Here is a 57,671-nt window from a genome sequence, read left to right on the forward strand (position 1 = left end):
CAATGGCCGGTTTTTACACCGCCGCGCTCAGCAAAACGCCGGCGCTCCATTGGCCTGGTTTGTCACCGCCATGCACAATCTATCAGCGGATGAGCGAAGGCAGGTTTCCGAAATCGCGATCGCTTGGCCCGAAATGCGCTGTTTGGATCGAATCCGAAATAGATGCTTGGATAGCGTCCGTAGCCGGCCATTAGCATCAGTTCTCACGCTTGGGCTTACGGCTGCCGGGTTGGTGATCGACTGGAGACTCTCGCCAAGCCTGCGAGCGCGTCCATCGGTTGCGGGCGAATGCACATTCGGTCTGCACGAATACCAACTCTCCGAACATTAGGTCGGCGACGAGGGGCGCTCATGCCCGATGTGTAGCGAACATCAAAATGCTGCCTAACCGCTCCGGAAGGTCTGCCAGCGAGCATGTGAAAATTGCAGTTCCCACCTCATGGCCAGCCGGTGCGGCTCTCATCTGGCTGATGGCCGGTCGGAAAAAAGCGTTCGATGATACTGTCTGCCAGTCGGGTGGGCCGGAGGGTGCCGGCATCAAGGCAGCACCAGCTCGACTTGATCTCCGCCAGCACTTCCTCGCCGCGCCGGATGACGGTCTCATAGAATGCACGCACACCCTGAACTTTTTCGAGAAGGACGGTGGCGATCACGTCATCCTCGAGGAAGGCCGGCTTGCGATAGACGATCTCGTGCTTCAGGGCGACCCACCGGTGAGCGGCCACGGCATCGGTCGGGGCGAACCGCTCCCAATGTCCGAGAACAGCCGCCTGCACCCACTTCAGGTAGCTGGCGTTGTTAACGTGTCCCATGAAGTCGATATCGGTCGGATCGATCTCGATGCGATAGCTATGCGGTAAGCTGGAAGACATGGCCTGCAATGTAGGGGGCGCACGCCGAATTGCGACCGATTCCCTCAGTCCAGCCGTGGATCGAGCGCGATACAGGCCGGGATCGTCTGGACATTGCAACTTGGAAGACAAGACCACAAACCTCGCGGTGCACCGGCGCGAAGGAACCGGTGTTTGGAAAGCGTGCCGGGAGCGCCTTGGTCTTCCCGGTAGGCGGAGGTCATGCGCGACCTATCCCGCGGGGATTGCCGCGAGGCGTTGCGCGAATTCTTGAAAGCGCTCGTGCGTGCCAGGGGGATTGCGCGCATCGATTTCCATGAACTGCTCATAGAGCCGTTCGCGTGTCTTGATCGGAAGGATTTGCTTGACCATGGGAAAGACCAACCGCTCCTCGTCACGGATATGGTGCAAGTATACTCTGGCGATCGCATCCACAGTGGTAGCGGCCAATGCGCGGGCCTTGGCCCGATCAGCCGCATATTCCCTGATCGAATCTGCAAGCTGACCGCCCAATCGCCGACTCTCCTGACGCTCCCCCAACAGCACTGCCATCGGCCGACCATGCAGTTGCAAGCCGTAGTCTATGCAGGCCGGATAGAGCACATCCTTTTCCTTGGCATGATGACAACGATCGGCAAACTCGCGCATGAAAACGACCGCTTCGCGCAGCTCGGCAACATCGACATCCCGACCCTCGCGAACGAAGTGGGCAAGGCGGCCAAGTCCCTGGATGACGCACAGAATAGTCCTGTGTTCCCGGGTCAGCATCTCGATCGCGCCGTCAGGGTTCATGGCCACAACCAGACAGGTGTTCGATGAGGGCCGGCACGCCGCCGCGATCTCAAACAGCGACGGCGATGGCGGCTGCCGCAGCCACGATCAGGGTCGCGAGGCCGACCACGCCGGCGATCTCCGGGATGGTCAGGCGGTCAATATGGTCCCGGCGAAAGCGGCGGTAATTGTCGTAGATGACGGAATTGCTGGCAAGGATGCCGACCTCGAAAGCCGTCGCCTCGCGCTTGAACCAGTTTATCAGATCGCCGAGTGCGTCTGAAGGAAGGTGAGGGTACTCGGCGAGCGCAGCTTCGATTTGCAATCGTCGCTGGTCCGCGTTGACGTCGTTGAATTGCTTATTTTCCACTTTCTTCACCGTAACTTCGATTTTTGCGTGAAGCCTTTGCTGCCTCACGCCGGATGCTCCTCGGGCCAGAGATCGCGCTCTGGGAGAGGAAGTCATCCTTTCTCCCGGCGACCGGCTCATCGTTCGGACGATGCGCGGATCACCGGGACGCGGGGGGAGGGGGCTAATCCTCAGTGGAACGCCAACTTCTCGGAAGATGCCTCGTCAATTCGACCGACACCCTTCTTCTGCGCAAGCTCACCTACCGTTCGCGCCAGCTGTTTGGCTCGGCGGAAGATCCGACCGTCCAGGCCACGGAAGCGAGGGTCAGAATAAAAGAAGCGGAACCCTCCGGGGACGCGCACTGCGACCCCGACAGTCTCCTTGTTCGTCTCCACAACGAATTGGTTTGACACAATACCTCCTCGCGTGCGGACCGCCGGGGTCATGCCGACCGCCGGTTGGACGCACACAGCAAAGATCAAGCGCGCCAATTGGCGCTACGTGGCTTGTTTGGGAGGGGCCCTAGGCGAAGGCTCGAAGCGCTACGCGCCTAGGGCAGGCAGTCGTGCGGTGCTGCTGCCAGGATGAACTTCAGAATTTATTCTCAAAGTCACCATAATGCGTTCAATATGGGGCTTCCATTGGCAATTGCAAACTTTGTGTGCCGCCCGCGGTGCTCAAACGTCTTGTGCTCGTATTCTTCGTCTCCGGGGCATCGATTGCGGTGTGGTCCGGCCTCGACTACGTCGCTGCGGCGAGCCGCCAGAATTTGGTTCGAGATGCCGAGGACCTGTCACAGCTTGTTCACCCTCTTGAGCCGATCGGAGAGCCCTTGGTTGAGGAAATGATCCCACGCGGCGGCGACGAGGCCGGTCGCCATCAGGCCAGGGACGATCGAAGTGTTGGACTGGAACGAGGGTACGCAAGAAGTCCGCGGGGGCTGGGCCTCAGCCCGCTGCAGGCATGGGCGAGGGCTGAGACCGGTAATGAGCGCGAAGCGGCGGCGACACTAGCAGTGGTTCGCCGCCGCCTTCGCCTTCCCCGATTGCTCCGCTAATGGCAAGATCACGGCGCGTCGTCTGAACCAATGATCCCGCCTTCGCCTTCCAGGCGAGCAATCTGCCGAACGTCCTGGCGTGTAAATTTGAGCCTGACGCCTTTCCCCATGCCGTCACCTTCTTCGACGATGGCCACGCCGAAATGTTCCAGGCCGCGGCTCATCGCCGCGACGTCCTCGTCCGAGTCGATCCAAGCACTCCCGCCTCGCTCGATCGATTGAAGCGCCTCGACGGAAATTCCGGCAGCGGCCGCGAAGTCCGGCTGGCTCACGCCGGCCAGCACTCGCGCCGCTGCGATAAGACGGCCGGTGAGCCCAACTCGATTATGCATCGCGCGACGCCTTTCCTTCATGGATCAAGGGCTCGTGGCGGCTCCGACCATCGGCACGGCTGCGGCTCTTGAACGCAATATTAGTGATAGATGAGGCTCAAATTATGAAGTTGTGCAAACGCGCACAACTCCTACCTTGATGACTAACGGATCTGCATTCGGGCCCGCGGTAAGACGCTCAGGGCTCGTTGTCGGAATCGATCCCTAAAGGCGCATTCCTCAGCGAATGCCCTAGCAGGGGTCTGGCGCACTGGCTTTACAGCAAGGCAGACGACTTGGGGATGTCAACTGCGCCAAATGGAGCAGTCGACGTGGCAAATACCCTGTCTAATCTTCGCGACACCGAAGCGCTTAAGCGCGCGGCGGCGCTTGCCGCCGTCACGGAGGCCGAGGACGGAATGCTCGTCGGTCTCGGTACTGGAACGACTGCTTCTGCTGTCATTACAGCGTTGGGCGAGCGGGTCGCGGACGGTCTGCGGATAGAGGTTGTCGCGACGTCGCTCGCGTCTGCTCGTGAGGCCGCGGCCGCGGGCCTGGCCGTCCGTCCGTTTGACGCACTTTCGAGCGTCGATCTTGCAATCGATGGCGCGGACGAGGTGGATCCTCATCTGCGCGCGATCAAGGGAAACGGTGGCGCCATGCTGCGCGAGAAGATCGTGGCTGCGGCGGCCGCGCACATGATTGTCATTGTCGACGCTGGCAAGGAGGTGGCTACTCTCGGCCGCGGTGCGCTTCCCGTGGAGACGCTGCCGTTCGCGGCCTGCTTTGTTTCTCGCCGCGTCGAGCAATTGGGCGCGGCCGTAAGCCTGCGCATGGCAGGCGATGTCCACTATCTGACCGACCAGCGCAATTTCGTGCTCGATTGCCGATTTGGCCCGATCCACGATCCGGAGGGACTGGCCCGCGCCCTTTCTGCCATCCCTGGCATGTTGGGCCACGGCCTGTTCCTTGATGAGATCGATGCCGCCTATGTCGGCCGAAGTGACGGAGTCACCCACCTGACCCGCCCTGTTTCGGGAGTGGTCTCATGACACGGAATGGGTCGCCGGGAAATCGGCTGGTCATCGCATCTATGAAAACCAGCGCCTTTTTTGGAGCGGCGCTCAGTCCTTCGGAGACTCAATATGACCGCCACTGATCTCCTGGATCACCCCTCTCGGTCCACTCACGAGCTTGCAATCAATACCATCCGGACGCTCTCGATGGATGCCGTCGAAAGGGCATCGTCAGGTCATCCAGGAACCCCAATGGCGATGGCGCCGCTCGGTTACACGCTGTGGTGCCGGTTCCTGCGCTATGATCCCGACCGGGCGGACTGGCCAAACCGCGACCGTTTCGTGCTTTCGGATGGGCACGCATCGATGCTGCTCTATTCCTTGATCCACCTTGCCGGGATATGCGAGATCGATGGGCAAGGCAGGGTGACGGGGCAACCGGCGGTCAGCCTCGCGGACATCAGGCAATTTCGTCAGCTATCCTCGAAGACACCCGGACATCCGGAATATCGGGTGACCACGGGCGTGGAAGTGACCACCGGCCCGCTGGGGCAGGGCTGTGCCAATTCGGTCGGGATGGCGATTGCCGAACGCTGGCTGGCTGCGCAGTTCAATCGCGATGGCGCCATCCTGTTCGACCATGACGTCTATGTGCTGTGCAGCGATGGCGATATGATGGAGGGCGTGGCCAGCGAAGCGGCATCGCTCGCCGGCCATCTCGAACTGTCGCACCTCTGTTGGATCTACGACAACAACCGCATCACCATCGAAGGCGACACTCGGCTTGCGTTCAGCGAGAACGTTGGGACTCGTTTTCGCGGCTACGGGTGGAATGTCCTGCATGTCGACGATGCGAATGACACCGAGACGATTGCGCGCGCGATCGCGGCCTTTCAGGAAAGCACGGACGCGCCGACGTTAATTGTGGTCGATAGCGTCATTGGCTGGGGTTCGCCGATCGCCGGCACCGCCAAGGCGCATAGTGATCCCATGGGGGCACAAGCTATTCGGCAAACAAAGCGAGCCTATGGCTGGCCCGAGGATGCGCAGTTCCTTGTTCCGCCTGGAGTGGCGGAGCATTTCCGGGCCAGCCTCGCCGAACGGTCTCGACCGCTGCGTGAGGCCTGGGAAACGACTCGGTGTCGCTATCGCGACCAACATCCCGAGCTGGCGGCGCAGTTGGAATCGCTGCTTCGCGGCAAGTTGCCCGACGGCTGGGGCCGCGATCTGCCGTTGTTTGAAGCCGACGTGGTGGGGATCGCGTCGCGTGACGCTGGCGGGAAAGCCCTGAACGCCATCGCTCAGAAGGTGACCAGCCTGGTCGGGGGCGCCGCGGATCTCGCCCCATCCACCAAGACCCGGTTGACGTTCGAGGGTGCCGGCGATCTCGATGCAGTGAATCGGGGCGGGCGGAATATGCACTTCGGCGTGCGCGAGCACGCGATGGGTGCGATCGCCAACGGTATGGCCCTTTCATATCTCAGGCCTTTCGCCGCGACCTTCCTCGTCTTTAGCGACTATATGCGTCCACCCATTCGGCTCGCTGCGATCATGGAGCTGCCGACGATTTTCGTATTCAGTCACGATTCGATCGGAGTGGGCGAGGATGGGCCGACGCACCAGCCGGTGGAACATCTGGCGGCGCTGCGCGCCATTCCCGGCCTCAACGTCATCCGGCCCGCCGACGCCAACGAGACCGTGGAAGCCTGGCGGGTGGCAATGGCGCAGAGTAAAATGCCCACCTGCATCATCCTGTCGCGACAAAAGCTGCCGACGATCGATCGCGACCGCTATGCCTCGGCGGATAAGCTCGCCAGCGGCGCCTATGTGCTGGCGGACGCGGGCGGTGGCGATCCGGATCTGATCCTAATCGCCACGGGGAGCGAGGTTTCGCTGGCGCTTGGTGCGCACGAATGGCTTGTGGCCGATGGCGTCCGTTCGCGCGTCGTCTCGATGCCATCCTGGGAATTGTTCGATAAACAGCCGCGTCGCTATCGCGATACGGTACTGCCGCCTTCGGTCCGCGCCCGCGTCGCGGTGGAGCAGGCGGGCTCGCTCGGCTGGGACCGCTATGTCGGGCTCGCCGGCGCGACCGTGACGATGAGCAGCTTCGGCGCATCCGCGCCGCTGGCGAGGCTGCAGGAGAAGTTCGGCTTCACCATCGACAATGTCGTCAACGTGGCCCGGAGCGTAATGCTGGCGGAGACGAGGTGATGACCAATCGATTGCACACGCTCGAGGCTGAGGGACAAGCGGTCTGGCTGGATTTTCTGGACCGCCGCTTCCTCGCCGAGGGAGGGCTCACACGGTTGATTGACCAGGACGGCGTGACCGGCATCACATCAAATCCGTCAATTTTCGAAAAGGCGATCGCTCATGGCCGCGACTACGACACGGATATCGCAGCGCTTCTTGATCGGGATCAACCAACCGTAAGTCAGATTTACGAGCATCTGGCGATTACCGACATCCAGGCCGCTGCCGACGCGCTGCGGCCTGTCTACGACCGACTGGACGGCGCCGATGGCTTTGCCAGTATCGAGGTTTCGCCTTTTCTGGCGCGCTCTTCCCAGGGAACGATCGATGAGGCTCGCAGGTTGTGGGGGGCTGTCAACCGGCCCAACCTCATGGTGAAGGTCCCGGGCACGGAGGAAGGAGTGACCGCCGTCCGCGCGCTGACTGCTGAGGGGATCAACGTCAATATCACCCTTCTGTTCGCGGTCGATATGTACCAGGCGGTGGCGGAAGCTTTCATTGCGGGCCTCGAGGACCGGATCGCCAGGGGCGAGGAAATTTCGCGCATTTCTTCGGTGGCGAGCTTCTTCGTCAGCCGCATCGACACGAAGATCGATGCAACGATCGATGCCCGCGGGAAGGCGGGCGATGCCGAGTCCGAAGCGCTCGCCGCCCTGCGCGGCAAGGTCGCGATCGCTAACGCCAAGCTGGCCTATCAATATTATCTTGAGCTGACCGCAAGCGGCCGATGGAAGGCGTTGGCGGCGAAGGGTGCACGGCCGCAACGGCTGCTCTGGGCTTCGACCGGCACGAAGGACCCGGCCTATAGTGACGTGCTTTATGTGGAGACGTTGATTGGGCGCGACACGATCAACACGATGCCGCTCAAGACGATCGAGGCCTTTCTCGATCATGGCGTTACCAGCCAATCACTGACCGCGGATGTCGATGGCGAACGCCAGGTCTTATCAAGGGCCGAGAGTTTGGGCCTCGACCTGGCTGGAGTGACGAACGCATTGGTCATCGAAGGTATCGAGAAATTCGCGGAAGCCCTCGACGCGCTGTATGCCGCTATCGCTGAGACGCGCTGCGACCTGCTGGGCGAAAGAATCAACGGCCTCGAGGCAAGCCTGCCTGCGGCGTTGCGCGACTTGGTTGACAGGAGACTGGAACATGCCCGGGCCGATCGCTGGCCGCGGCGGCTATGGGCGGGCGATGCCACCCTTTGGACGGATACGGATGAGAGCCACTGGTTGGGCTGGTTGGTTGCTGGACGCGGCGAAAAGGTCGGCTTGCAAGACCTGCTGTCATTCGCCGCCGAGGCGCGCAGCTACAAGGACGTAGTGCTGCTCGGCATGGGCGGATCGAGCCTTGGGGCCGAGGTGATCGGCCGCGTGCTGGGCAGCGCACCCGGTCATCCGGCGCTACATGTGCTAGACAGCATCGACCCCCATCAGATCCGCACCGTTACCGACGCGATTAACCCGGCGACGACCTTGTTCATCGTCTCGAGCAAATCCGGTTCGACGATGGAGCCGGAGCTGCTGCGCGAATATTTCTCTGAACTGGTCGAACAAGCGGTGGGCGCGGGCGAGGCGGGGAAACGCTTCGTGGCCATCACGGACCCTGGTTCAGCGCTGGAAGTGATCGCGCGGGCCAAGGCTTTCGGTCATGTTTTTGCCGGCGATCCGGCAATTGGCGGTCGCTACTCGGTGCTATCGGCGTTCGGTATGGCGCCGGCCGCGGCGATCGGCGTCGACGTGACGCGGTTCATCGCGGTCACGCGGGCCATGGTTGCCTCCTGCGGCGCCGACGTTCCGCCGGTGGCGAATCCCGGCATCCGGCTTGGCGCAATCATCGGCGAGGCGGCCAAAGGCGGGCGCAATAAGCTGACCATTTTGGCAAGCGAGCGACTGAAGCCGTTTGGCGCATGGCTCGAGCAGCTGCTGGCGGAATCGACCGGCAAGCAAGGCAGGGGCATTGTCCCTGTGAACCTTGAGTCAGCCGGCGAGCCGGCGGCCTACGGTGATGACCGTCTGTTCGCGTACCTCAAGCTCACCGGCGACGATGATGCGGAACTCGAGGCTCGCCTCTCGGCTCTGGAAGCGGCCGATCAGCCAATAGTGCGGATCTCGCTCGCCGGTATCGACCGGATCGGACAGGAATTCTTCCGCTGGGAAGTCGCGACTGCGGTCGCGGGTGCGGTCATCGGGATTGATCCGTTCGATCAGCCCGATGTGGAGGCCGCCAAGGAGAAGACCCGCGCGCTCGTCGACGCCTACGAACGGACTGGCTCGCTCGATACGCGCACGTCCGTTTTGCGCGAGGGGCCGTGCAGCTTCTTTGCAGATCAAAGTGCCGAGGATGGCGTGGCGCTGCTCAAGGCGCATTTTGGCGCGCTCGAGCCTGGCGGTTATGCGGCTTTTCTCGCCTATATCGAGCGCAACGATGCGCACGAGGCAGCGCTGAAAAAAATTCGCCTCGTGGTGCGTGATGCGCGGCGGGTCGCAACAGTGGTTGGCTTCGGGCCGCGCTTTCTCCATTCGACCGGGCAAGCATACAAGGGCGGCCCAGCGGGCGGCGTGTTCCTCGAAATCACCCGTGATGCCTTTCCCGATCTGGCCATCCCCGGCCGCCGAGCAAGCTTCGGCACCGTCCAGCTGGCGCAGGCGCTCGGCGATCTCGACGTGCTGGCCGAGCGCGGGCGGCGATGGCTGCGTGTTCATATCGACGGTGAGGAGGAGGAAGGGCTCGTCTATCTGGGCCGGCTAATCGCCGCTGCGCTCGCCTGAAATTCGGGAGGAAGTTGACAACATGCGCATTGGCATCATCGGACTGGGCCGCATGGGCGGCAACATTGCGCGTCGATTGATGCGCGGTGGGCATGAAGCCGTGGCGTGGGACCACGGGGTACAGGCAATCGAGGCCGTTGCGGCCGACGGCGCCACAGCGGCCGCCTCGCTCGAGGACATGGCCGGCAAGCTGACAGCACCCCGGATTTTCTGGCTGATGCTGCCGGCCGGCGAGCCGACCGAGCAGACCATAGCAGCGCTCGGGAGGATCGCCGCACCGGGCGATATCATCGTCGATGGCGGCAACAGTTTCTACAAGGACGACATTCGCCGCGCGAAAGCACTCGCAACGTGCGGAATTGATTATGTCGACGTCGGCACCTCTGGAGGTGTCTGGGGTCTTGAGCGCGGCTATTGCATGATGATCGGCGGACCGGATGAGGCGGTTCGCAGGTTGGATCCGATCTTCGATGCGTTGGCGCCCGGCCTGGGGAACATACCTCGCACCAATGGCCGTGACGGGCCCGACGATCGTGCCGAACGCGGCTATGTCCATGTTGGGCCGGCGGGTGCGGGGCATTTCGTCAAGATGGTCCACAACGGGATCGAATATGGCCTGATGCAAGCCTATGCCGAGGGGTTCGATATCCTGAAGGGCAAGGCTTCCGACAAACTTCCCGAAGACGAGTGTTATACGATCGATCTGCCGGACGTGGCGGAAGTTTGGCGGCGCGGCAGCGTCATCTCGTCCTGGCTGCTCGACCTGTCTGCCGCCGCGCTCGCGCGGGACCACACGCTCGAAGGATACAGCGGCCGTGTCGCGGATAGCGGCGAGGGGCGCTGGACGATCGACGCGGCGATGGAAGAGGCGGTGCCGGCCTATGTGCTCTCGGCAGCGCTCTTCGCCCGCTACCGGAGCCGTGTGGACACGACATTTGGCGACAAGCTGCTATCCGCTATGCGTTTCGGATTCGGTGGCCATGTCGAGATCCCGCAATGACTGGAAAGCCAGAACAGGCACCAGCGGTCACACTCGTGATTTTCGGGGTGATGGGAGACTTGGCGCGCCGATTGTTGGTGCCCGCTCTCGCCAATCTTCGGCGCGAAAACCTTGTTGGGGGTGACCTGCATATACTTGGCATCGGGTACGAGGACACTGATGACGAGGCACTGCGCACCCATCTCGACGAGTTCGTCGATCCCGTCGGACCGAGCTGGGCAGACCTGCGCGGTCGGATCACCTATCTAAAGGGAGATTTCGAAGACGATGCTACCTATCGATCGCTGAAGGAGAAACTCGGCGAAACAGGCAATGCTGCCTTTTATCTCGCTACCCCTCCAGATTATTTCGGCACTATTATTGAGAAGCTCGCCGCAGCCCGCATCCTCGAGCAAGGCGGAGGCTTTCGCCGCGTGCTGATCGAGAAGCCGTTCGGTCACGATCTTGCCTCGGCGCGTGCGCTCAACTGCCGCATCCTGAAACGGATAGGTGAGCCCCAAATATATCGGATCGATCATTACCTGGGCAAAGAAACCGTCCGGAACATCCTCGTCGCCCGGTTTGCCAATCCGATGATCGAGGCGGTGTGGAACAATCGCTATGTCGATCATGTCCAGATCACGGCTGCAGAGACCGTTGGAGTTGGTCGGCGGGGGAGGTTCTACGATGCGACCGGGGCTCTGCGTGACATGGTTCCAAACCACCTGTTCCAGCTGCTCGCGATGGTCGGGATGGAACCGCCTAATAGCTTCGCCGCAGAGGCGATCCGTACCGAAAAGACGAAAGTGATTGAGGCCATCCGTGCGCTCTCATCCGCGCAGGTCATGACCGATGTCGTCCGCGGCCGCTATGGTGCGGGACGCATCGATGACGGGCCGCGCGTCGCTTATCCAGACGAACCGGACGTCGATCCAGAGACCCGCACCGAGACCTACGTCGCGATGAAACTGTGGATCGACACCTGGCGCTGGTCTGGAGTGCCGTTCTACCTGCGCACAGGCAAGGCGATGGCAGCGCGCGACACGGAAATCGTGATTGAGTTCAAGCCGGTCCCTTGCGCTCTGTTTCGTCATTCGGGCGTGACGAGTCTGCCGTCCAATCGGCTCATTATTCAGATCCAGCCCAATGAGGGTGTCACCTTCGATTTCCTTGCCAAGCTACCGGGACCGGCGATCGAGACGACGCCGGTCAGCATGGATTTCCGCTACGCCGATCATTTCACGCTTGGCAGGCTGACCGGCTACGAGACGCTGCTTTACGACATGATGATCGGCGACCAGACGCTGTTCCAGCGGCGGGACGGTATCGAGGCTGGCTGGGCGGCCGTGCAGCCGATCCTCGACGCCTGGAGCGGTGAACGCGGGCGGCCGCAGGACTACCCAGCAGGCAGCGAAGGGCCGGCGAAGGCCGAAGCGCTGCTCGCGCGGGACGGTCGCGCCTGGCACGGACTTCAGACATGAGCGCCAAAATTCGTCTTCTGGTGTCCGATATCGACGGTACGCTGGTGCGCGACGACAAGACGCTTTCCGATGCCAATCATGCTGCGATTCGCGCGCTGGTGACCGACGGTGTGGCGGTGACGTTGATCAGTGCGCGGCCGCCTAGCGGCATGCTGTGGTTGGCTGAAGAACTGGGCCTCACCGGGCCGATGGGCGGGTTCAATGGCGGTACCGTGTTCGATCGAGATGGCACAATCCGTTTTGCGCATCGCCTCGACGCCGTCGATGCTGGGGCGATGCTACGGCTGATTGACCGACCGGGAATTACCCGGTGGGTATCCGCCGACGGTACCTGGTTCACAACTGATCTCGACGATCGGCATCTCGCCCGCGAGCGTCTTGCGTCTTGCCTGGAACCGGTGATGCGGACGGACTTCGCGGAGCTTGGCGGGAGGATCGACAAGATCGTCGCGGTCACCGACGATAGCGAACTGCTCGGGAAACTGGAGGCGGAGGCAAGGGCTGCGATCGGTCTCCGCGCGACGATCGCCAGGTCCCAGCCATATTATCTCGATATCACCCATCGACTGGCGAACAAGGGCGACGGCATCGCCGCACTAGCCAAGTCCGCTGGATTTAACCTCGCGCAAGTTGCTGCGCTCGGCGACATGCCCAACGATCTGCCAATGTTCGCGCGCGCGGGCCTGTCAGTGGCGATGGGGCAGGCGCCGGCGGAAGTGCAGGCCGCCGCTGACGCCACAGCCGCGACCAACGAGCAGGACGGGGTAGCGGACGCTATCATGCGCTTCGTCCGTCCCCGGATCGACACGCCATGAGCCGGTCATGATTGGGGTCCGGCGTTACCGACGATAGAAAGCGATCGCCCGATGCTCAAGAGCCCACAATCTCCGTCGCCAGAGCCACTCCGCGCGAAGCTTAGCGATGCTGACGACCGCATCCGACTCAATCACTGGATGCCCCCACAACAGGGGATCGCCCCACGGATCCGTATTGGTCGGCACTGGATCAATACGCTTTGGGGCCTGCCGATCGGGACTGCAGCGTTGCTATTGTTGATCGCTCTCGCGCAGAGTCTGCGCGAGCTGCCGGCGGTGGCTGCTTTTATCCAGCAGCATCCCGGCATTGCCCAATCCGCGCCGTCGGTAGACTCGGGTTTCCCGTGGTGGCTGCAACTCCAGCACTTCCTCAATATGCTTTTCATGCTGTTCATCATCCGGGCGGGTTTGCAAATCCTGGCCGATCATCCTCGGCTCTACTGGGGTCGGGACTGCACGCCAGGAAGTGAGTGGTTCCGCTTCCAGCTTCCTGTGCCCAAGGACCGGGTCTGGACTGCCAAGGATGATTCGGTCACGCTGCCGACGTGGCTCGGTATTCCTGGGCTTCGTCACACGCTCGGCCTCGCGCGGTGGTGGCATTTCGCGATCAACCTGCTGTGGCTGATCAACGGCATTGTCTTTTACGCGTTGCTATTTTCCACCGATCAGTGGCGCAGACTGGTCCCGCTGACATGGGAAGTGTTTCCGGCCGCGCTCTCGACGGCGATCCAATATGCCTCGCTGAACTTCCCCGTCGACCATAGCTGGACACGCTACAACGGCCTGCAGCAACTTAGCTATTTCATCACGGTGTTTGTCGCAGCGCCGCTCTCGATCGTCACCGGGCTGATGCAGAGCCCGGCGATCTCCAACGCGCTGGGCTGGTTTGGTCGACTATTCAACAGGCAGGCGATGCGCTCCGTTCACTTCCTCTCGTTCGCCTGGTTCGTGGGTTTCATCCTGGCGCACGGTGTCATGGTGTTCGTCACCGGCCTCAGACAGAATACCAATCATATGTTTGGCGGCGTTGATGACGCCTCCTGGACGGGGTTTCCGCTGTTCGCATTGGCTATGGCGATATTGGTGGCCTGTTGGCTCGTCGCTTCGCCGTTCACCCTTCGATATGCCCGCCTCGTGCTGACTGCCGGAAGGTTCATGGTTGGTTGGATCATGGGGCTGGCTGAAGGCTGGGACCCACGCTCGCAACTCACCAGAAAGGACATCTCTCCCTTCTTCTGGCTGAACGGCACGATGCCAGCCTCAAAGGAGTTCGATGCTCTCGTGGCGGACGGTTTCGCAAGTTACAGGCTGCGGATCAGCGGTCTGGTCGAGTCCCCGCAGGAACTTTCCCTGGCTCGTCTCAAGGCAATGGCGAAACAGGAACAGATCACCACGCACTTCTGCATCCAGGGCTGGTCGGGTGTCGCCGAATGGGGCGGTGTGCCTATGCGCGACATCCTGGATTTGGTGAAACCGACGCCCGAAGCGCGCTTCGCCGTCTTCTACTCGCTTGCCGACGGCGCCGACGGCGGCCGCTACTATGACGTCCATAAGATCGAGAACATGCGCCACGAGTTGACCATCCTTGCCTACGAGATGAATGGCGCACCTGTAAGCGTCCTGCACGGCGCACCTTTGCGGCTGCGCTGCGAGAACGAGTTGGGCTTCAAAATGGTCAAATGGATCGCGGCGATCGAATTTGTCGCCGACTTCACCGATCTTGGCGCAGGCCAGGGCGGCTATAATGAGGATCATGAGTTTTACGGCTACCGGATGCCGATCTGATCCTGTCAGCCAAATCGGGCCGCGGTGAGACGTCCGCCGCCCGGATCACGTCAGGGCTTAGCGGTAATGATTGCCGCTATGACGGCTGCACAGACGCCAAGCTTGCGATCGGCTGGCGCGTCAAGATCGTGACTGTCATCACATGATGGTTTTGAAAGATTAGAATCAATAATATTGCCATCAATGTGCAATAAATAGCGATTGTCTTATTTTATAATAGGGCGCACGATCACTCCGTAAAAGCTTCACATTCTGGCCGCTATATCTGGGTTGAGTTGCATCGTCCCTCTGGGGATTTTTCATTTTGCGTTGTGAAGTATACTGGAAAGGATGTGCTTGGAGGAGATCATGATAAGTTCTCTATTGTTGGCAGATATCATTGGAACCTTGCTCATTGTTCTTGGCCTGGTGACGTTAGCGGGCGAGTTGTTCTCGCCGTCACATGGCGCTCTCGCGCTGGGCGGTATGATCGGGCTCTTCCTCGGCGCGGCCATTCTCAATGAGCCTGATCTGGCGGCGAATGGTGTCGGACCATTGTTGATCTCCACGGCAATCCTGGTTTTCGGACTTGCCATTTTAGTGGCCTGGGCGGCCGCAGCTATCCAGCGCCGGCGGGTTGTTACGGGCCAGGAAGCGCTGATCGGCGCAATCGGGCGTGTGCTCAGCTGGGATGGTGGCGATGGCCATATCTTCGTCCACGGCGAGCGCTGGCGAGCATCAGGCGGACCAGTAGTAGCGAATGGATCGGTGCGCGTTGTTGGAATCGACGGACTTACATTAGCGGTCGAGCCCACCCACGCCCCGGGACGCAGCCAAGACCGGCGGAAATCGTGATGGAGATTGAGATGGACAGTTTGGGCAACCTTGTCTTTTACGTTCCGGCAGCCGTCTTCCTACTCGTGCTCGTCGCCTCCGCCGTCCGAATTTTACGGGAATATGAACGAGGCGTGGTTTTCACATTGGGCCGTTTTACTGGCGTAAAGGGTCCGGGCATTATTCTGCTCGTGCCCCTGGTACAGCAAATGGTCCGGATGGATCTGCGGACGATTGTTCATAGTGTGCCCACGCAAGATGTGATTTCGCGCGATAACGTATCCGTGAAGGTGAATGCTGTGATCTACTTTCGGGTCGTTGACGCTGAGCGCGCAACGATTCAGGTCGAGAACTTCATGCAGGCAACAAGTGAGCTTGCCCAAACGACTCTTCGTTCGGTGCTTGGTAAGCACGAACTCGACGAGATGCTTGCCGAACGCGATAAGCTAAATGCTGACGTGCAGGAAATTCTCGATGCTCAGACAGACGCATGGGGCATCAAGGTCGCAAACGTAGAAATCAAACATGTCGACATAGACGAGTCCATGGTGCGGGCGATCGCCCGGCAAGCCGAAGCAGAGCGCGAGCGTCGCGCCAAGGTGATCAACGCCGAGGGCGAGCAGCAAGCTGCACAGAAGTTGCTTGAGGCCGCCGAGATCCTCGCCCAACGGCCAGAGGCGATGCAGCTTCGCTATCTATCAACGTTGAACGTGATTGCGAACGAGCGGAGCAACACCATCGTCTTCCCATTCCCGATAGATATGAAGGACCTACTGAGGTCTGTCTTGGGCGAACCAACGAAGCAAAAATCCACCCAGTGAAGAGCAGTCACGGTTCGGCGCCTGTTGAATTCGGCTGACTTTCTTCAGCTAGCGCTCGCACGAGATTGAGGATCGCGACATTCTCGGTGACCGCAGTCCCATCGTTGAACATGAGCCCAAGCACATAGCTCCTGGGAATGATTACGTTATGGTCGAGCCCTGCTCGACTGCGAGCCCAATCGGTTGGGCCGGCCCGCCTGTGGCGATTGCTGGTCAGAGAGCAGTTCCTCCCCGCGAATGAAAGCGAGTATGCCGGCATTCACGGTCTCGGGTTGGGTGTGGCACCCGCTGTGCGGCAAATCCTTATAGGTCTTGCGCGTGCCGTTCCTCAGTACCTTTACTGTCAGAGGTGCAGATAGTGGGTTGCACGCGAATGTCCGCCAAGCAAAGCGCGATGTTCTCAGATATCGCCTTATGGAGCGTTTCGCCTCGGGTGATTGTGCGAGCTCGTCACCCGGCGTCTCGCTGACGAAGCTGGGGCAGCCCGTGCCATGCATTCCTATTTCGAACGACTATCGCGCCCGACATCGTTTAACCCATTGTCACCAGGACCTCGTGACTCTTGCCGTCATCTGGCAGATCGAAGCGGAGCGGCCGCTCGGTGACGCGGGTACCATCCATCGACGCTGAGGCTATCCCCTTGGCGACACCGTCGGGGTTGTCGACACGAATGGCGAAGCGCGTTGATCCGCGGCGCAAAGCGAGTTCGAAGCCCGGCCAGCCGTTTGGAATGCAAGGATCGAGACGGAGCGACGACCCGTCTAAACGCAAACCCAATATCTCTTCCATTCCGGCGCGATACAGCCAGGCGGCCGAGCCCGTGTACCAGGTCCAGCCACCGCGACCCAGGTGATCCGCCGCCGCATAAACATCAGCTGCGATGACATACGGCTCGACCTTGTAACGGCGAAGGTCCGAGCGGCTGCGGGCATGGTTGATCGGGTTGAGCAGCGAAAAGAGACCCGCTGCCTTTCCTCCTTCGCCGAGCCGTGCGAGGGCGATGACCGACCAGATGGCGCCGTGCGTATATTGGCCGCCATTCTCGCGGATGCCCGGCGGATATCCTTTGATGTAGCCAGGATCGTGGGGGATCCGATCGAAGGGCGGGGTGAACAGCAAGGCCAGCCCTTCATCGTCGCGGATGAGCTCTCGCTCGACTGCCGCCATAGCCTTTCTAGCGCGCTCGGGGCTCGCTACGCCCGAAATGACCGCCCAGGATTGTGCAATGGAATCAATCCGGCATTCCTCGCTTGTCGCCGAACCGATCGCGGTTCCGTCGTCAAACCATGCTCGCCGATACCAAGCCCCGTCCCAGGCATTTCCTTCCAGCGCCTCCTGCAGCGCCGAAGCCTCGTCTCGCCATTTCGACGCGCGCGCCTCGTCGCTCCGCGCCTCCGCTATCGCCGCAAATGCGGTAAGAGAGATGTGCGACAACCATGCGAGCCAGACGCTCTCACCCTTCCCGCCTTCGCCGACCCGGTTCATGCCGTCATTCCAGTCGCCGCTTCCGATCAAAGGGAGACCGTGAGCACCCCGTGCCAGGCTGGCGTCGAGCGCCAGCGCACAGTGCTCGTAAACGCTTGCTGTTCGGTCCGAGACCGTGGGGGCGAAGAAGCTGTCCTGCTCCTCGTGCTTCAATCGCGGCCCATCCAAAAATGGAACGATCTCATCGAGAAGCGAAGCATCGCCGGAGGCGTCGAGATAATGTGCGACGCAAAAGGCCAGCCAGAGCCGGTCGTCGGAGATCCGGGTGCGGACGCCCTGGCCTGAATGTGGGAGCCACCAGTGCTGGACGTCGCCCTCGGCGAATTGACGGCCTGCGGCGCGCAACAGGTGTTCTCGCGCCATGGACGGAGCGATGGCGGCAAGCGCCATCCCGTCCTGGAGCTGATCGCGAAAGCCATAAGCACCGCTCGCTTGATAGAAGCCCGACCTGGCCCAGAGCCGGCATGCGATTGTTTGGTAGAGCAGCCAGCCGTTGAGCATGATATCCATGGAGCGGTCCGGCGTCTTGACTCGCACAATGCCGAGACGTTCTTCCCACTGTTCCCGGATCGCGGCCAGTTCGGCGTCGAGATCCGCGCGGCGATAGCGGGTAACCAGCGCGGCAGCCTCATCCGCCCCGCCGGCATCGCCGAGAAACATCACGATCTCGGTTTCTGCTCCCGGCGCGAGCTCGATGGTTGTTGTCATCGCGCCGCATGGGTCGAGGCCGGCGCCGACCGCGCCTGACAAGGGTCCGGTCACGGACAGTCCGGCGGGATCGGACAGGCAGCCATTGCGGCCGATGAATTCGCGGCGGTCCGCCGTCCAACTCTTCTGTCGACCGCCCATGTCGAGAAACGCCACCCGATCGGCGAAAGCCGCGTTCCACGGATTGCGAGCGAACATGGCCCCTGTGAGCGGGTCGATCTGGGTGTAAACATATGGAGCCGCAGCCGCGCGCGATGTGCCAAGCACCCACTCCACATAGGTTGTGACCGACAAGCGGCGCGGACGCTTTGTGTCGTTGCGAAGCTTCAAGCGCGTGATCCTGATCGGATCTGCCGAGGGCACGTAGGTGATCAGCTCCGATACTATGCCGCGCGCGGCATGCTCGAACCGGCTGTAACCCCAACCATGGCGAGCGACGTAGACCCCCATGTCGTCGCGAATGGGAAGCGCGGTCGGGCACCAGAGATCGCCCGTGTCCTCGTCTCGCAGATAAATTGCTTCGCCGGAACGGTCGCTGACGGGATCGTTGGACCAAGGAGTTAGCTGATGCTCGCGGCTGTTGACCGACCAGGTAAAGCCGCAACCCTCCGCCGAGACCTGAAACCCGAAGCTGGGGTTGGAAATGACGTTGATCCACGGCGCGGGTGTCGATTGGCCAGGGCCGAGGGTGACGACATATTGGCTGCCTTCTTCCGCGAAACCCCCGATCCCGTTGAAATATTCGAGTTTGGGTCCTGGCCCAGCCTCCGGGGGGGACGCGCTTGGGACTGCGATCTTACGCCGCGGGAGGAGGGGAGGGATAGGCTGCTTGATGCGGTTGAGTTGCTCGACGAGACCGCCGCCGTCCCCGCTCAGGCGTACCCGCGCGGCAGATGCGAGCAAGGCGCAGGTGTCGGGCGAAACAAGGTCGGCCCGGAGGATGAACACCTGCCCCGTCACGCCTTCCTCGGAGGCCGGTGGGCGAGCTTGGCTGGTGCGCAGAGTGTTTTCAAGCGCAGCTTGCAAGTCCTGGACATAGGAGGAAGCTCGTTCATTGAGAATGACAAGATCGACTTCGAGCCGGCGGCTTCGCCAATATTCCATGGCCTGTAGCAGTTGATGCACGAGGCCTATGTCCTCGACGTTTGCGACGCGCAGCAGGATGATCGGCAGGTCGCCCGAAATGCTTTGAGGCCAGAGGCCTGATTGCGAGCCTGCGCCCCGGATTATCACATCCGAAGACGGCCGCAGAGAAGACCCGGCAAATATGAGATGGCCGGCGAGGCGCTGGAACTCGTTTGCCTCGTCGCGTTCGATGCCCAGGTGATGGAGCTGAATTTGTCCCTGTGTCCAGGCAAGCGTTACGGCCCGGTCGAACGCACTGATGTCATTGGTTTTATCGATTGCATCGAGCAGGTTTTCCCGCGAATCCGCCACAACCGTCCAGAAGTCGATGCGCACGGCAGCGCCGGGGCCGAGGCGTACCCGCCTGCGCAGGACGAAGACGGGATCAAGGACCGCGCCAGTCGAACGCGACAGGAGGCGGCCATCTATAGCTGCTGCTGGGGAACGAAGGCCAAGCCCCCGACCGAGAAAGCGCGCGCGGTCGGTCTCGAAATCGGCATTCCCCACGCCCTCTCCCGAGGCGACGGAGTGATGCGCGGCCCAGATTTCGGTTTCGTCCGGCGAACGACGCCGACGTGTGGCCAGGATCGCGCCGAAGCGCGCGACATATTCGGTTTCGACAAAGAGTTTCGAGAAGACGGGATGGGCGATATCCGCCGATTGGGGGGCAATGGCGATTTCTGCGTACGTCGTGACTTCAATCTCTCTTGGTCGCTTGCCATTGTTAGTGAGCGTGAGACGGCGGACCTCGGCGTCGTCCTCGGTCGAGACGACCACCTCGAGCGTCGTATGGAGATCGCCGTCCTGGCGTGAAAACGTCGCCCGCTCCTCGCTGAACTCGACGGAATAATGATCTGGCTCAGCGCATGTCGGCTGGTAGGTTGCTGACCACAGCATGTCGCTCTCGACATCTCGCAGATAGATGTACGAGCCCCAGTCATCGCAGGTAGCGTCCTCGCGCCACCGCGTGACGGCCAAGTCGCGCCAGCGGCTGTACCCCGATCCGGCGGCTGTAAGCATGACACTGTAGCGTCCATTGGACAGGAGATGCGTAGCCGGGGAGACCGCATGGGGGTCGACTTGCCGCCAGGCAGCCATCGCTGCGAACTCGCGGATCTTGGTGTCGGGCTTGGCGTCGCTCGCCCACGACGGTGGCGCTGCGATCTCGCGGGGCATGCGTTCGTGCAGGAGCAATTCGGCCGCGCGCACGAGGGGGGCGGCATGGAACCGTTTGCGCATCAACCCGCCAAGCAGAGTGTCGGCAAGCGCGACGACGGTCATGCCCTGGTGATGGGCCATGAAGGCTTGGACGACCGCAACGTTCTGCCCATCCGACAGTCGGCGCGGTGTGAAGTCGAGCGCTTCGAAGTATCCGAACCGACCGCAGGCGCCGTAATCTGCTAAACGTCTGAAATTGCGTGCCGCGGCAACCGGATCGATTATCGCGGCAAGCGCGGTAGCGTAGGGTGCGACCACCGCGTCCTCACCCAGGCCGCGTTTGAGTCCCAGGCCCGGAATGCCGAAGTTGGAATATTGATAGGTGAGATGCAGGTCGCGAGCATTGTACGCGGACTCGGAAATGCCCCAGGGCATCGCCAGCGCTTTGGCATATTCGATCTGTCTGCGGATTATGGCTCGATTAGTTCGGCCAATAATGCTTTCGCTCGGTGCGCGCATGATCAGGGCCGGCATGAGGTACTCGAACATCGAGCCGGACCAGGACAGCAAGGCCGAGCCGCCGGCGACTGGAGTGACGCCATGGCCAAGCCGGAACCAATGCCGGGCGGGTAGGTCTCCCTTGGCGATAGCGATGAAGCTGGCGAGACGGGCTTCTGACGCGAGCAGATCGTAGCAGCTTTCGTCCAATGCGCCATCGCGGACGACGAATCCGACGGAAAGGAGCTGTCGCTCTTCATTCAAGAGGAAACCGAACTCCATGGTCATTGCCATCTCACGCGCCGTGCGGCCGATGGCCGCTAAGCGCGGCGCGAGATCGTCGTCGGCGGAAAGGTCGCGTTGGTGGCTGGCGATCGAATGGCATACCGCCTGTGCCCAGAAGAGAATATCGGCAGCATCCTCGCCGCGCTCGACCGCGAATGCTTTGGCAACATCGACGAGAAGTTCGGCCGGTGCTGCGAGCCGGTCGAGGCGAGCGGCTAGAGATCCGCCGTGGAGAGGACTGATCTGCGCGAGAATGAGTGCCACCGCTTCATCGAGCTGACGCCAAGTGACAGTCTCGGTGCGTCGGCGGTCCCGAAGCGTGTCGACTTCTTCCCGCACGAGCGAAAGCGCGTCGACGATACCTGCAATACGCTTCGCATCGACAAGGGGCCGCCTGCTCCAATCCTCGCAGGCGCCGGCGAGCGCGATGAGATGGCCCGCCAGATTGCCGCTATCGACAGATGACACGTATTGCGGATCGAGCGCGCGCAGACTTTCCGTGTCATACCAGTTGTAGAAATGACCGCGGTACCGATCGAGATGGGCCATGGTCGTCGTCGTCGCTTCGAGCCGCTCGATCATATCCAGCGTGCCGATCCAGCCAAAATCGTGCGCGCTCGCTGTCGACAAGAGATAAAGGCCTATATTAGTCGGGGAAGTGCGCCTGGCGAGAACCGGCGATGGCGCCTCCTGGAAATTGTCCGGAGGAAGCATGTGGTCGTTCGCGGTGACGAAGGTCTCGAAATAGCGCCAGGTACGCCGAGCAGTCAGTCGAAGCGCCTGCCGATCGCGCTCCGCCAATAGAGGCTCTGCCACCGCGCTCGATGGCCGGCTCACCCATCGCGCGACCGCAGGGGAAATGATCCAAAGGATCGCGAAGGGTGCGGCCAGATATACCGTTCGATCGCCAAAGAGGCCCGTTCCCGCGATTGCGAGGGCGCCGGTCACGACCGCGCCCGCCATCCACCTGTAATAAGCGCCGATAGTCGGATCGGAGCCGATCGTCGCCTGGGCCGCCGGGGTCCACTGCAGGAGATTCCGCCGGGTGATGAACAATCGAATTAGAGTGCGAATGACCGCATCGGCCATCAGCCATGCTTGATGCGCGAGGAGTATCACGATCAGCAGAATCTGCGAGAGTGCGCTGCCAAGATCGGAGAGGGTTCTCGCGAAATGCGCCCTCGTGCGGATGCCGGGATGCCTGGCTCCGGCGGCGGCCAGGACCGGCGACAGGCTCGGCAAGGCGATCATCGCCAGGAAGAACAGTGTCCAAACCACGGCGGCTTCGAACGGCAATGCCCAGCCCGCCAACAGCGCCAGGACGCACGTCAAAGGCGTGACCGACCGCCGTAGATTGTCGACCATCTTCCAGCGGCCGCTTGCCGGCATCTTGGCGGGCATGCGCCGGGATTTCCCGAGGAGTGTGTTCCAGCCAAGAATCCACGGCAGCAATTGCCAGTCGCCCCGAGCCCAACGATGGTAGCGCAGCGATGCGACGTCATAGCGGGCCGGGTAGGATTCGACGACTTCTACGTCGGAGGCGAGACCAGCGCGGCCGAATACGCCTTCGAATAGATCGTGGCTGAGCAGGGTGGAGTCGGGCACGCGATCGGCAAGCACGGTCTCAAACGCGACAACCGCGTAGATGCCCTTCCCAGCGTAGGAGCCTTCGCCGAAAAGGTCCTGATAAACGTCAGAAACGGCTGCGGAATAGGGATCGATGCCGTTGGGACTGGAAAAGACGCGCTGATATGCCGAGCCTTCGTCTCCGACGGGAAGGTTAGGGGTCACGCGTGGCTGAAGAATGGAGTAGCCCGCGATGACACGGCGCGTGACGGGATCGATGACCGGTTCGTTCAAGGGATGGGCCATCTTGCCGATCAGCCGCCGGACAGTATCCGGGGGAAGGCGCGTGTCTGCGTCGAGAGTGATGACATAGCGAACGCCCTCGGGCGCCGTCGGCCGCCGCCCGTCGAGGCCCACGAAAGTCGTATCATCGGAGCCGCAGAGCAGCCGGTTGAGCTCATGGAGCTTGCCGCGCTTGCGTTCCCATCCGATCCACAGGCGCTGGCTCTCGTTCCAGACGCGGCGGCGATGGAACAGCAGGAATCTGTCACCACCGGGCGCCGGCGGATGTCGGCGGTTCAGACCGGCGACGGCGTCGATCGCCGTCTGCAACAGAATCTCGTCGCCCTCGATCGACTCGTTTGCCGCATCGGGCCAGTCCGAGAGGAGCGCGAACTGGATGTCGCCGCTCACGCTCGCGAGATGATGGATTTCCAACCGCTCGACTTGCTCGATGATCGCTTGGGGGCGGGTTAGCAGCGTTGGAACGACTACGAGGGTGCGCAGATGGCTGGGCACCCCGTTGCGGAGTTCCAGACCGGGGATCTGCGTCACGCCGAATTGGCGGGTGACGCCTTGGTTCACGAGCGACACCGCTGAATCGATCGCCGGCACTGTGCCCAGCAGCCCGAGCACGCCGAGCAAGATCCAATCCATGCTCGCTTCGATATGGAAAAGGACCGGGAATCCGAGCAGCAGCAATGCGACGAGTGCTCCCGCGCCTGCGTAGCCTCCGACGCCGAGGGCCCGGTAGGCGCGGCTGACGATCGTCCACAAGGGCGGCCGGAAGCCCATGGCGGCTTCGAACTTCGGTCGGCCTTCTGCGGTCAGATAGTAGCCTGGATCCTTGTGCCGGGGTTCGGTCGCGGCGGCCGCGGCTTCGGCCGCGCGGCGTGCGACCTCCACCTCGTCATAGTCCGACCCGCGGGCGAGCTGCTCGACCGATGTGCGGTAGAGGTTGCGTGTCGCAAAATCCATGCCGGCGAAATCGCAGCCTTTGGCGAGCATGGGATCGACCAGAGAAACGCGTTCGAAGATGACGGCCCAGTCCACATCAGAAATGTGCCGCATGCTGGTGATGATGTTTCGCACCGTCACATTCGCCGCGATCTGCCTTTCCTGCTCATCATGGATAGCGCTGTCCATTGTCCGGCCGTCCTCAGCGAGGCGCTGATCGAGGCGACCGAGCATGGCGGTGAGGGCTGGGTTCTGATCCCTCAGCCGATGGATCAGCTGAAGCGCCAGTGCGTCTGAGGGCGCGGCCGGACCGAGTAGGTCAATCAAGCCGTCTTCCGACTGGTCGGCGCCGGAGGCGCTCAACAGCCGGTCGGCGATCTCATCCGCCATGCGGCGTTCGTCTCGGCTGTAGACTATCCGCTCTGCGATCCGCCGAAGGTTCTCAATCAGGATGACACGCAACGTGATTGCGGAGGCCCACAGCTCCCCGATCGTTAGCGGCTGCACTTCCTGGTAGGCGCGGATGAAGGCGCACCAAGTGGTGCTGTCGAAGCGACTGTCGGTGTGCGCGACGAACGCCCATACGAGGCCGAAGACTCTTGGCAAGCCTGCGAAAGGACCATCGGCGAGCTTGGGCAATTGTCGGTAGTAGCGTGGTGGAAGATCGAGCCGGACCTCTCGGATCTGGCGTTCGACAAGGTGGAAGTTGTCGATGAGCCATTCTGCGGCCGGGGTGATGGCCGCCTTGTCCTCGACCGCAGAACAGATGGAACGGTACGAAGCGATCAAGCTCGCTTCGTTGGCTGCAAGCCGGTCGAGCAAGGGATGGCCCAGCTGCCGGCTAGGCTTGACGGCCTGTGTGAGCGCCAAGCTTTGCGCATGCTCCTCCAAGCGCTCGAGGCTGAAGATCGGTTCGCGAATGGCGGCCGTGTCATCCCATGGTGGTTTTGGCGCCGCGCGGTTCACCAGTCTCCCGAAGAGATGCGCGACGTCAAAAGTCCATGTGGACGGTCTCGCCCTAGTGACCTCACCATGCTTCCGGCTCATGACGCACCCACCTGGGTCTCGGGCCAATCACGATGCATCAAGGTACGCAGCGATAGAGAGGCCGATCGTTCATGCGCTTCGCTGGTGAACGGCAAGATGTCCGCCACTGCCTTTCCGAGCTTGGAGGCTAGGGCGCGCTGAAGTCTCCTCTTCGCGCGCAGGTGCCGGGTCTTGACGGTCGCGACGTTGATGCCGAGCGTTTCGGCGACTTCGCCAACGTCGAGTTCCTCGATCTGCCGCAGCACGAAGACCGTGCGGAATTGGACCGGCAGTTGATCGATCGCATCGTCGATGAACTCTTTGATCTGGCGACATGCGAACGCACGCTCGGGAGAGCCGGGCATCGACCCGCGCATCAGGTTTTCGCTGTAATCGTCCCGTATGGACGCCCTGTTCTCGTCGAGCCACGCGCGCCGTTGGCCGAGGCGGCGGGCCTGCGCGAGGGCGGCGTTGGTGACGATGCGGGTCAACCAAGTCGAAAGCGTCGATCTCCCCGCAAAGCCGCCGATGCCAGCGAATGCGTTGAGGTAGGCGCTCTGCACGGCATCTTCGGCGTCGTCGCGATTCCGCAAAATCCGCCACGCGGTTCGAAGCAGTCGCTGATCATTGCGGCGCATGACCAGGCGAAGCGCCGCAGGATCTCGGTGGGCGATGGCCGCAGCCAACTCGATGTCAGAGCGGCTTTCGTGGTGAGCTTCCCTCTGCGCGGTCATGCAAAGCCCCTGAGTAGCACGGCGGACCAGCGCACCCTTTTGCAATTGATCCGATGACAGGCGCCGGCAGCAAAATAATCGAGCACGATTGCCTCCATTCAAACGCGCATCCGACGACGGGGTGCGGCGAGCGTGGCGATCAACCGTTCCGGACCGAGAGTTGGGCGTTTCACAACAAGCGAAAGTTGCGAAAGCCTGATTTCGCGTCAGCCGGACGATCTTTCGTCGCAGCGGAAAGTTGCCCTGGGCACCTCGTCGGTTAGTGGACGAGACGGCCCAGAGCGAGGGAGCGTGCGGTGCTGCTGCCCGGATGAATTCCCAGGCGCCGAACAGTTAGGAAACTGGTCATTGCACTTTCAACATTCATTCCGATCGCTCGGGTTTTCAAAGAGAGCGGTTTGCGAGTGCTTGGGCGATCGCTTCCAACCCTTTGTTGCAACCCTCATCATCTTCCTGCTATTACTATGTAGCAAATGAATATTATTTCACCTTGAGATGAAAAATGTTGATATTAATCGGCCCGTCCAAAAACTCAGGTTCGACGCAGCCATGATTGGGGCTGGCGTGGACCCTGCAGCTGGAAAGCTGCTCGACGCTTCTCGGCTGATCCGTCCCGAGGATCTTGTCGATGCCTATTTTGCGGGGGTTCCGGACCTATCGCAGGCGTCGCAGCGCGTCCATTTCGGCACCTCGGGCCATCGGGGCTCCGCATTGCGAACCTCGTTCAACGAGGCGCACATTATCGCTATCGCTCAATCGACCTGCCTCTATCGCAAGCGGCAAGGAATCGACGGGCCACTGTTTCTCGGGATCGACACCCACGCCCTCTCGCGGCCGGCGTTCGAAACCGCGTTGGAAGTGTTTGTCGCCAACGACGTCGTGACGATGATCGACGTTGACGGCGGCTATACGCCCACACCCGTCATTTCGCACGCCATCCTCGCCTACAATCGGGGGCGTACGGAAGGGCTTGCCGACGGCGTTGTCCTCACACCTTCGCACAATCCCCCAGAGGACGGCGGGTTCAAGTACAATCCGCCGAGGGGAGGGCCCGCCGGCTCGGCAATCACGGACTGGATCGAGGGGACCGCGAACCGGTTACTTGAAAGCGGAGTTCGCAATGTCGGGCGTGTTCCCTACCAGCGCGCGAGACGTTCATCCTGTTCGCGTGGCCACAACTATTTGCGCCACTACATCGGCGATCTTGCTGGTGTGATCGACATGGCGGCGATCAAGGCGTCGGGATTGTCACTGGGCATTGACCCTCTCGGCGGCGCCAGTGTCCGCTACTGGATGGAGATCATCGAGCGCTACGGCCTCAATGGCACGGTCGTCGAAACCAATATTGATCCCACGTTCGGCTTCATGACCGCGGATTGGGACGGAAAAATCCGGATGGATTGCTCGTCGCCCTACGCAATGTCGCGGCTGATCGAAATGCGCGATCGGTTTGACCTTGCCGTTGGCAACGATACCGATGCCGACCGCCACGGAATTGTCACACCGGGCGGCGGCTTGATGAAGCCCAATCACTATTTGGCTTCAGCGATCGCCTATTTGTTCGAGCATCGCCCCGAGTGGGGGGAGCGCTGCGGGATCGGCAAAACGATGGTGAGCAGCGCCATGATCGATCGCATCGCGGCTCGGCTGGGTCGCAAGCTCGTCGAAGTCCCGGTCGGATTCAAATGGTTTGTCAATGGGCTGTATTCTGGCACGCTTGGCTTTGCTGGCGAGGAAAGTGCGGGCGCTTCGCTGCTTCGGCGCGACGGCTCGGTCTGGACGACCGACAAGGACGGTTTAGCGCTTTGTCTGCTGGGGGCCGAAATAACGGCCTGCTCGGGCCGCGATCCGGCCCAGGTCTATGAGGGCCTGACCCACGAATTCGGCAAGACATGGTACGAACGGACCGACGCGCCGGCGGCGCCGGAGCAAATGGATTTGCTGCGCGGCGTCTCAGCCGCTCAGATCCGAGCCACTGAGCTGGCGGGTGATCGGATCGCAACAAAGCTGACCGCCGCGCACGATGGCGGGGCCTCGTTCGGCGGCATCAAGGTCTCGACCGCAGGTGGCTGGTTTGCCGCACGCCCGTCCGGCACCGAGGCTATTTACAAGCTCTACGCGGAGAGCTTTCGCAGCGCCGAGCATCTGGTCGCGATCCAACGTGATGCCGCGGTGATCGTCGAAGAGCTTTTTGGCGAGGGAGAGGTGGCCGGCGAGCGCCCTGGCTAGGTGGGCGAACTCGGCCCGTGTGGAAGGGCGGGGTAAACCAGATCGTCCGCCTCGAAGCGTGCAGCAGCGGTCATCACGGCCGGTTCAGCGTGGGATCTCCCCATCAGGTGGAAGACCTCCCTGTTGAGATGAAGCAGATAGTCGGCGACGATCCTGCGGTGACATCGCCACCAGACCGCTTCCGCGCACATGATTGCGCAGCGGCGGCTGGCGGCGAGTTCGAGCAGACGATCCAGGCCCGTCCGGAACTCGGCCGACAAGGCATAGTCCGCGTAATTGTGGAAACTCCGATTGGTCCAAAAGCCGTTGACGTCGGGCGGAATGGTTTTGGATTTCTTGCGCAGTCCGCCCAATTGAGGAATCTCGTCGTAGCCGATCTGACAGGAGGCGAGAGCAGCCGGTAGGACATCGCGATTATATTGCGGGTTGGCGCGCGAGCGCGAGATGCTGCGGATATCCACGACGCTCGCCACCTTCCCGACACTTAGCAGTTCGACGAAGGCCGCGATCGGCTTCGTCGAATGCCCGATCGTGAAGATTGGATGTGTGGCAGCCATCGGACGGTCACCGATCCAAGCTTGCCGCGCTATTGCGAAGCTGTTCGGGGTCGTTCAGCTCCGGCCAGGACCGCCGGATCGCGGCGCGCAGTGCCGGGAGGACTTCTTCGTCGAACCAAGGGTGCTTTTGCGCCCAGATTGCCGCGCGCCACGACGGGTGCGGGAGGGGGAAGTATCTCGGGAGGTAACTTGAGAAACCGTAGACCCGCTCGGTAACGGTGCCCGGGCCTAGCACATGATTTTGCGCATAGCTTCCGACCAGAAGGGTCAGGCGCAGATCAGGCATCGCTCCGAGCAGCCGCTCGCGCCATTGGCGCGCGCATTCCGGGCGCGGCGGCGCATCGCCGCTAGCCCCGCGTCCCGGATAGCAAAGGCCCATTGGAACAATGGCGACATTTGTTGCGTCATAGAATTGATCCGGTGTCATTCCCATCCAATCGCGCAACCGGTCGCCAGACGCGTCGGAAAATGGAACGCCGCTTGCGTGGACCTTGGTGCCCGGGGCTTGGCTGGCGACGAGGATTCGCGCGGTAGCCGACATTTGTAGGACGGGCCTCGGGCCGAGCGGCAGGAGGTCGCCGCATGCACGGCAAGCCCGGACTTCCGACAACAATGATTCCAGCTCGGTCACGTGAACTCCAAGGTCGGTCGTGGTCCGTGGGCGACCGCAGTGCTCGGTGGTCAACCCTCGTCAGGCCGCCTCCGCCTTGAGCGGGAGCATGTGAAGATGAACCTTGTCCGCCGAATGCTTCTTGAGAATCTCGATGGCGCGCTTTTCGCTGGCGGGATCCCGGGTGCGCACCCACAGCAACAGGCCGCCCCGCACAATCTGCTCCTGGAGATACTCCGCATGATGCTCGCCGAGCCGTTTGGCGAGCACCGAACCGATGAGGCCGCCGGCACTTCCGGCAAGCGCGGCCCCAGCGATAACAGCGAGCAGGGTTCCGCCCGTGGCCACGACGGCCCCCACCGCGGCGAGCGCTCCGACGTAAACGAGCCCTCCGATGATGCCGCCCTCAGCATCGCCAATCGCTTCAATCGATACGAAGGCGGCGCGGGGCACATCGGGATCGTCGGCGAGAACATCAACCCTCGAATATCGATGGCCCAGTTTCTCCTCCACCGCGCGTTCGCTTGCCAGCAGGCTGAGCTCGGATCTGTGAAATCCCGAGCTCAGCAGCTCGTCGATTGCGTCTTGCAGCCCCAGCGAGCTGTGAAAAATGCCGACTGCTTCTCGCGATACCTCGCCAGCCTGATCGATCTCCATCGCCGTTCCTCCAAATCCTTGCATAATCAGGCCCCCAAATTTCGTTGGGCGTTTCTAGCTGCCCGCCGACAGCAGCGCCGGAGCGCCGGGGTCAGGTCGGCCTCCGCGTCGATCGGCCGATCTCTCGAATTCGAGCTCGGCGTGCAGGCCTTCGAGATCCCGGTGGATCAAAGCGACCGCGAGTTTCTGTCCGCGACGCCGAAAAATGATCGTGCAATTCCGCTCCTGCAAATCGCCATCCACCTCGATGTCATCCCAGCCGGCACCATGCCCGACATAGGCGATCCCGAGATCATATTGCTCGGTCCAGAAGAAGGGGATCGCTGCAAATCGCTCACGGCGGCCCAAGATGTTGCGTGCGGCGGTTTCCCCTTGGCGCTCGGCAACGACGAAATGCTCCACGCGGATGTTTTCGCCCGTGAGGAAATCGGGCCAGCGCGCGATGTCGCCCGCGGCGAACACATCGGGGGCGCTCGTTTCCAGAAACTCGTTCACCGACACGCCGCGATCGATGGTGAGGCCCGCCTTTTCCGCCAGCTTCGTCTCCGCATGCACACCGATCCCGATGACGACCAGATCGGCCTCTAGGCTTTCGCCCGTCGCGAGCGTCACCTGACTTTGGTCGATCTTGGTGGCGGCCGTATCGAGGTGGAAGGTGACGCCATGACTTTCGTGCAGGGTTTGGAGAAACGTTCCGATCTCCGGCCCCAGGACGGCCTCCATCAGAACCATATCCCTGCCGACGACATGCACCTCGATGCCGCGGGCGCGAAGCGACGCGGCGACCTCGAGGCCGATGAAGCTCGCGCCAATGACGACAGCGCGCTTCGCGGCGACCGCATCGGCTACGAGGTTGCGGCTGTCGCCGACGGTGCGCAGATAGTGCACATGCGGGAGGGAGGAGCCGGGAATATCGAGATGAACCGGGCTCGCCCCGGTGGCGAGGAGGAGGGCATCGTAGGCGCAGCGGCTACCGTCTGCCAAAATCACTTGTCGAGCGGCGATGTCGAGCGAGGTCACGGAGGCACTGAGACGCACGTCGATTTCGTGCTTCTGGTAGAATTCGGCTGACCGAAGCGGGATCCAGTCCTCTGAGGCCGTCCCGGCAAGATAGTTTTTGGAAAGATTAGGCCGATCGCACGGCAAAGCATCGTCGGCGCTCAGTAGCGTGATCGTGCCGGCGTATCCCTCCCTGCGAAGCGTTTCCGCCGCCGCGTTGCCTGCCGCGCCGCCCCCGACAATGACGACCGATGCCGGCAACCCGTTGCGGTCGCCCAAAACAGGAGCCGTCCACCCACCCAGCTTCTCGCGCACATATGCGACATCAAGCGCCTCCTCCACCCGCCACTGCGGCAACGGATCACGCGCCGGAGCGCGGAGCACTCCGCCCGTGCGCAAGTCGAAGCAGGCATGGTGCCATGGGCATCGGATCGTCTCATCGACAACAAGACCGCCAACAAGCGGCGCGCCATAGTGCGTGCAGAACGCGCCAACGGCGAACAGGCGGCCGGCGCGTCGGACAAGCAGGACGGGTTCCCCGCCTGCATGCCCCTGCAGCATGGCTCCTTCGGGAAGTGCCGAAAGAGGAGTGCCAAGGGTGAGGTCGGGCCCGGACAATGCTGATGTTTCGGTGCTCATGCGATGCTCCTTCGCGCCGGCGGCACGCTTGCCTGATGCCCAATGCAGCAGGCGTCGATTGCACCCCTCACTATTGGATCGCGCCTGGCCGAATTCGTTCCCGATAATTCGCGTTCAAGCCGATCTATGCGGCGTGCCCTGGTCGCTCGCAGTCGGGCCCACGAAACTCAGCGGCGACCAAATGACGTACGGGGCTGATGTGTTGCCCTCAACGGGAGGAAGCGTCCCGCGCGAGATAGGCAATGACATCGGCGCGATCTTGCGGCGAACCAAGGCGAAACCCCATCGACGTGCCTGGTACCATGAGCGTCGGCGCTGTCAGCCAACGATCGAGATTGGCCGGGGTCCAGACAATGCGCGACGAGGCCAGCGCTTTTGAATAGCGAAAGCCGGGAGCGCTCCCCGCCCGCCGGCCGATAACCCCTCGATGCGCGGGGCCGGCTCGATTGCTGTCGAGGGAATGGCAGCCTCCACATTTCGCCCGATACAGGTCCGCCCCCCGCGCGGCATCGCCGTGCGGAGGCCGGGTTCCTGCGACCAGCGCGCTACCGGTCGCCATTGCGACGCCGAGTGCGAGCGCGCCCGTCATTGTTCGGATGGTTAATCGAGCCATGTGGCTTATCCGAAAATGGGTGCCTTCTGCGGAATTGGCTCGTTCAAGACATTCCCAAGGATCGCTGCATGGAAGGCTTCGTCCCCGGCCATACGCGCGGATAGCAGATGGAACTCGGTCGCCTCGAGCGACGGAATTAGGCCCAGATAGGCGTTTGCGGCGCCGCGCTCGAGTTGCAGCGCAAGCTTGAGGACGTCGTTTTGGGTTTTCAAAGCCGCAGCGCCCAGGGCAGAGGCGTATTCAGCGATCGACTTGCTGGTCGCAGCTTGCCCACCGAGGCGTCGGATCGCCGCTGCCAGATCGTCGCGATGGGTCTTGTGGTGGCTCTGAAATGTGATGCCCACCTTGAGAACATCCGCTGATAGCAGGCCGCTCTCTGCGGCTATCTGGTAGGCGGCGATCCCTTCGTGTTCCAGCGCAAGGGCGGCATTGAGGAGTTGCACGTCCTGCCCCGGCCGGTTTGGCCGCTTGGCCTCAGCGGGAAGGCTGCTGCCCAATAGGGCAACAAGCCCGGCTGCAGAAAGCGTGGTCACGCCACCGGCGAGGATCGAACGGCGGTTGCTACTTGGGAAATTGGTCATCTTCCTGTTTCTCCATTGCGATTATTCGTGGCTTCATTCGGAACCGCTGCAGCACGCGCGCGGTCAGCGTCCCGCAATCTCCGCCCGCGAACGGGAAGGTTCCCTGCAAGGCCGTGCTGATTTCCGGATCGAGCAATTTCTGCAGCCGCCGCCTTGCGCGCAGATGCCGGGTCTTTACCGTCGCCTGCGGAACCTCGAGCGCCGCTGCGGCCTCTTCGACGCTCAATCCTTCAATATCTCGCAGGACGAAGACCAGGCGAAAATCGCGAGGGAGGGCGGCGATCGCCGATTCGAGCATCTGGCGCAGCTGTTGCCGAGCCAGAACATGGTCTGGCGGCCCTCCGCCAATGGAACCGCGCATGAGCTTGTCCCTGTATTCATCGAGCGCCAGTACGGAGCTGCCATCAAAACAAGCCTCTCTGCGCCGCGCCGCCCGGATGCGGCCGAGCGCTTCGTTGATGACAATTCGGGTCAGCCATGTGGAAAGCGATGATCGTCCGCCGAAGGCGGCCATCCCGGCAAAAGCGCGCAGATAGGCGCTTTGCATGGCATCTTCGGCCTCGGAGCGATTGGATAGAATGCTGAACGCGGCCCTAAAGAGGCGCTGGTTGTTTCGTTGAATGACGATCGTGGCGGCATCAGCATCGCCGACGGCGATCCGCGCAGCCAAGGCCACGTCGGTCAATTCGTGCAGATCAACTTTCGGTTGACCCATCGTCGGTGCCTCCATTTCGCGCATTTGATGGATTTGGTCGCCGAAGGTTCCCGCGCGGCAGAGGATTATTCGTGTTGGCCGCAAGGCGCGGCTGGCGGCATCGCGAGGTTGGCGACATCCGAGGCAATGGTGACGGGCTATGGCTAAGTCCGCCACCAGGTCCGTCGCCTGGCGCGACCGATGATTGCGAATTAGTCAGATAGGCGGGGAGCGGGTGGCGATGACTGCCCCTGTGGGCTTAATCGCCCGCGCCGTGATGCGCTTCGCCATAAGATCAAAAAATTGATATCAAGAGGCAATAATATTACTTAGACTTCTCTTAAACCAGCGCGCATCGTTAATGGCGCGAATTGGGCTGCCCGGATCACGCCGGGCATCAGACGGCGGGAGGGATCCTGTTATGCCGGTCGAAACTCCTTTTAGACCGTCTCGCGGATGCGAGGATGCGACGGTGAACAATAAAGAGCTTAGCGCTCAAGAACTGAGTGCACCTGCCATCCAGCAAATGATCGCTTTGGGTCAGATGAGCCGAGGCTTTGTGCACGATTTCAGAAACATCCTCGCCGTGATTTCCGCGGGGTTGAACCTGGCGAAGCGACACGAATCCGAGCCCGACTTGTCAGACAGCTTTCTCACGGGAGCCCAAGAGGGGGTGGTGCGCGGGATGAGGATGACAAAGCGACTCCTGGATTTCGCGAGTGGGCACGACTGCGATATCCATCCTGGAAACGTGAATGATGCTCTGCGGCATTTGGAAACGCTTTTGGGGTATGCGGCTGGAGCCGATACTCGAATTGACCTGGAGTTGGATCCAGATGTTCCGAATTTTGATTTCGATCCTCCGCAATTCAATTCGGCTATCATGAATCTTGTCGTCAACGCGCGAGATGCGATGCCCGATGGGGGCGTCATCGAAATCGCCACGGAATTGGTGTCTTGGACCGCACAACCAGGCCAGCATGCCGGCTCTTTTGTCCGCGTTCGAGTCCGAGACAACGGATTGGGCATGTCGGCGAGTGTCGTGCAAAGGATCTTCGATCCGTTTTTTACGACCAAGGCCGAGAAGGGCACCGGTCTGGGAATTCCTCAGGTCGATGCATTCATGAAACAGGCGGGCGGCTTCATGAAGATTGACAGTGCGATCGGCGCGGGCAGCACATTCGATTTGTTCTTCCCGGTGGGAGCGAGTTTGCGCGATCGGCCTGAGGCGTTGTCCCCGACGTATGATTGCGCGCCAAACCCGTCTGTTTTCGGGTCCGAGTTCCAGCACCTATAGCGCTCGCGGTTGAAGTCGCAGAGAGTTGCAGCGGAATGGCGCGCGGAGGTACACTCGGCTTTGCAAATCAGAGTCGCGGCCACTGCGCGGCCAGTTCCGGCCTGGATCGAGAACTTCCGGTAGATGGAGCCAACGCGCCACCGGGCCTCGCCTGCCATTAAGCGCCATGAATTCTAGAGGAGGTCGCCTTGGGATCCCCGCCGCCTGTCAGCCAGCTGGTCGTTCTCGCGCACCCAAATCCCGACAGTTTCTGCGCCAGCATCGCCGAACGCTGGCAAGCGCGCGCACACGGAAATCGCCAGGTCAGCAACCTTCGTGACCTCTACCGCGAAGGGTTCGACCCTATCCTCAAGGCTCACGAGCAGCCCGGGAAATCCGGGTTCTCGCCGCTCCCTGAGAACCTTGCGGAGTGCGAAAGGCTTCAGCGGTTGGACGTGCTGGTATTCGTGTATCCGGTCTGGTTCGGAGCGCCGCCGGCAATGCTTAAAGGGTATCTCGAACGAGTTGTGGGAAGCGTCGTGTCCTTCGCAAAGCATGCGGAGGCGGTGAAGCCGCTCGCCAATGTTCGGTTGGTGCAGATATCGACCTCGGCTTCGAGCGATGCGTGGCTTGCCGAAAAGGGAATTCCCAGCGCGCTTCACACCATCTTCGATCGCTATATCGCCGAAGTCTTTGGCGCCAAGAAGGCGTACCGCTTGCATCTCGATTCGATAAGTGAAGGCATGGGCCAGCACCACGCTGCGTCTCAATTGGCCGAGGTCGATCAACTCGCCGATCTCGTATGCGCGGAAGCTAACGCCGACCGATGGGACCGCAATAGGAAGGGGTCTGCGTGAAGCCGAAGATAGGACTTGGGATTGGAATGAATCGCGCAATCTGCCGCGCCTCCGCAAGGCGCACCTGGCCTAGGCTCTGATCTGGCCGACACCTGCCGGTATGGGGCCTGGCGAGGATCCGCGCGGAGAGTAGCGGGTGATCGGCGGGGTGGATTTGTCCAGCTTGCGGACCGAATTCAGCCCAGCGGCTCATCTGGCTGCGGTAATCTCAAAACGGAAAGAAGGCCTGGATAGCAACGATCGCCACGGCGCATGTCAAGAGATTGAGCGGCAGTCCAATACGGACGAAGTCCATGTAGCGATAGCCGGCCATCTGATAGACGATGACATTCGTCTGGTAGCCGAATGGCGTGGCGAATGCCGCGCTGGCCGCCATCATCACGGCGACGAGAAAGGGACGCGGACTGACCGCTAGGCTTTCGGCCAAGGCGACCGCCACCGGGGTCACCAGCACGGCCACCGTCGCATTGGAGAGAAGCTCCGTCAAAACCATGGTTATGAGGTAAAGCACAATGAGAGCCACGAGCGGGCTGAGATCGTGGACGTTGTCAATCAGGAGCCGTGAGGCCTGCTCGGCAAGACCGCTTTTCTCCATGGCGATACCGATAACGACCATGCCGGCGATGAGGATAAGGATCTCCGGCTTTAGCCCGCTATAGGCTTCGTCCGCGCTGATGACGCGCACCAGGATGAGAAGCACTGCTCCTGCGAACGCGGTAGCGGCGATTGGTGCGACATTCAGCGCCGCAAGGATGATCGCTCCGGCGAACACTCCGAGCGCGGTGATGGCCTTGCCGGGTTGGAGTGGTCGCTTGATCGCGAACAGGCTTGCGTCGCCGACTTGGGCGCTGGCGATATGTGATGGATCGACCGGCGGCGTGTCCTTGTCGCGCTCTTCATGCTCGTGTTTGCCTAGGAGGCGTCCGCTGACCAGGAACAGGTACAGTCCGCCCGCGAGTGCTATGGGCAGGCCAACCGGGGTGATTTCGAAGATGCCAAACCGAGGCTGTCCGGCGACCCGCGCCATGTCGTCGACCAGCAGATTGGTGGAAGTGCCGATCAGCGTGCAGCATCCCGTCAGCACCGTGATGTAGGAGAGGGGTATCAGGTATCGTTTCGGAGACTGTCGGAGTGCATTTGCGACATCCCGTATAACCGGAGCGCCGAGCACGACGATGGGCGTGCTGTTGAGAAAGCATGATACGCCCCCGATCATCGAGAGCAGCAGCCAAATACCCTTTGAGCCCCTGCGCTTGCAAAGCTTTACGCCTACGGCGATCGCGCGGTCGAGCAGCCCGGAGAGTTCAAGCGCGTAGGCAATCACGAATAGCGAGGCCAGCGTGATAATCGCGGGGCTGGCGAACGCACTTTGCACCTCGGAGGGGTGAACGACCCCAGCCATCAGCAGGGTGGCAGCACCGGCAAGGGCCACGACGTCGGCGCGCAGCCGATCCCAGATCAGCATGGCTACGACCGCGGCGAGCACCAGCAATGTCAGAATCTGGTCGATCGTCATCGCCAAGGTGCCTCGAAGGATGGCTGGGTTCTGTCAATGGCCGCTGGGCGGCCGGCGCTGCGATAGGGTCTGGAGGCATGGCCTGCACTTGTCTATCAACGTGCGGATGCGGGAGCCGAGCCTCAGGACAAGCCGCCTTGTGATTGCCGGTTCATTTGTAGCCGTGATCGCAATTGCCACGGCTGGATTTCTCATTGGGCGGGTGAGCTCTCCGCAACCGAGCCCGCCGATTGCGGTTCGGCCCGAGCCCGATGCGCCTGCCCGATTGGAACCCGAGCAGCCGCAGGTCCTGGAACGGGCCGAACTTATTGAGCTTGCCGGCCGTGCGGCGGATGTTTCGGCGTCGCATATTCCATTTCCGGCGGATATTCTGGGGCTGGTTGGGCGCCGTGTCGAACTGGCAATTCCATTCGGCTGTGACGGGCCCTCGCCGATAGACGCCAACGCACCCCTGAGTTGGCGCTACGATGCAGAGGGGCGGACGCTGCGCGTCCACGTCTCGCCGACGACATGGTCCATGAACGACTGGGGCTTCGCCGACTCCTCGGCGATGAAACCGACGCTGAAAGGCTTCTGGATAAGCCGGCCGTGGTCGTTATCCGAGATTTGTCCTGAAAATACCGGCGAGGTCGCGGTTCCGGATGCTCGCCCGGTGACATTACCGGGACAGACCCTGGCGGTGGCGGAGTTCCAGGCGGACCCCTCGGACGGCTCGGTGCGCGCACCGCGATCGTTCGATGCTGTGAAACGGTATGCTCCCGAGCAGTTGAATACCTCGCGGGGATTTCGCCTGAAACTGGTCGGACGTCTCGACAAGCTGCCCGATGGCCGGCCGGTACGCTGTATGCAGCCGGCAGGTAGCGAGCAGCGGCCGATCTGCGTGGTCGCAGTCGCATTCGAAGAGCTGCGCATTGAGAACCCTGCCAGCGACGATGTCGTGGCGGTTTGGTCGATGGGAAGCGCGATCCAAGCGGATTGATTGGCCGCAGTTTGCGGTCCGACGGCCTCTCTTTCACCACCGATCGGGACTGGAGGCGTCCGCCCAAAAACGGGGTCGGCCGGGCGCCCTTGGTGAGAGCACTGCCGCGGGCCGTCTCCTTGCAAATACATCGTAATACGATATAATGTCCGGGCGAATCACGGGAGGGTGGAAGGATACCCGCCTTTGGCCGGCGGGACATCGATGGAGGCAGCTATGCCGATGTTGAAGATCTTGGCCGTGGCCGTCGGAATGACGGTAGGCAGTCTGTTGGCCGCTGCCCTTCTTACCTGCCTCGCCTGGTGGGTCGCTGGCCGCATTCACCATCGTCGCTGGGGATGGGCCTTGTTGCTCGGGATGATTGGCGGGATTTGGTTCGCCGCTTTGGGGCATAGCGAATTCTTCAAGATGGCCGCCATATTCGGGCTCGTTGCGTCGGCCGGGCTGTATTTCGCCGCTCAAGCTGCGAGGACCGAATCTCCGCGCGACGAAAAGCATCGTTTGGCCAAGCCTGGGTCAAGACCGTGATCGTCGTGTCGCGCGTTTGGCACTATCCTGCCCTCATTGCGGTGCTGGGCCAGGAGAGAAAACCGAATTTCGCTGAATTGCGCCACCTCGTGAGGCGCATTCGGCGTGAGGTGGTCGCAGCGAGCTCTCAGCAGCGCGCGCGGGGGCAAGTAGTGCGCCGCCTCGTCATTGCAGCGTTGAAGTCGCCGGCTGTGCGACGGGGCTCCAACCAATAGCCGCCTCCACGGGGTAATCACGCGCGCCAAGGAGGCCGCGCGGTGTGATCAGCCCCGATCGCACGGGGCCCGGCGCAATCAGAAAATAGAAGTATTTAAGTTGCATCTTTTTCTCGTGTTTGATAGGTGCATACCAGATGCATGTTTTACGGAGTCGCGCCATGATCCGCTTGCAGATGGACGACAACGGGCTGGAGAGCCTGGTCAATGCCTTCTACGCGCGCGTTCGGGCGGATGACGCGCTAGGGCCCATATTCAACGATGCAATCGGCGATTGGCCCGAGCATCTTGAGAAGCTGGCGAATTTCTGGTCCTCGGTGATGTTGACCACCGGGCGCTACAAGGGTCAGCCGGTCCCGGCGCATATGCAACATCGGGACCGGATAACTCCTGCTCTGTTCGAACGCTGGTTGGCACTCTGGACGCAAACGACTGACGAGTTGATGGACGCTCAAGCAGCGGCCGCGCTCCAGGCAAAGGCCCGTAGGATCGCGGAAAGCCTGCAACTGGCGATGTTTTTTCGGTTGGACCGGCCGCCGACTGGCGCACCGGCAAGGGCCGGTGCCGCGCTGGGTGAGGGGGCTTTGACGTGACCGACGAGGACGATCCAGCTCGCGCCGCGAAGGCGCCGGCCCCATACCGGTCGACCCCGGTATTCGATCAGGATTCCCTGCCATCTGCCCTGCGAGGTCGCCATGCGACCAAGGCTGGGGTCTGGGGCCTCATACGGGTTATCGAGGGCAAGCTTCGGCTTTCCTATCTTGAACCGCCGTCCGAAATCCTTCTCGACGCCGAGCAGGCCGCCATCGTCCTGCCCGAGCAGCCGCATTTCGTAACACCGCAGGGGCCCATGAAGATGCAGGTCGATTTCTACAATCAACCGCCCGGTTGAGCGCTTCACCTATCTAGATTGTTGATTTTCTTTATTTGAATCCAAGGAGACGTTGATGTCGAAGACACTCAGCGAGCGCACCATTGCGCTCGTCAAAGCCACCGTTCCCGCGCTCGAGGCCCATGGCCTCGATATTGTGCACGAAATGTACGCCCGCATGTTTCAGAACCCGGAGATCCGCGATCTGTTCAACCAGTCGCACCACGGCGACGCGGGCTCGCAGCCGCGTGCATTGACGGGAGCGATCCTCGCTTACGCCAGCAATATTGAGAATCTCGGTGCCCTGGCTCCGGCGGTCGAGCGCATCGCCCAGAAGCATGTCGGCTTGCAGATCCTGCCCGAGCACTATCCGCACGTCGGCGAGGCCTTGCTTGGTGCGATCAAGGCGGTGCTGGGCGAGGCGGCGACGGACGATATCCTCGCTGCCTGGGGCGAGGCCTATTGGTTCCTCGCGGATATTCTGATTGCCCGTGAAGAGCGCGTTTATGGCGAGCAGTTGGGGGCTCCTGGTGGTTGGAACGGTTGGCGCGAATTCCGCATCGAGCAGATCGTTCGTGAAAGCAGCGTGATCAGTTCCTTCATCCTGCGGCCCGTCGACGACCGGCGCGTCATCGAACAAAAGGCGGGCCAGTATCTGACCTTCTGGCTAGAGATTCCCGGGCATCCGCCGGTCAAGCGTAACTATTCCATTTCGGACGCGGCCAATGGAGAGACCTATCGCATCTCGGTGAAGCGCGAGCCGCAGGGGCTGGCATCGGGGTGGCTCCATGATCATGCCCAGGTGGGCACCATTCTCAAGGTGGCGCCACCGGCCGGCGAGTTCTTCCTGGCCGAGCATCCCGAACGCCCGGTCGTGCTGCTCTCGGGCGGCGTCGGCCTGACGCCGATGGTCGCCATGCTCGAGACGATCGCTGCACGCCACAAGGACGTGCAGACCTTTTACATCCACGGCACCCATGACCGCGAGACCCATGCGATGCGGGATCATGTCCGGACGATCGCGGCGAACGCCGCCACGATCGAAGTCGTCGATTTCCATCAGACGCCGCTGTCCGGTGAGGTCGCGGGCAGGGACTATGATCACGCGGGGATCATCACCGACGAGTGGCTGATCGCGAACACACCTGTAGGCGCCGCCGATTTCTATATTTGCGGTCCGCGCCCATTCCTCCGCGCGGCTGTCTCCGCGCTGTCGCTTGCCGGGGTGGCCTCGGACCGGATCCACTATGAGTTCTTCGGCCCGGCCGACGAACTTCTGGCGGCTTGAGCCAAAGCCGATGCAGGATTTCATCATCGCCCGCGTTGTGCATGTCATCGCCGTCCTATTCTGGATCGGCGGCGTGGCCTTCGTGACGCTGGTGGTGATGCCGTCCGCGCGCGCAGAGCAGCGGCCCAACGACCGGCTTGCCGCCTTCCATCGATACGAAAGCCGCTTCGCCCCGCAGGCTCGCCTTTGGGTGCTGCTTGCTGGTGCGAGCGGGTTCTGGATGGTTTGGCGCGGCGAGATGTGGGAGCGCTTCGGCGACCCTCATCTCTGGTGGATGCACGCGATGGTCGCGCTTTGGCTTGTGTTCGCGGTTATGCTTTTCATCATCGAGCCATTGCTTCTCCACCGGCGCATGGCTGCATCAAATGACCCGGCAGCTGTTTTCACGCGTATGGAAACGATGCATCGCGTCTTGCTGGCTGCCGCTGTCGGGACCGTCATCGGCGCGGTGGGAGGCAGCCATGGTCTGTTCTGATTTGGGCGGGGCAAGCCGCGAAGTCCCGAATATCCGTTGGATCGTGCCGCATAAATTTTGCCGCGAGCGGGCAAGAACATTCATTTGCACGGTAGCGTCCGATGCCCCACCCTCTCCTGGCAGGCCAAACAACGGTACCTGGTTCCCGGCTTGCGCCAGTCAGGAAAGGATGCCTCATGACGGGGCAGACGCCGAGAAACCGTTCGACACGGGCTTCGTTCACTTGGGGGCGAGCTTTGTGGACGGTTATTCTCGCAGGCGTCACTTTCGGCCTTATTTGCCTCAGCGAGTATCAGGTTTTGAGCAACGCGCAGATCATGATGCTCATTTTTCTGGCCGTGCCCGTCGCCGCATTCTTGGTTTCAGGCTGGTGTCGTGATGCGTCCGATGAGCCTCGTCCATAAGAAAAGGCGCGTTTGTTCCAATCGATGCGCCCGGCGAGCATGCAATTGCTGCGATCGATTTTAATATTTTTCCGGTCGCGAGCAGATCCGTGAGCTATCATCCAAGTAACACCATAATTATTGCTGGGATCCAGCGAAAAGATGATCTTTGTCGCTGGGAGGCAGGATGGTAGGTCACTGGCCGAAGAGACGAAGGCGCCATTTTTCGTGACGACAGGCTGCGCAGCCGGCACTGCGCAGCTGCGGATGAGGCGCGTCCGCGGGCGGCGTTGACGCTGCCAAAGTCCTATCGTCTCCGGTTAGTGCGAGGAGACGACGATGGGCGGCGCCGTAGCAGGAGGAACAGCGTTTCGCGCTTATCAGGAGGAGGCAGGTGGACACGAAGCCAGGCCATCCTTCTTCGCGCGCTGGTTCATGTCGACGAACCACAAGGATATCGGCACGCTCTACCTGATCTTCTCGGTTGTCGCCGGAATCCTTGGTGCCGCCATCTCCGGGATGATGCGCCTTGAGCTCGCGCACCCGGGAATCCAGTATCTCCCGCTATGGCTGGGCAGCGGCGACTTTTCCGCCTCGCTCCATCTCTGGAATGTCCTGGTGACGGCGCATGGCCTGATTATGATCTTCTTCGTGATCATGCCGGCGATGGTGGGGGGCTTCGGGAACTGGATGGTCCCGATCCTGATAGGCGCGCCCGACATGGCATTCCCGCGCATGAACAATATGAGCTTCTGGCTGCTGGCGGCCGCATTCCCGCTTTTCCTTGCGTCCGCTTTCGTGCCCGGCGGCTCCGGCAACGGAGCGGGAACCGGGTGGACCCTCTACGCGCCGCTGGCTACCAGCGGGTCGCCTGGACCGGCGGTAGACATGGTGATCCTGTCGATGCACCTCGCCGGCATTTCGTCGATCCTTGGGGCGATCAATTTCATCACGACCATCTTGAACATGCGAGCGCCGGGTATGACGCTACATAAGATGCCGCTGTTCTGCTGGTCGATGCTCGTGACGGCTTTCATGCTGTTGTTCGCCTTGCCGGTCCTGGCTGCGGCGATTACGATGCTCCTGACGGACCGCAACTTCGGAACCACGTTCTTCGATCCGGCGGGCGGCGGCGATCCCTTGCTCTATCAGCACCTCTTCTGGTTCTTCGGACACCCCGAGGTCTATATCATGATCCTGCCCGGGTTCGGGATCATCAGCCAGGTGACGTCGACCTTCAGCAGCAAACCGGTCTTCGGCTATCTTGGCATGGCCTATGCGATGGTGGCGATTGCGGTCATCGGGTTCATCGTGTGGGCGCACCACATGTTTACGGTGGGGTTGTCGGTCAACGTCAAAATCTATTTCACCGCGGCGTCGATGGTGATCGCCGTGCCTACGGGCATAAAGGTCTTCTCGTGGCTCGCGACGCTATGGGGCGGGTCGATATCGTTCAAGACCCCTCTTCTCTGGGCCCTCGGGTTCATCTTCATGTTCACGATCGGCGGCGTCACGGGGGTGGTACTCGCCAACGGCGGAATCGATGACGCGCTGCAGGATACTTACTATGTGATAGCACACTTCCACTATGTTCTGTCGCTCGGCGCCGTATTCTCGCTGTTTGCCGGATTTTACTACTGGTTCCCGAAAATGACCGGCCGAATGTACAGCGAGATCTTGGGAAAGATCCATTTCTGGATTTTCTTTGCCGGGGTGAATATTCTCTTCTTCCCGATGCATTTCCTCGGCCTTCAGGGCATGCCGCGGCGCTACCCTGACTACCCGGAGGCCTTCGCCTATTGGAATCATGTAGCCTCGGTCGGCTACGCGGTGATGGCATTCGGCATGCTATTCTTCTTCGCGAACATCCTGTGGGCATTCCTGCGCGGCGCCAAGGCTGGCGACAATCCATGGGGGGACGGTGCAACGACGCTCGAATGGACGCTTTCGAGCCCACCCCCCTTTCACCAGTTCGAGACGCTGCCCCGGATTGGCTGAGATCGGGGATCAAGAAAGGAGACAAACCGGGGGTAGCTTGATAAGGCGGCCACGTGGTTTCAATCCTCTCCTGGCGTCGGCCCGAGATCGCGGTAGATTTCGGCACCGCGAATGTGCGCATCATTCATCGCAGCGACGGCATCGTCTTCGATGAACCCTCCTTGTGCTGCTTCTCCCGCCAGCACGGGATGAGCGACCTCGTTGCCGCGGGCGCCGAAGCCCACGCCATGGTCGATCGAACGCCGCGCAATCTCCAGGTAAAAAGGCCGCTTTGCCGCGGCGTCTTGCAGGATATCGATGCGGCAAGAGGATTGTTGCGTTACGCGCTGTCGCGAGCCCTTGGCCGCAAGCATCGGCGATCGATCAGCGCGCTTATCGGCGTGCCGGCTGACTCCACCCAAGCCGAGCGAAGCGCGATGCTGACAGCGGCCAATGACGCGGGGATCGGCAAGGTGACACTCGTGGCTGAGCCGCTCGTCGCGGCGATCGGCGCGGCGCTCCCGGTAGAAGCGCCGGCTGGTTCGATGTTGATCGAATGCGGAGCCGGCACGACCGAAGTCGCGGTGTTTTCGCTCGGCGGCATTTGTGCGTCGGGTTCGGTTCGCATTGGCGGCTCGACTCTCGACCGCGCCATGGCCGATCACCTGCACCTCAATCACAAATTTCTGATCGGCGACCTGACGGCAGAGCAGCTCAAGCTGGATTATGTCGCGAGACGTGAGGATTCGGAGTGTGACCTGTCGGCAGTTATCGCGGTGCGAGGACGCTGTTTGCGCGAAGGGCTTCCCAAATCGCTCGACATCAAGGTCTCGGAGCTCGATCGCATCGTTGAGAAACATGTCGAACAGATCGTTGGAGTGGTCCGCGATGTGTTGGGCCGCACCTCTCCGGAGCTTAGCCGGGACATCCACGGGCGGGGGGTTGTTCTGACCGGTGGCGGCGCGATGATGCCGCTGGTACGCACCATGATCGCGGATGCGACGGGGCTACATGTCGAAACCGCCGAGCAGCCGGCTCAATGCGTGGCCAATGGACTCCATCAAATGCTGGCCGGTTAACGGAGGAACCCGTCCTGTCTGGGAATTAATTTTGGACAGCTGATGGGGCCTCATTGGGAAGCCGTTCACCCCGCGCGCTCAATCCCCCAGCAGCGGCCGCGTTGAAAGATCGTCCTCAACAACGGTACTGATCGTGATGAGCGATTTGAAAGACAAAACGCCCGCCTCCTCGTCGAGTGCCCGACGTACGAAGGCATCGTATTGCGCCATCGAAGTCATCTGGACCTTCAGCAGGAAATCGTCATCGCCGGTCACCTCCCACGCGCCGGTGACCTCGGGATGATTTTGCAAGCTTCGGGCGAACATATCCCTCGGCCGTCGCCCAGGTTCCTTCATTCGAACGACGATGTGCACCGTCAAGGCGGATCCGGTCAGCGCCGGGTTCACGACTGCTATATCCGCTACGATGATATCCTCTTCTCGCAGGCGACGCAGTCGCCGTAGCACGGCTGAAACAGACAGGCCGACATTTTCCGCAAGAATCCGGGCGGGCTCTAGATTGTTGCGTCGCACCCGGGTGAGTAGGCGCCGATCAAATTCGTCGAGATCGGTGAGTTTTCGCATATGGTGGAGAATAACGCAAAAAAGATGCGCCGATAGTGCTGACTTGGGCGCCAAGCACCTCTTGATCCATTGTAGAACGCTGAGGGTCGTTTCACCGACAAGATCCCTTCAGTGCTACTCGAAAAGGAGGCAAAGCATGACTGATAATCGGAACCAGGCAGGTCTCCTCGGCCGCACCTGGCGTTCTTTCTTCGAAACCTCCGAGGCAGCCGTCGCGATTCATTATGACGCGCCTTGGCGGCGGGCCAATAGCCTCCTCGAGCGGGGCCCGGTCGAGACCGTCCCCATCGGTGCGGTTACCGGCGCATAGCCGGAACGCTTGCGTCCCCGTTCCGCCCGTCGATGGATGGCGAGGAATTGGCCGGGCGCGGGTACCTTGACGCCCCGCCCCGGGCCCGGATCGAGGACCAGTGCGCGAGGCGCGGAGTCACCTCGACTGCAAGCTCGCAATCCTTCAAGCTGCTCGAACGCAACGAACAGGAGAGGCTGATGTACAAGCACATACTCATTGCGACGGATGGTTCCGATGTTGCCGAGAAAGGAGTCGACCATGGCCTCTCGCTTGCGAAGGCGCTCGGCGCCCGGGCTACGATCATCACCGTGACCGAGCCGTTCCCGATAGCCGGGGGGGAGTTTGCCTACGTCCCGAACGCATCGTTGATGGAGAGCTACGAAACCTCGCAGCAGGGGATCGCAAAGGAAAGATTGGCCGCCGTTGAGGCGGCTGCCGGCCGCGCCGGTGTCGCGGTAGAAACATTGCATGTGGCGGATGGCCAGCCAGCGGAAGCGATCCTTGCCGCGGCGACCGCACGTGATTGTGATCTCATAGCAATGGGTTCGCACGGGCGACGCGGCTTGGGACGGCTGATGCTTGGAAGCAAGACTTACGAAGTATTGTCGCACGGCCATATCCCGGTGCTTGTGGTGCGATAGGCCTTGCGTTTCGGCGAGGTTGGTGCGCGCGTTTATAGCCAGACCGACGCGAATTGACCTCGCCGGTCCTGCCGCGCCCGCTCGAGCCCGCGACAGGTAACCATTGGCAGACGCGGTCCGGAACCAGACGTAAAGAACGAGGTGACGCTCGCCGTTGGCAAGCCGAGGTCGCCGCCGAAGGCACTCGCGTCATGCAAAAGCCTAACCGATATCGATCGAACACGACCGGCCGTTGACCTGCCGCTTGGGCAACGGGGTCGGTGAGCGGCCGGCAGGCGAGCGAACATTTGAATTGTCGCCACAAAGACCCATATGAACTGTATGCATGTTCGTCCTTTCTTAGATCCTCGGGAGCCCCAGCGCCTCATGTTTGGCGACTAGCCGGACGCTCGTCTCGCCAGCTCAAGCGTCCGGCAGCGAACGGCATCGGAAGCGCTCGCCGGTAGGTGTCGCGCATCTCATCTTTTCGATGCCAGGCGAATTCCCGTTCGACATAGGCGGCGGCTTGTCTCCTGGAAGTTGCCAGGCCGCTGGAAAGGACAGACACCAATGGCAACCTCGTATCGCCGGTTGAGGCCGCGCTCCGACACGGCATTGCAGGTTGAAAGCCTGCTCGGCCGCTATCCTCACCTGAGCCCAGAAGACCTGGCAAAGCTAATCGATCTCATGCCTGACCTGCCGATGCTGGATCAGGTCTTGATCACCGCGGATGATCGGCTGGCAACCAAGCTAGCGCACTTTCTGCGCGATCACCGGTCTAAACTGAAGGCTCCGATGGTAACGCTCGCCCAATTTGCGCTTCCCGCAGTCCTGGCGGGGCTCGCACTCTGGTGGTTGTTCTCGTAATGAGGACGGCTGATCGGCCGCTATGCGTGAGAGCCGCAAGGCGCGCGCGCGGATCCCTGCAGAGGCCATATCGGGGTGGACTTGCGCACGACCAGGGGGGAGTATGACGTCAACGCGGCGGTAACGACAACTGCCGGCATACCGAGTCGAAAGTTTTCGAGCCCGACACGGAAACGATGCATATCGCTATGGAGACATCCGATGGCAATCAATATTGGCCTTTCGCACGAAGAGCGCGAACAAATCAGCACCGGACTCTCGCGGCTTTTGGCCGACAGTTACACGCTCTATTTGATGACCCACAGTTTCCACTGGAATGTTACCGGCCCAATGTTCAATACCCTGCATGTGATGTTCATGCAGCAGTACACTGAGCAGTGGACGGCGCTGGATCTCATCGCTGAGCGTATCCGCGCTCTGGGCTTCCCTGCTCCTGGCACCTACAAGGAATTTGCGGCGCTGGCTTCGATCAAGGAAGTCGACGGAGTTCCCAAGGCTATGGAGATGGTCCGTCATCTGGTGGACGCCCAGGAAGCAACCGCTCGCACGGCCCGTCAGCTCTTTCCCACGGTCGAGGCCGCAAACGATCAGCCGACGGCGGACCTGCTGACCCAGCGGCTCGATGTCCATGAGAAAACAGCCTGGATGCTGCGCAGCCTACTCGAGGAATAGCGATCCGGAAATTTCCAGTGACATGGACACTCGGCGAGGGGGGTGTCGAAAGACTGCCGAGATGGACAGCGCTCGGCGCTTCTCCGGGGTGGCCGACCGATGATAGAGGCGCTAACCTTAGATGTGACTGCTGGTTCATTGCCGCATTCCGGAGGCCGAGGTCCATTAACCCCGGCTCCATGGCCGCAACGAGGGAGGATCGCGTGAGAGTTGAAGTCGTGATCGAACGCAAAGCGCCCTACGCACTGGTTCTGTTGCGGATCGCCTCGGGGCTCGTCTTCCTAGAGCACGGGACACAGAAATTTTTCGGCTTTCCAGGCGGCGACTATGCCGGATCGGGTTGGACCCTGGACAATCCAGCGGCTTTCGCGGGCATCGTCGAGCTGGTGGCGGGTGCGCTGATCACGATCGGCCTCTTCACTCGTCCCGCGGCGTTCCTCGCCTCCGGCACGATGGCGGTCGCCTATTGGATGGCCCATGCGCCGAACAACTTCTTTCCCGTCAACAATGGCGGCGATGCAGCGATCCTGTACTGCTTCGTCTTCCTCTACCTCGTGTTCACCGGGCCGGGCGCGTTGAGCGTGGACGGCCTGAGAACGAAGACGCGCCCTGCCGACGGCGAGAACGTGAACGCATAGGCCCGGCGAACCACAGATCGTTCAGGAAGTGAAGAACTGCTGCGTGCCGTGAGCTTCGATTGCTTCGGCGAGCCGGCCGAGCGCATGCACATATGCCGCGCTGCGCAGCGTGATCCGGTGCTCCTTCGCACATGTCCAGATCGCGCGCCCTTCGGCTTCCATGCTGGCCTTAAGCCGATCATGAATCTCGCCTATGGTCCAGTAGTACCCCTGCCGATTTTGCACCCACTCGAAATAGGAGACGGTTACGCCGCCGGCGTTGGCGAGAATATCCGGGACCACGGCAACGCCTGCCCTTTCCAGGACCTCGTCCGCCTCGGGCGTCACCGGACCATTCGCCAGCTCCACGACGACCTTGGCTTTCACCGATGCCGCATTTCCCCCATGGATGAGGTTTTCGAGTGCCGCAGGCACAAGAATCTCGCAGTCCACACCGATGATTTCACCGGGTGGGATCGCCTCGATGCCCTCGGTTCCGGCCAGGCTTTCCAGCCCGGCCGACTGCTTGGCCGCGATCAGGCGCGCGAACGGGATGCCGGCCGGCGCACATACACCATGCCGGGAATCGGACACGGCGACGATCCGGTAGCCCACTTCGTCCAGCAAACGAGCGATGTGGCTGCCGGCATTTCCAAAGCCCTGGACGACGACACGCGAACCCGGTCCGACGCCAAGCTCCTGCTCGAGATGCCGTAGCAGGTAAAAGCCGCCTCGTGCCGTCGCATCGTCCCGGCCCAGCGAACCGCCCAATGCGATCGGTTTGCCCGTTATCACAGCCGGCGATACGCGGCCAACGATCGAGGCGTACTCGTCCGCCATCCATCCCATGATCATCGCGTTCGTGTAGACGTCGGGCGCCGGAATATCCCTATCCGGACCGATGATGCTGGAGAACGCCTGCATATAGGCGCGAGACAGCCGTTCCAGTTCGGCTTTCGAGAGCTTGCGGGGATCGACTTGGACAGCCCCTTTGCCCCCGCCATAGGGCAGGTTCATTACCGCGCATTTGAAGGTCATCCAGAAGGCGAGCGTCTCGACCTCATCGGCAGTCGCGTCTGGATGGAAGCGAATGCCTCCCTTCGTGGGCCCGCGCGTGTCGTCATAGCGGCAGCGCCAAGCCATGAACGATTTGCGCGATCCGTCGTCCATCCGGATCAGCAGCCGCGTCTTTGTCGTTTCGCGCGGATATTTCAGCTTTTCCAGGACATCGGGGTCAAGCTTAAGATGACGCGCCGCGTCATCAAGCCGGGTGAGGGCCTGATCGAGCAAGGAGGAATTCATCGGATTACTCTATTGCGGCTGCGGGAGATGATTTCGGCTGCGGGAGATGATTTCGGCTGCGGGAGATGATTAGTCGCCGCGGTCGCTTGCGAGACCGCCACGATCTTGAGCTCGCGCTCATGCCCCTCCCGATCGGGCCAAAGAATCGATTGCCCTTCGCGCAGCCCGATCAGGCCCGCTCCGACCGGGGTGAGGATCGAGATCCGGCCCGCTGAAATGTCGGCTTCCCCGGGGTAGGTGAGCTGGTAGCTATAGTCTTTGCCGCTTGCCTCATCGATGAACCGGACCGTGGCATGCATGGTGACGACGTTGCGCGGCATGCGGTCGGCTGTATGCGTCGTCGCTCGCGCTATTTCGTTGAGCAGCAGTTCGCTCGCTTGCGGTGAGCGATCTTCGGCCGCAATTGCCAGATCGGTCAGGGCTTCGGCTTCTGTATCAATCATGTGGATCGGCGGCCGGCGGCTCGCCTTGATAGTGGTCATTGGTTTCGCTTTCAAAAGGTGAACAGCCGCACCGAACCTCGTCGGGGCTGTCTCAAGTGGCTTGATCTTGAGCCCCGAGTTCGGGGCACGACGCACCGGAACCCGGGGCTATGAGCCCGCGAGAAGCTGCCCCCCGTGGTGGCGAAAGCGAAAATGACGGCGACGGATCTCCATAAGATCATGATGTAGGAAGTGTCCCGCCCAAGTCAAATGCGATCGTGCCGTAAAAGGCATTGCTCGCTGCTCGTAGGCCCAATTAGCCAGCTGTGGACGCGGCTAAACTTCCTGGTGGACCCTCAAGGCGCCGCGATGTGAAGTTCGCGCGCGATCTTTCATCACGAAGCGAGAATCCCCGGATGGGGCGGACGCAGGGCTGACAATCGCCGGCCACTATCGTCCGGCGAAGTCGAAGCTGTCAGCCCGAGCAAGTCTCCAGGCCGCGCTATAAAAATCGCGATCATGAGCGTCAGTGAGCAGTTCCCCGTCCTCGAGAAACATGTGAAGTTGCGAGAACATGCGGATCTCGGTCAGGCTGACGCGGCGAACAAGATGATGCGGCCCCACCTGACTGGGGTGTTCGAGCCCCGCTGCGGCAATCATTTCGGCGAGTGCGGTGACTGTGTTGTGGTGAAAATTGAAGACGCGCTCGGCCTTCTCGGGCACGGCGAGGGCTCGCTGGCGCAGCGGATCTTGCGTGGCGACCCCTGTGGGGCACCGGTTCGTGTGGCATGTGAGCGACTGGATACAGCCCAGGGCGAACATAAAGCTGCGCCCCGCATTCGTCCAATCGGCCCCAAGAGCCAGCGTTGCCGCGATGTCGAAGGCGCTGACGATCTTGCCCGCTGCGCCCAGTTTGACCTTGCCGCGGAGGCCTGCTCCGACCAGCGTGTTGTGAACGAACAGCAGACCTTCGCGCATCGGCATGCCCAAATGATCGGAGAACTCTAGCGGCGATGCTCCGGTGCCGCCCTCGGCGCCATCGACGACGATGTAGTCGGGATGGATGCCGGTCTCGCGCATCGCCTTCACGATCGCCATGAATTCCCAGGGTTGGCCGACGCACAGCTTGAACCCGACGGGCTTACCGTCCGAAAGACGACGTAGTTCGGCTATGAAGTGCATCAGCTCGAGCGGGGTCGAGAACGCGCGGTGCCGGGCTGGCGATATACAGTCCTCGCCGGTCGGAACGCCGCGGGTCACCGAAATCTCAGGAGTGACCTTGCCGGCCGGAAGGATCCCGCCATGACCCGGTTTCGCACCTTGGCTGAGTTTGATTTCGATCATCTTGACCTGCGGGTCGCTCGCCTGCTGGGCAAAGCGGATCGGATCGAAGTGGCCGTCTGCTGTGCGGCAGCCAAAATAGCCGCTTCCGATCTCCCATATGAGATCGCCTCCGAATTCGCGGTGATAGGGGCTGATGCTGCCCTCGCCGGTGTCATGAGCGAAGCCGCCCATTTTGGCGCCTTGGTTCAGGGCGCGGATGGCATTCCCGCTCAATGAGCCGAAGCTCATCGCGGAGATGTTGAAAATGGAGGCGGAGTAGGGTCGGCTGCAAGCATCTCCCCCTATGGAGATTCTGAACGTCGCGGGATCCGCCACGGGTGCCGGCCTGTTGGAATGGGCGATGAATTCGTGGCCGTTTTGATAGACGTCGAGAAGGGTACCGAACGCGCGTTCGCTGCTCTCGTTCTTGGCGCGCGCATAAACCAGGGAGCGTTGGCTGCGGGAGAACGGAGTCTCGTCGTGATCACCCTCGATGAGATACTGGCGAATCTCTGGTCGGATCTCTTCAAAGAACCAACGAAGGCGGCCGATGATCGGGTAATTGCGCCGTACCGAGTGGAGCGGCTGTGCGAGGTCATAAAGGCCGATGGTGGTCAAGAAGACACTGATCGCGAATAGGGGGATGGCCCAAATTGCGGGGAGGTAATAGCCCGACACCACGGCGCTGACGAGCGCGACGCTGAGGGCAGTGAAGCGTGTCAGGAACAAGGCGCACTCCGTGATTGTAGAAGGGTCCTGCGCCAGCTTCCGCGCAGGCTCGTGGGCAGAGCGATCGAGCGACGGGATCGCTCTGGGTGCCGGACGAATGCATAGACCGGATTGGCTTCAGACGGGAGCTGCATCATCCGCTCGTTGCCGGCCCATTCTCCGTGGGCTTGGACGCCCCAGGCATTTCAAACAGCGAGCCGCGCTTCGAAGAGATCGAGCTCCCGGACAAGCTTGCGCGCTGCCTCGCTGCCCAACTGCCGGTTGCGAACACGGCGAAAGATCTCCTGGCGCTCGGCCTTGAGCGCGGCAAGGCGAAGATCGCGCTCGATCTTCTCGTCGCGCCGCCGGATGTGCTTTTGCTCGGGCGGGGTGGTTTGATGGTCGATGCGCTCACGATAGAGATCCATCAGGTGCAAGGCGACGTTGACATATGCGTCTGCGTCCTTCCTGCCCTCGGCCAGCCGGTGCTGGGTGCGCTCGATTTCCAAGATTGCCGCCTCGGCCGCCGCAATCCGCGCTGCGTCCACCGCGGCGTCACCGGTCGGCTCGGCCGGCATCTCGAGGCCGCGCATCATCAACGGCAATCCGATCGATGCCGCAATCAGCGAAAGGATGATGACGCCCATCGCCAGGAATATCGCGAGGTCTCGCGCCGGGAAGGGCGAGCCGTCCGACATTGTCAGGGGAAGCGTCAGCACGCCCGCCAGCGTGATCGCGCCGCGTACGCCGGCAAACGACATCGCGCCGATGATCCGCCAATGGGGCCGGCTCCTATCTTCTGGCTGGCGATACAGGGTGAGGCGAAACGATAGCCACACCCAGGCGAAGCGCAGCGCGGCGAGACCGAGATTGATCGCGATGACGTAGATGATGAGCCACCAAGGTTCATGGTGGCCGGTCAATCGCACCGTGTCCGCTGCGCCGGCAAGGATCCTCGGCAGCTGCTCGCCTAGCAGCACGAATATAACCCCGTTCGCCGTAAACTGGATCATGTCCCAGACCGTGGTCCGGCGTATCCGGGTCATGGCCAGAGCGTTGCCCCTGGTTTCGACGAAGCCCATGGCTAGTCCCGCTGAAACCGCTGCCAGGATACCCGAGCAGTGCAGATGTTCGGCGATGAGGTAGGCCCCAAACGGAATGAGCAGGCTGATCAGGATCTGCGATCCGCTCTCCTCTCCAAGATGCCGCGTAATCACCGTCTTCGACCATCCGACAAGCGTGGTAAGGCCCGCGCCGATTGTTATTCCACCGATCGCAACCCAGAGAAAATTGAGGGCTGCATCGCCGAGCGAGAAGGCGCCGGTGAGAGCCGCGGCCACGGCAAAGCGCAGGCAGACGAGGCCTGACGCATCGTTGAGCAGCGATTCACCTTCAAGAATGTGCATCATCCGCTTTGGAATGGGCGTGCGCTGCGCGATTGCGGACACGGCGATAGGATCTGTTGGAGAAACCACTGCGGCCAGTGCGAAGGCAATGGCCAGAGGCATGGCGGGGATGAGCCAATTGATGAAGAAACCCATCCCCAGCACCGTGAACACCACCAGGCCAAGCGCGAGTTCGAGGATCGTCGATCCGTCCTTGAACAGGTCCTCGCGCGGGATGCGCCATCCATCGAGAAAGAGCAGCGGCGGCAGGAAGAGCACGAAAAAGATCTCAGGGTCGAGCGTCACGCGCCAGTCGGCGACGAGCCCGACGATCCCGCCCAGCGCGATTTGAACGAGGGGGCGCGGGATCGAAATGGGGAGCAGCCGGGCCAATATGCCGCTCACCACCACGGCAAAAAGCAATGTCAGGACGAGTGTTACGGTTTCCAAGTGGTCTCTCGAACAAGAAATTCTGTGCGATCACTCCTTAGCTTTGTGAAGCGCTCGCGCCAGTCTTGTCCGAGAAGGCTGCGCTCTTAGGCCAGCGCCTCCGCATCATCGTGGATCGGGATCGCCGGCCCGCCACGGTCAACCGGATCACCTACGAGAATGGCGAATTTCGCGCCCCGATAATAAATATCGGGTCGATGCCAGGCGCGGGTCACGATGAGGACCGTCCCGTCGATCTCGACGTGCTCGCCCGGCTTGGGAGAGCGCGCGAAGTGGAAACTTCCTCGGGGCGCTGCCGAGTTTCGGTCATGCCCGGCAAAGACGTCAATGAGCATTTCATCCTCCTTCATTCTGTTGGGATGCTTTTGGGCGCGGGGTAGTGCCAGAGCTCGCCCTGGCCGCACGCGGCGCGATATTGCCGTTCGGCAAATTGCCAGTTCGCCAGCTTGTCCCACCAGGCGGTGAGCCAGTTGGCGCGATCTTGCCGATAGTCGATGTAGTAGGCGTGCTCCCAAACGTCGCAGGCGAGGATCGGTGTGATGCCGTCCTGTAGAAGGGGTGTGCCTGCATCGTGCGTCGATAGCACTTCCAGGCCATCCCCGCGCGCGACCAGCCAGACCCATCCGGAGCCGAAATGACCGCTGCCTTCCGTGATGAAGCGCTGCCGTAGCGATGCGACGTTTCCGAAAGCGGAAGCGATTGCGCCTGCGAGCTGCCCCGAAGGGGTTGAGGCGATTGGGCTCATGCTCTCCCAGAAGAAACTGTGGTTCCACGCCTGGGCCGCATTGTTGAACAGACCATGGGCGCGGCTGCCGTGGGCAATCCTGATGATCTCTTCGAGAGAATGCGCGGAGAAATTCTCCTCCGAAAGCAGGCGATTGAGCGTCTCGACATAGCGCGCGTGGTGCTTGCCATGGTGGATTTGCAGCGTTTCTGCGGAGAGGACTGGCTGCAGCTCCCCGACGCCATAAGGCAGCGCTGGTAGCTCGAAAACCAACTGATTGGAGTCGGGGGAGGAAAGCGTTGCGCTCGAGCTTCGATTAGCCATGATGGATCTCCTTGAGAGCAGGTGAGGAAAAGGTCCGGTCTGGCCGGAAAGTGAGCACCAGAGCATCGCGCCATCCCGGACGATCGCTGTCGGCGGCCGTGATCGGGCTGACGCAATGTTGCAGGCGGCTATCATCGAGGAATACGCCGTCTCGCGGTTGCGAGAGGGTGACTTCCGTCACGAAGCGGCCATCTTCTGTGATTGTTGTGACCCCGCCCGCGACATTGTGTCGGCCAACCAGCATCATCAGAACAGCGGACACACCGTCCCGATGCAGGCCCTCGGGGGTCGGGTGCCCGGCTTCCATCGCATCGGCCGCGATGCGAAATTGATGCATCTCAGCGTGCCATGCGGGCTCGGTCCAGCCCGCCAGCGCGCCTGCAAGCGCTTCTCCGATTTGGAGCAGATTTATTGTTACGGGATGGTTGCCAATCGCTCGCTCGACCGGAGAGAACCAGCGCACGAAACCACCGTTCAAGCGATTGTGTTGGCGGCTTTGATAGTGCGGTTGATGGCGTTTGCGACTGATTGATCCCTCTTCGAGATGGAACGCTGCAAACCGCCGCCGCCGGTAGCCGCCACCGTCTCCCATCCAGCAATCGGGATCCAGCCGGTCCCAGCTTCGAGCAAATGTGGTCCAATCGGAGAAGCCGACTGGAATCGGGCCTGCGTTCCACTCCGCCGGTGATCCGCGGAGGTAGCCATCCGTTTTTAGCGTTTCGATCCGCGCGGTTGCCGGGCAGCATCCAATGGGCGGTCGGATGGGCGCTGGAAGAACACTGTTCAGATCAAACGCCATGGGCCAGTTCCGCCATCTTCGCGCTGAGCGCGGCGATGCAAAGCGCGATCGCGTCGCGCTCATGGATGCCGGCCCATTCGCCATGGGCGCCGGCGACTGTGGTTCCACGCTGGTCCGGCTCGATCCAGCACCCCAGCGGGAGAAGCGTGGAGGCGGCCATTCGAGAAGCCGAATAGCGCAGCGCGCGCACGCGTGTGCCGTCGGCGTGCGTCCAGATACCCTCTTCGACGGCGGCAAGCTCGCGAAGGCCAGGAAAGACCGCCAGGGCGATTTGCGAATCGAGCGCACGGCTTGGCGCCACAGCGCGCTGGCAAGTGGCAATCGCGGCGGCGAGAGCAGTTCCGCCGAACTCCGTTTCGCCGACCGGGGACAAGGCACATGCGCTCATGGCATGCTCGCCTTGCTGGTGACGGCGTGACCGCAGGCCATAGCGTTGCGAACGGGCTCGCAGATCTCCTGCAGGAGGCCATCACCTATCGCGTAGACCCAGCCATGGAGTGTCAGTTCCACTCGCCGTGCCCAGGTGCCGCGTACAAGCGGGTTCACCGCGAGCGCCTCAACCTGGGCGACGACGTTGCGTTCACAAAGATCATCAGCCTCATCCGAGCCCGGTGTGGCCATGTGGCTGTGGGACCGGCAGAGCACCCGAACCGGTGCAAGCCAGCTCTCGATGGCGTCATGGGTTTCCGGACCCATCGCCGCCTGGATGCCGCCGCATCCGTAGTGGCCGACGACGATGATATGCTTCACCTCGAGAACCTCGACGGCGAACTGAAGGGCGGCGGCGAAGTTGGGATCATTCGCGATCGCCAGGTTGGCGACGTTGCGGTGAACGAACATTTCGCCAGGGTCGAGATCGACGATTTCGGTCGCCGGCACACGGCTGTCCGAGCACCCTATCCAAAAGTAGCGTGGCCGCTGCTGGCCGACGAGACGACTGAAAAAACCGGCATCGACGAGGGTCTTGGCCGAAGCCCAAGCACGATTCCGGGCGAACAGGGAAGGGAGGCCCTCGGCACGTGGACCAGTGGCACCGGTTTTCTCTTCCTCGCTCGCCCGGGACCACCTCATTGCCCGGTCTTTTGCAGATCGACGATCCTCAGATAGGGCTTGAGGGTCTTGTACCCCTGCGGAAACTGGCGCGAGGCCTCCTCATCGGACAGTTTGGGCGAGATCACGACCGGTTGTCCGGGCTCCCAATTGACCGGCGTGGCAATGCTGCGGGCATCGGTGAGCTGGAGACTGTCGATGGCACGCAGGATTTCCGGGAAATTGCGCCCCGTCGAAGGGGGATAGGTCAGGATCAGGCGAATCTTGTGCGCCGGGTCAATGACGAAGACCGAGCGTACCGTGACCGTCGGGTCGCTTTCCGGGTGGATCATGTCGTAAAGCTTCGAAACCTTGCCGTCCGGGTCAGCGATCATCGGGAAGTCGAGCTTTGCCCCTTGGGTCTCCTCGATATCGAGTTCCCATTTGTGGTGGGCTTCGACGGGGTCGACCGAGAGTCCAATTGGCTTCACCTTGCGTTTGTCCCATTCGGGGCGCAGCTTCGCGACTTCGCCGAGCTCCGTGGTGCACACCGGTGTGAAATTCTTGGGATGGCTGAAGAGCACGCCCCAGCTGTCACCCAGCCAGTCGTGAAAGCGGATGCGCCCTTGCGTGGTGTCCTGTTCAAAGTC

At 61.6% G+C, this 57,671-nt stretch carries 52 protein-coding genes (1 of these 52 running past the window's edge); 26 read left to right on the plus strand and 26 right to left on the minus strand.

The window, feature by feature from the left end; all coding sequences use genetic code 11:
- Positions 1-2 precede the first annotated feature (2 nt).
- Complete coding sequence (locus AAC640_RS18385) at positions 3-194, plus strand: helix-turn-helix transcriptional regulator (protein ID WP_422794998.1); 192 nt, start codon at positions 3-5, stop codon at positions 192-194.
- A gap of 243 nt (positions 195-437) precedes the next feature.
- Here AAC640_RS18385 and AAC640_RS13610 read toward each other — a convergent pair whose 3' ends face one another.
- The 4 genes from AAC640_RS13610 to AAC640_RS13625 form a co-directional block, all read right to left on the minus strand.
- A complete protein-coding gene (locus tag AAC640_RS13610) occupies positions 438-872 on the minus strand; it encodes an acyl-CoA thioesterase (protein ID WP_340267300.1) in 435 nt (144 codons plus the stop codon).
- Between the two features lie 210 nt (positions 873-1,082).
- On the minus strand, positions 1,083-1,643 hold the full coding sequence (locus tag AAC640_RS13615; RefSeq protein ID WP_340267140.1) for a hemerythrin domain-containing protein: 561 nt from the start codon (positions 1,641-1,643) through the stop codon (positions 1,083-1,085).
- A 49-nt stretch (positions 1,644-1,692) separates the two neighbouring features.
- The gene (locus AAC640_RS13620) at positions 1,693-2,001 is read right to left on the minus strand and encodes a hypothetical protein (protein WP_340267142.1); all 309 of its coding nucleotides are present in this window, start codon (positions 1,999-2,001) and stop codon (positions 1,693-1,695) included.
- Positions 2,002-3,039: 1,038 nt separating this feature from the next.
- The gene (locus tag AAC640_RS13625; protein WP_340267144.1) at positions 3,040-3,384 is read right to left on the minus strand and encodes a helix-turn-helix domain-containing protein; all 345 of its coding nucleotides are present in this window, start codon (positions 3,382-3,384) and stop codon (positions 3,040-3,042) included.
- A 167-nt stretch (positions 3,385-3,551) separates the two neighbouring features.
- Here AAC640_RS13625 and rpiA point away from each other — a divergent pair, with 167 nt between their 5' ends.
- The 9 genes from rpiA (at position 3,552) to AAC640_RS13670 (ending at position 16,079) form a co-directional block, all read left to right on the plus strand.
- Complete coding sequence (gene rpiA / locus AAC640_RS13630) at positions 3,552-4,394, plus strand: ribose-5-phosphate isomerase RpiA (protein ID WP_340267146.1); 843 nt, start codon at positions 3,552-3,554, stop codon at positions 4,392-4,394.
- Between the two features lie 93 nt (positions 4,395-4,487).
- Complete coding sequence (tkt, locus tag AAC640_RS13635) at positions 4,488-6,572, plus strand: transketolase (protein ID WP_340267148.1); 2,085 nt, start codon at positions 4,488-4,490, stop codon at positions 6,570-6,572.
- Positions 6,572-9,385, plus strand: coding sequence for a bifunctional transaldolase/phosoglucose isomerase (locus AAC640_RS13640; protein WP_340267150.1), 2,814 nt, complete (start codon positions 6,572-6,574; stop codon positions 9,383-9,385). Before tkt ends, AAC640_RS13640 begins: the two co-directional genes overlap by 1 nt.
- A gap of 1 nt (position 9,386) precedes the next feature.
- Positions 9,387-10,385 carry a phosphogluconate dehydrogenase (NAD(+)-dependent, decarboxylating) gene (gene gnd / locus AAC640_RS13645; RefSeq protein WP_340267301.1) on the plus strand — a complete coding sequence of 333 codons (999 nt, stop codon included), beginning with the start codon at positions 9,387-9,389 and terminating at the stop codon, positions 10,383-10,385.
- Positions 10,382-11,845, plus strand: a complete 1,464-nt coding sequence (gene zwf, locus AAC640_RS13650) for a glucose-6-phosphate dehydrogenase (protein ID WP_340267152.1) — start codon at positions 10,382-10,384, stop codon at positions 11,843-11,845. Before gnd ends, zwf begins: the two co-directional genes overlap by 4 nt.
- Positions 11,842-12,660, plus strand: a complete 819-nt coding sequence (locus AAC640_RS13655) for a Cof-type HAD-IIB family hydrolase (RefSeq protein ID WP_340267154.1) — start codon at positions 11,842-11,844, stop codon at positions 12,658-12,660. The genes zwf and AAC640_RS13655 overlap by 4 nt, the downstream gene beginning before the upstream one ends.
- A gap of 51 nt (positions 12,661-12,711) precedes the next feature.
- Positions 12,712-14,445, plus strand: a complete 1,734-nt coding sequence (locus AAC640_RS13660; RefSeq protein WP_340267156.1) for a molybdopterin-dependent oxidoreductase — start codon at positions 12,712-12,714, stop codon at positions 14,443-14,445.
- Positions 14,446-14,781: 336 nt separating this feature from the next.
- Positions 14,782-15,279 (plus strand): NfeD family protein, encoded by a 498-nt coding sequence (locus AAC640_RS13665; protein WP_340267157.1) that lies wholly within the window; start codon positions 14,782-14,784, stop codon positions 15,277-15,279.
- A gap of 11 nt (positions 15,280-15,290) precedes the next feature.
- A complete protein-coding gene (locus tag AAC640_RS13670) occupies positions 15,291-16,079 on the plus strand; it encodes a slipin family protein (RefSeq protein WP_340267303.1) in 789 nt (262 codons plus the stop codon).
- Between the two features lie 531 nt (positions 16,080-16,610).
- On the opposite strand, the gene AAC640_RS13675 is transcribed toward AAC640_RS13670, so the two are convergent.
- Together AAC640_RS13675 and AAC640_RS13680 are read right to left on the minus strand one after the other, a co-directional pair.
- Positions 16,611-25,010 carry a GH36-type glycosyl hydrolase domain-containing protein gene (locus tag AAC640_RS13675; RefSeq protein WP_340267159.1) on the minus strand — a complete coding sequence of 2,800 codons (8,400 nt, stop codon included), beginning with the start codon at positions 25,008-25,010 and terminating at the stop codon, positions 16,611-16,613.
- 173 nt (positions 25,011-25,183) lie between these two features.
- Positions 25,184-25,900, minus strand: coding sequence for an RNA polymerase sigma factor (locus AAC640_RS13680; RefSeq protein WP_340267161.1), 717 nt, complete (start codon positions 25,898-25,900; stop codon positions 25,184-25,186).
- Positions 25,901-26,395: 495 nt separating this feature from the next.
- On the opposite strand from AAC640_RS13680, the gene pgm reads away from it, so the two are divergent.
- The gene (gene pgm, locus AAC640_RS13685; RefSeq protein WP_340267163.1) at positions 26,396-28,129 is read left to right on the plus strand and encodes a phosphoglucomutase (alpha-D-glucose-1,6-bisphosphate-dependent); all 1,734 of its coding nucleotides are present in this window, start codon (positions 26,396-26,398) and stop codon (positions 28,127-28,129) included.
- Here pgm and AAC640_RS13690 read toward each other — a convergent pair.
- The 7 genes from AAC640_RS13690 to AAC640_RS13720 form a co-directional block, all read right to left on the minus strand.
- Positions 28,126-28,686 carry a DUF488 domain-containing protein gene (locus tag AAC640_RS13690; protein WP_340267165.1) on the minus strand — a complete coding sequence of 187 codons (561 nt, stop codon included), beginning with the start codon at positions 28,684-28,686 and terminating at the stop codon, positions 28,126-28,128. The two genes, pgm and AAC640_RS13690, sit on opposite strands and share 4 nt — an antisense overlap.
- A gap of 7 nt (positions 28,687-28,693) precedes the next feature.
- On the minus strand, positions 28,694-29,317 hold the full coding sequence (locus AAC640_RS13695) for a uracil-DNA glycosylase family protein (RefSeq protein ID WP_340267167.1): 624 nt from the start codon (positions 29,315-29,317) through the stop codon (positions 28,694-28,696).
- 60 nt (positions 29,318-29,377) lie between these two features.
- Entirely contained in the window at positions 29,378-29,953 is a 576-nt protein-coding gene (locus AAC640_RS13700; protein ID WP_340267169.1) for a hypothetical protein, read from the minus strand.
- A gap of 54 nt (positions 29,954-30,007) precedes the next feature.
- The gene (locus tag AAC640_RS13705) at positions 30,008-31,591 is read right to left on the minus strand and encodes an FAD-dependent oxidoreductase (protein WP_340267171.1); all 1,584 of its coding nucleotides are present in this window, start codon (positions 31,589-31,591) and stop codon (positions 30,008-30,010) included.
- Between the two features lie 208 nt (positions 31,592-31,799).
- Positions 31,800-32,204, minus strand: coding sequence for a c-type cytochrome (locus tag AAC640_RS13710; protein WP_340267173.1), 405 nt, complete (start codon positions 32,202-32,204; stop codon positions 31,800-31,802).
- Between the two features lie 5 nt (positions 32,205-32,209).
- Complete coding sequence (locus tag AAC640_RS13715) at positions 32,210-32,785, minus strand: ferritin-like domain-containing protein (protein WP_340267175.1); 576 nt, start codon at positions 32,783-32,785, stop codon at positions 32,210-32,212.
- On the minus strand, positions 32,766-33,500 hold the full coding sequence (locus tag AAC640_RS13720) for an RNA polymerase sigma factor (RefSeq protein WP_340267177.1): 735 nt from the start codon (positions 33,498-33,500) through the stop codon (positions 32,766-32,768). Before AAC640_RS13720 ends, AAC640_RS13715 begins: the two co-directional genes overlap by 20 nt.
- 451 nt (positions 33,501-33,951) lie before the next feature.
- Here AAC640_RS13720 and AAC640_RS13725 point away from each other — a divergent pair, with 451 nt between their 5' ends.
- Both AAC640_RS13725 and AAC640_RS13730 read left to right on the plus strand, forming a co-directional pair.
- Positions 33,952-34,776, plus strand: a complete 825-nt coding sequence (locus tag AAC640_RS13725; protein ID WP_340267179.1) for a two-component system sensor histidine kinase NtrB — start codon at positions 33,952-33,954, stop codon at positions 34,774-34,776.
- A 188-nt stretch (positions 34,777-34,964) separates the two neighbouring features.
- Positions 34,965-35,612, plus strand: a complete 648-nt coding sequence (locus AAC640_RS13730; RefSeq protein WP_340267181.1) for an NAD(P)H-dependent oxidoreductase — start codon at positions 34,965-34,967, stop codon at positions 35,610-35,612.
- 208 nt (positions 35,613-35,820) lie between these two features.
- Here AAC640_RS13730 and AAC640_RS13735 read toward each other — a convergent pair whose 3' ends face one another.
- Positions 35,821-37,128: an SLC13 family permease gene (locus AAC640_RS13735; RefSeq protein ID WP_340267183.1), complete on the minus strand. Its 1,308-nt coding sequence runs from the start codon at positions 37,126-37,128 to the stop codon at positions 35,821-35,823.
- 88 nt (positions 37,129-37,216) lie between these two features.
- Here AAC640_RS13735 and AAC640_RS13740 point away from each other — a divergent pair, with 88 nt between their 5' ends.
- From AAC640_RS13740 to AAC640_RS13765, 6 genes are all read left to right on the plus strand, one after another.
- The gene (locus AAC640_RS13740; protein ID WP_340267185.1) at positions 37,217-38,107 is read left to right on the plus strand and encodes a hypothetical protein; all 891 of its coding nucleotides are present in this window, start codon (positions 37,217-37,219) and stop codon (positions 38,105-38,107) included.
- Between the two features lie 222 nt (positions 38,108-38,329).
- Positions 38,330-38,635: a hypothetical protein gene (locus tag AAC640_RS13745; RefSeq protein ID WP_340267187.1), complete on the plus strand. Its 306-nt coding sequence runs from the start codon at positions 38,330-38,332 to the stop codon at positions 38,633-38,635.
- A gap of 376 nt (positions 38,636-39,011) precedes the next feature.
- On the plus strand, positions 39,012-39,443 hold the full coding sequence (locus tag AAC640_RS13750; protein WP_340267189.1) for a group III truncated hemoglobin: 432 nt from the start codon (positions 39,012-39,014) through the stop codon (positions 39,441-39,443).
- Positions 39,440-39,742, plus strand: coding sequence for a DUF1971 domain-containing protein (locus tag AAC640_RS13755; RefSeq protein ID WP_340267191.1), 303 nt, complete (start codon positions 39,440-39,442; stop codon positions 39,740-39,742). The genes AAC640_RS13750 and AAC640_RS13755 overlap by 4 nt, the downstream gene beginning before the upstream one ends.
- 55 nt (positions 39,743-39,797) lie before the next feature.
- Positions 39,798-41,009 carry an NO-inducible flavohemoprotein gene (hmpA, locus tag AAC640_RS13760; RefSeq protein ID WP_340267193.1) on the plus strand — a complete coding sequence of 404 codons (1,212 nt, stop codon included), beginning with the start codon at positions 39,798-39,800 and terminating at the stop codon, positions 41,007-41,009.
- A gap of 10 nt (positions 41,010-41,019) precedes the next feature.
- Positions 41,020-41,484: a hypothetical protein gene (locus AAC640_RS13765; RefSeq protein WP_340267305.1), complete on the plus strand. Its 465-nt coding sequence runs from the start codon at positions 41,020-41,022 to the stop codon at positions 41,482-41,484.
- 292 nt (positions 41,485-41,776) lie between these two features.
- On the opposite strand, the gene AAC640_RS13770 is transcribed toward AAC640_RS13765, so the two are convergent.
- Positions 41,777-42,121, minus strand: a complete 345-nt coding sequence (locus AAC640_RS13770) for a hypothetical protein (RefSeq protein WP_340267195.1) — start codon at positions 42,119-42,121, stop codon at positions 41,777-41,779.
- A gap of 85 nt (positions 42,122-42,206) precedes the next feature.
- Here AAC640_RS13770 and ctaD point away from each other — a divergent pair, with 85 nt between their 5' ends.
- Positions 42,207-43,865, plus strand: a complete 1,659-nt coding sequence (gene ctaD, locus AAC640_RS13775; RefSeq protein WP_340267197.1) for a cytochrome c oxidase subunit I — start codon at positions 42,207-42,209, stop codon at positions 43,863-43,865.
- A 53-nt stretch (positions 43,866-43,918) separates the two neighbouring features.
- Positions 43,919-44,923: a rod shape-determining protein gene (mreB, locus tag AAC640_RS13780; protein WP_340267199.1), complete on the plus strand. Its 1,005-nt coding sequence runs from the start codon at positions 43,919-43,921 to the stop codon at positions 44,921-44,923.
- 78 nt (positions 44,924-45,001) lie between these two features.
- Here the strand turns inward: mreB and AAC640_RS13785 are convergent, their stop codons facing one another.
- Complete coding sequence (locus tag AAC640_RS13785; protein ID WP_340267201.1) at positions 45,002-45,541, minus strand: Lrp/AsnC family transcriptional regulator; 540 nt, start codon at positions 45,539-45,541, stop codon at positions 45,002-45,004.
- Positions 45,542-45,623: 82 nt separating this feature from the next.
- Between AAC640_RS13785 and AAC640_RS13790 the strand changes: the two genes are divergently transcribed.
- The 5 genes from AAC640_RS13790 to AAC640_RS13810 all read left to right on the plus strand — a co-directional run bounded on the left by AAC640_RS13790 (position 45,624) and on the right by AAC640_RS13810 (position 48,576).
- A complete protein-coding gene (locus AAC640_RS13790; protein WP_340267203.1) occupies positions 45,624-45,797 on the plus strand; it encodes a hypothetical protein in 174 nt (57 codons plus the stop codon).
- A 179-nt stretch (positions 45,798-45,976) separates the two neighbouring features.
- Positions 45,977-46,420 (plus strand): universal stress protein, encoded by a 444-nt coding sequence (locus AAC640_RS13795; protein WP_340267205.1) that lies wholly within the window; start codon positions 45,977-45,979, stop codon positions 46,418-46,420.
- 549 nt (positions 46,421-46,969) lie between these two features.
- Positions 46,970-47,266 (plus strand): hypothetical protein, encoded by a 297-nt coding sequence (locus AAC640_RS13800; protein ID WP_340267207.1) that lies wholly within the window; start codon positions 46,970-46,972, stop codon positions 47,264-47,266.
- 201 nt (positions 47,267-47,467) lie between these two features.
- Entirely contained in the window at positions 47,468-47,938 is a 471-nt protein-coding gene (locus AAC640_RS13805) for a Dps family protein (protein ID WP_340267209.1), read from the plus strand.
- 218 nt (positions 47,939-48,156) lie between these two features.
- On the plus strand, positions 48,157-48,576 hold the full coding sequence (locus tag AAC640_RS13810) for a DoxX family protein (protein WP_340267211.1): 420 nt from the start codon (positions 48,157-48,159) through the stop codon (positions 48,574-48,576).
- Between the two features lie 21 nt (positions 48,577-48,597).
- On the opposite strand, the gene AAC640_RS13815 is transcribed toward AAC640_RS13810, so the two are convergent.
- From AAC640_RS13815 to AAC640_RS13860, 10 genes are all read right to left on the minus strand, one after another.
- Complete coding sequence (locus AAC640_RS13815; protein WP_340267213.1) at positions 48,598-49,857, minus strand: Glu/Leu/Phe/Val family dehydrogenase; 1,260 nt, start codon at positions 49,855-49,857, stop codon at positions 48,598-48,600.
- The gene (rnk, locus tag AAC640_RS13820; protein ID WP_340267215.1) at positions 49,854-50,435 is read right to left on the minus strand and encodes a nucleoside diphosphate kinase regulator; all 582 of its coding nucleotides are present in this window, start codon (positions 50,433-50,435) and stop codon (positions 49,854-49,856) included. Before rnk ends, AAC640_RS13815 begins: the two co-directional genes overlap by 4 nt.
- Positions 50,436-50,729: 294 nt before the next feature.
- On the minus strand, positions 50,730-52,331 hold the full coding sequence (locus tag AAC640_RS13825; RefSeq protein ID WP_340267217.1) for an FMN-binding glutamate synthase family protein: 1,602 nt from the start codon (positions 52,329-52,331) through the stop codon (positions 50,730-50,732).
- A 185-nt stretch (positions 52,332-52,516) separates the two neighbouring features.
- Positions 52,517-54,145, minus strand: a complete 1,629-nt coding sequence (locus tag AAC640_RS13830) for a Na+/H+ antiporter (RefSeq protein ID WP_340267219.1) — start codon at positions 54,143-54,145, stop codon at positions 52,517-52,519.
- An 86-nt stretch (positions 54,146-54,231) separates the two neighbouring features.
- Positions 54,232-54,480 carry a hypothetical protein gene (locus tag AAC640_RS13835; protein WP_340267221.1) on the minus strand — a complete coding sequence of 83 codons (249 nt, stop codon included), beginning with the start codon at positions 54,478-54,480 and terminating at the stop codon, positions 54,232-54,234.
- Positions 54,481-54,491: 11 nt separating this feature from the next.
- Positions 54,492-55,193, minus strand: coding sequence for a superoxide dismutase (locus AAC640_RS13840; RefSeq protein ID WP_340267223.1), 702 nt, complete (start codon positions 55,191-55,193; stop codon positions 54,492-54,494).
- Complete coding sequence (locus AAC640_RS13845) at positions 55,186-55,992, minus strand: 2OG-Fe dioxygenase family protein (protein WP_340267225.1); 807 nt, start codon at positions 55,990-55,992, stop codon at positions 55,186-55,188. Before AAC640_RS13845 ends, AAC640_RS13840 begins: the two co-directional genes overlap by 8 nt.
- Positions 55,982-56,380, minus strand: coding sequence for a hypothetical protein (locus AAC640_RS13850; RefSeq protein ID WP_340267227.1), 399 nt, complete (start codon positions 56,378-56,380; stop codon positions 55,982-55,984). The genes AAC640_RS13845 and AAC640_RS13850 overlap by 11 nt, the downstream gene beginning before the upstream one ends.
- Positions 56,377-57,063 carry a carbonic anhydrase gene (locus AAC640_RS13855; protein ID WP_340267229.1) on the minus strand — a complete coding sequence of 229 codons (687 nt, stop codon included), beginning with the start codon at positions 57,061-57,063 and terminating at the stop codon, positions 56,377-56,379. The genes AAC640_RS13850 and AAC640_RS13855 overlap by 4 nt, the downstream gene beginning before the upstream one ends.
- Positions 57,060-57,671: the 3' portion of a peroxiredoxin gene (locus AAC640_RS13860; RefSeq protein ID WP_340267231.1), read on the minus strand. It continues 30 nt past the right edge of the window; 612 of the gene's 642 nt are visible here — the last part of the coding sequence; the start codon falls outside the window, past its right edge; its stop codon occupies positions 57,060-57,062. The genes AAC640_RS13855 and AAC640_RS13860 overlap by 4 nt, the downstream gene beginning before the upstream one ends.

This window comes from Sphingobium mellinum (genome assembly GCF_037860795.1).
Lineage (GTDB): Bacteria > Pseudomonadota > Alphaproteobacteria > Sphingomonadales > Sphingomonadaceae > Sphingobium > Sphingobium mellinum.

What these genes read in the sequence shown, in the direction of transcription:
- AAC640_RS18385 (WP_422794998.1), top strand. Translation starts at nt 3, where the DNA reads ATGGCCGGTTTTTACACCGCCGCGCTCAGCAAAACGCCGGCGCTCCAT.
- AAC640_RS13610 (WP_340267300.1), bottom strand. Translation starts at nt 872, where the DNA reads ATGTCTTCCAGCTTACCGCATAGCTATCGCATCGAGATCGATCCGACC.
- AAC640_RS13615 (WP_340267140.1), bottom strand. Translation starts at nt 1,643, where the DNA reads ATGAACCCTGACGGCGCGATCGAGATGCTGACCCGGGAACACAGGACT.
- AAC640_RS13625 (WP_340267144.1), bottom strand. Translation starts at nt 3,384, where the DNA reads ATGAAGGAAAGGCGTCGCGCGATGCATAATCGAGTTGGGCTCACCGGC.
- tkt (WP_340267148.1), top strand. Translation starts at nt 4,488, where the DNA reads ATGACCGCCACTGATCTCCTGGATCACCCCTCTCGGTCCACTCACGAG.
- AAC640_RS13640 (WP_340267150.1), top strand. Translation starts at nt 6,572, where the DNA reads ATGACCAATCGATTGCACACGCTCGAGGCTGAGGGACAAGCGGTCTGG.
- zwf (WP_340267152.1), top strand. Translation starts at nt 10,382, where the DNA reads ATGACTGGAAAGCCAGAACAGGCACCAGCGGTCACACTCGTGATTTTC.
- AAC640_RS13655 (WP_340267154.1), top strand. Translation starts at nt 11,842, where the DNA reads ATGAGCGCCAAAATTCGTCTTCTGGTGTCCGATATCGACGGTACGCTG.
- AAC640_RS13660 (WP_340267156.1), top strand. Translation starts at nt 12,712, where the DNA reads ATGCTCAAGAGCCCACAATCTCCGTCGCCAGAGCCACTCCGCGCGAAG.
- AAC640_RS13670 (WP_340267303.1), top strand. Translation starts at nt 15,291, where the DNA reads ATGGACAGTTTGGGCAACCTTGTCTTTTACGTTCCGGCAGCCGTCTTC.
- AAC640_RS13680 (WP_340267161.1), bottom strand. Translation starts at nt 25,900, where the DNA reads ATGACCGCGCAGAGGGAAGCTCACCACGAAAGCCGCTCTGACATCGAG.
- pgm (WP_340267163.1), top strand. Translation starts at nt 26,396, where the DNA reads ATGAAAAATGTTGATATTAATCGGCCCGTCCAAAAACTCAGGTTCGAC.
- AAC640_RS13690 (WP_340267165.1), bottom strand. Translation starts at nt 28,686, where the DNA reads ATGGCTGCCACACATCCAATCTTCACGATCGGGCATTCGACGAAGCCG.
- AAC640_RS13700 (WP_340267169.1), bottom strand. Translation starts at nt 29,953, where the DNA reads ATGGAGATCGATCAGGCTGGCGAGGTATCGCGAGAAGCAGTCGGCATT.
- AAC640_RS13705 (WP_340267171.1), bottom strand. Translation starts at nt 31,591, where the DNA reads ATGAGCACCGAAACATCAGCATTGTCCGGGCCCGACCTCACCCTTGGC.
- AAC640_RS13710 (WP_340267173.1), bottom strand. Translation starts at nt 32,204, where the DNA reads ATGGCTCGATTAACCATCCGAACAATGACGGGCGCGCTCGCACTCGGC.
- AAC640_RS13715 (WP_340267175.1), bottom strand. Translation starts at nt 32,785, where the DNA reads ATGACCAATTTCCCAAGTAGCAACCGCCGTTCGATCCTCGCCGGTGGC.
- AAC640_RS13720 (WP_340267177.1), bottom strand. Translation starts at nt 33,500, where the DNA reads ATGGGTCAACCGAAAGTTGATCTGCACGAATTGACCGACGTGGCCTTG.
- AAC640_RS13735 (WP_340267183.1), bottom strand. Translation starts at nt 37,128, where the DNA reads ATGACGATCGACCAGATTCTGACATTGCTGGTGCTCGCCGCGGTCGTA.
- AAC640_RS13745 (WP_340267187.1), top strand. Translation starts at nt 38,330, where the DNA reads ATGTTGAAGATCTTGGCCGTGGCCGTCGGAATGACGGTAGGCAGTCTG.
- AAC640_RS13750 (WP_340267189.1), top strand. Translation starts at nt 39,012, where the DNA reads ATGATCCGCTTGCAGATGGACGACAACGGGCTGGAGAGCCTGGTCAAT.
- hmpA (WP_340267193.1), top strand. Translation starts at nt 39,798, where the DNA reads ATGTCGAAGACACTCAGCGAGCGCACCATTGCGCTCGTCAAAGCCACC.
- AAC640_RS13765 (WP_340267305.1), top strand. Translation starts at nt 41,020, where the DNA reads ATGCAGGATTTCATCATCGCCCGCGTTGTGCATGTCATCGCCGTCCTA.
- ctaD (WP_340267197.1), top strand. Translation starts at nt 42,207, where the DNA reads ATGGGCGGCGCCGTAGCAGGAGGAACAGCGTTTCGCGCTTATCAGGAG.
- AAC640_RS13790 (WP_340267203.1), top strand. Translation starts at nt 45,624, where the DNA reads ATGACTGATAATCGGAACCAGGCAGGTCTCCTCGGCCGCACCTGGCGT.
- AAC640_RS13795 (WP_340267205.1), top strand. Translation starts at nt 45,977, where the DNA reads ATGTACAAGCACATACTCATTGCGACGGATGGTTCCGATGTTGCCGAG.
- AAC640_RS13800 (WP_340267207.1), top strand. Translation starts at nt 46,970, where the DNA reads ATGGCAACCTCGTATCGCCGGTTGAGGCCGCGCTCCGACACGGCATTG.
- AAC640_RS13805 (WP_340267209.1), top strand. Translation starts at nt 47,468, where the DNA reads ATGGCAATCAATATTGGCCTTTCGCACGAAGAGCGCGAACAAATCAGC.
- AAC640_RS13815 (WP_340267213.1), bottom strand. Translation starts at nt 49,857, where the DNA reads ATGAATTCCTCCTTGCTCGATCAGGCCCTCACCCGGCTTGATGACGCG.
- AAC640_RS13835 (WP_340267221.1), bottom strand. Translation starts at nt 54,480, where the DNA reads ATGCTCATTGACGTCTTTGCCGGGCATGACCGAAACTCGGCAGCGCCC.
- AAC640_RS13840 (WP_340267223.1), bottom strand. Translation starts at nt 55,193, where the DNA reads ATGGCTAATCGAAGCTCGAGCGCAACGCTTTCCTCCCCCGACTCCAAT.
- AAC640_RS13845 (WP_340267225.1), bottom strand. Translation starts at nt 55,992, where the DNA reads ATGGCGTTTGATCTGAACAGTGTTCTTCCAGCGCCCATCCGACCGCCC.
- AAC640_RS13850 (WP_340267227.1), bottom strand. Translation starts at nt 56,380, where the DNA reads ATGAGCGCATGTGCCTTGTCCCCGGTCGGCGAAACGGAGTTCGGCGGA.
- AAC640_RS13855 (WP_340267229.1), bottom strand. Translation starts at nt 57,063, where the DNA reads ATGAGGTGGTCCCGGGCGAGCGAGGAAGAGAAAACCGGTGCCACTGGT.